Annotated in this window: 45 protein-coding genes, 1 tRNA gene and 1 pseudogene (2 of these 47 running past the window's edge); 21 read left to right on the top strand and 26 right to left on the bottom strand. The window is 60.1% G+C overall.

The window, feature by feature from the left end; genetic code table 11:
- On the top strand, positions 1-448 hold the 3' portion of the coding sequence (locus AC5YUO_RS14700) for a TadG family pilus assembly protein (RefSeq protein ID WP_496153807.1). It extends 1,304 nt beyond the left edge of the window; the window shows 448 of its 1,752 coding nt (coding positions 1,305-1,752); its start codon lies off the left edge, out of view; it ends in the stop codon at positions 446-448.
- Between the two features lie 65 nt (positions 449-513).
- On the opposite strand, the gene AC5YUO_RS14695 is transcribed toward AC5YUO_RS14700, so the two are convergent.
- The 4 genes from AC5YUO_RS14695 to rpiA form a co-directional block, all read right to left on the bottom strand.
- On the bottom strand, positions 514-1,890 hold the full coding sequence (locus AC5YUO_RS14695) for a class II 3-deoxy-7-phosphoheptulonate synthase (protein ID WP_496153806.1): 1,377 nt from the start codon (positions 1,888-1,890) through the stop codon (positions 514-516).
- A 249-nt stretch (positions 1,891-2,139) separates the two neighbouring features.
- On the bottom strand, positions 2,140-3,525 hold the full coding sequence (gene gor / locus AC5YUO_RS14690) for a glutathione-disulfide reductase (protein WP_496153805.1): 1,386 nt from the start codon (positions 3,523-3,525) through the stop codon (positions 2,140-2,142).
- 209 nt (positions 3,526-3,734) lie between these two features.
- Positions 3,735-4,304 carry a DUF2059 domain-containing protein gene (locus tag AC5YUO_RS14685; RefSeq protein ID WP_137003579.1) on the bottom strand — a complete coding sequence of 190 codons (570 nt, stop codon included), beginning with the start codon at positions 4,302-4,304 and terminating at the stop codon, positions 3,735-3,737.
- Between the two features lie 16 nt (positions 4,305-4,320).
- Positions 4,321-5,016, bottom strand: coding sequence for a ribose-5-phosphate isomerase RpiA (gene rpiA / locus AC5YUO_RS14680; RefSeq protein ID WP_400818343.1), 696 nt, complete (start codon positions 5,014-5,016; stop codon positions 4,321-4,323).
- A gap of 190 nt (positions 5,017-5,206) precedes the next feature.
- On the opposite strand from rpiA, the gene AC5YUO_RS14675 reads away from it, so the two are divergent.
- Positions 5,207-5,908 carry an HAD family hydrolase gene (locus AC5YUO_RS14675; RefSeq protein WP_496153804.1) on the top strand — a complete coding sequence of 234 codons (702 nt, stop codon included), beginning with the start codon at positions 5,207-5,209 and terminating at the stop codon, positions 5,906-5,908.
- Positions 5,909-6,219: 311 nt separating this feature from the next.
- Here AC5YUO_RS14675 and AC5YUO_RS14670 read toward each other — a convergent pair whose 3' ends face one another.
- The gene (locus AC5YUO_RS14670) at positions 6,220-8,163 is read right to left on the bottom strand and encodes a L,D-transpeptidase family protein (protein WP_496153803.1); all 1,944 of its coding nucleotides are present in this window, start codon (positions 8,161-8,163) and stop codon (positions 6,220-6,222) included.
- Positions 8,164-8,575: 412 nt separating this feature from the next.
- On the opposite strand from AC5YUO_RS14670, the gene fumC reads away from it, so the two are divergent.
- Both fumC and AC5YUO_RS14660 read left to right on the top strand, forming a co-directional pair.
- Positions 8,576-9,967, top strand: coding sequence for a class II fumarate hydratase (gene fumC / locus AC5YUO_RS14665; RefSeq protein WP_496153802.1), 1,392 nt, complete (start codon positions 8,576-8,578; stop codon positions 9,965-9,967).
- Between the two features lie 206 nt (positions 9,968-10,173).
- Positions 10,174-11,106, top strand: coding sequence for an alpha/beta hydrolase (locus tag AC5YUO_RS14660; RefSeq protein WP_496154874.1), 933 nt, complete (start codon positions 10,174-10,176; stop codon positions 11,104-11,106).
- Positions 11,107-11,323: 217 nt separating this feature from the next.
- Here the strand turns inward: AC5YUO_RS14660 and pyrG are convergent, their stop codons facing one another.
- From pyrG to AC5YUO_RS14640, 4 genes are all read right to left on the bottom strand, one after another.
- The gene (gene pyrG, locus AC5YUO_RS14655) at positions 11,324-12,952 is read right to left on the bottom strand and encodes a CTP synthase (RefSeq protein WP_035223457.1); all 1,629 of its coding nucleotides are present in this window, start codon (positions 12,950-12,952) and stop codon (positions 11,324-11,326) included.
- Positions 12,953-13,111: 159 nt separating this feature from the next.
- Positions 13,112-13,576: a preprotein translocase subunit SecG gene (gene secG / locus AC5YUO_RS14650; protein ID WP_496153801.1), complete on the bottom strand. Its 465-nt coding sequence runs from the start codon at positions 13,574-13,576 to the stop codon at positions 13,112-13,114.
- A 115-nt stretch (positions 13,577-13,691) separates the two neighbouring features.
- Positions 13,692-14,462, bottom strand: coding sequence for a triose-phosphate isomerase (gene tpiA / locus AC5YUO_RS14645; protein ID WP_496153800.1), 771 nt, complete (start codon positions 14,460-14,462; stop codon positions 13,692-13,694).
- 212 nt (positions 14,463-14,674) lie between these two features.
- Positions 14,675-15,556 carry an alpha/beta hydrolase gene (locus tag AC5YUO_RS14640; RefSeq protein ID WP_496153799.1) on the bottom strand — a complete coding sequence of 294 codons (882 nt, stop codon included), beginning with the start codon at positions 15,554-15,556 and terminating at the stop codon, positions 14,675-14,677.
- A gap of 224 nt (positions 15,557-15,780) precedes the next feature.
- Between AC5YUO_RS14640 and parE the strand changes: the two genes are divergently transcribed.
- The 3 genes and pseudogenes from parE to AC5YUO_RS14625 form a co-directional block, all read left to right on the top strand.
- A complete protein-coding gene (parE, locus tag AC5YUO_RS14635; RefSeq protein WP_496153798.1) occupies positions 15,781-17,904 on the top strand; it encodes a DNA topoisomerase IV subunit B in 2,124 nt (707 codons plus the stop codon).
- 351 nt (positions 17,905-18,255) lie between these two features.
- Entirely contained in the window at positions 18,256-20,535 is a 2,280-nt protein-coding gene (locus AC5YUO_RS14630) for a methyl-accepting chemotaxis protein (RefSeq protein WP_496153797.1), read from the top strand.
- A gap of 136 nt (positions 20,536-20,671) precedes the next feature.
- Positions 20,672-20,833 (top strand): annotated as a pseudogene (locus AC5YUO_RS14625) (hypothetical protein); the annotation flags it as partial.
- Positions 20,834-20,919: 86 nt separating this feature from the next.
- Here AC5YUO_RS14625 and AC5YUO_RS14620 read toward each other — a convergent pair.
- Genes AC5YUO_RS14620 through AC5YUO_RS14610 form a run of 3 tightly spaced genes read right to left on the bottom strand, consistent with a single transcriptional unit; the run spans position 20,920 to position 22,239 of the window.
- Positions 20,920-21,528: an ATP-dependent Clp protease proteolytic subunit gene (locus AC5YUO_RS14620; RefSeq protein WP_496153796.1), complete on the bottom strand. Its 609-nt coding sequence runs from the start codon at positions 21,526-21,528 to the stop codon at positions 20,920-20,922.
- A 43-nt stretch (positions 21,529-21,571) separates the two neighbouring features.
- On the bottom strand, positions 21,572-21,928 hold the full coding sequence (locus AC5YUO_RS14615) for an SRPBCC family protein (RefSeq protein ID WP_496153795.1): 357 nt from the start codon (positions 21,926-21,928) through the stop codon (positions 21,572-21,574).
- Positions 21,925-22,239 (bottom strand): ArsR/SmtB family transcription factor, encoded by a 315-nt coding sequence (locus AC5YUO_RS14610; RefSeq protein WP_003524773.1) that lies wholly within the window; start codon positions 22,237-22,239, stop codon positions 21,925-21,927. Before AC5YUO_RS14610 ends, AC5YUO_RS14615 begins: the two co-directional genes overlap by 4 nt.
- A gap of 156 nt (positions 22,240-22,395) precedes the next feature.
- Between AC5YUO_RS14610 and AC5YUO_RS14605 the strand changes: the two genes are divergently transcribed.
- Positions 22,396-23,952 carry a phospholipase D family protein gene (locus tag AC5YUO_RS14605; RefSeq protein WP_496153794.1) on the top strand — a complete coding sequence of 519 codons (1,557 nt, stop codon included), beginning with the start codon at positions 22,396-22,398 and terminating at the stop codon, positions 23,950-23,952.
- A 46-nt stretch (positions 23,953-23,998) separates the two neighbouring features.
- On the opposite strand, the gene AC5YUO_RS14600 is transcribed toward AC5YUO_RS14605, so the two are convergent.
- From AC5YUO_RS14600 to AC5YUO_RS14590, 3 genes are all read right to left on the bottom strand, one after another.
- Positions 23,999-24,832 (bottom strand): response regulator, encoded by an 834-nt coding sequence (locus tag AC5YUO_RS14600; protein ID WP_400817555.1) that lies wholly within the window; start codon positions 24,830-24,832, stop codon positions 23,999-24,001.
- Positions 24,833-24,994: 162 nt separating this feature from the next.
- Positions 24,995-27,508 carry a GcvT family protein gene (locus AC5YUO_RS14595; protein WP_496153793.1) on the bottom strand — a complete coding sequence of 838 codons (2,514 nt, stop codon included), beginning with the start codon at positions 27,506-27,508 and terminating at the stop codon, positions 24,995-24,997.
- Positions 27,509-27,856: 348 nt separating this feature from the next.
- Complete coding sequence (locus tag AC5YUO_RS14590) at positions 27,857-30,493, bottom strand: mechanosensitive ion channel family protein (RefSeq protein ID WP_496153792.1); 2,637 nt, start codon at positions 30,491-30,493, stop codon at positions 27,857-27,859.
- Positions 30,494-30,615: 122 nt separating this feature from the next.
- On the opposite strand from AC5YUO_RS14590, the gene AC5YUO_RS14585 reads away from it, so the two are divergent.
- Both AC5YUO_RS14585 and AC5YUO_RS14580 read left to right on the top strand, forming a co-directional pair.
- Complete coding sequence (locus AC5YUO_RS14585; RefSeq protein ID WP_279655056.1) at positions 30,616-30,870, top strand: GlsB/YeaQ/YmgE family stress response membrane protein; 255 nt, start codon at positions 30,616-30,618, stop codon at positions 30,868-30,870.
- 155 nt (positions 30,871-31,025) lie between these two features.
- A tRNA-Lys gene (locus AC5YUO_RS14580) sits at positions 31,026-31,101 on the top strand.
- A 411-nt stretch (positions 31,102-31,512) separates the two neighbouring features.
- On the opposite strand, the gene AC5YUO_RS14575 is transcribed toward AC5YUO_RS14580, so the two are convergent.
- Positions 31,513-37,125, bottom strand: a complete 5,613-nt coding sequence (locus AC5YUO_RS14575; RefSeq protein WP_496153791.1) for a hypothetical protein — start codon at positions 37,123-37,125, stop codon at positions 31,513-31,515.
- Between the two features lie 516 nt (positions 37,126-37,641).
- Between AC5YUO_RS14575 and AC5YUO_RS14570 the strand changes: the two genes are divergently transcribed.
- The gene (locus tag AC5YUO_RS14570; RefSeq protein ID WP_496153790.1) at positions 37,642-39,357 is read left to right on the top strand and encodes a type I secretion system permease/ATPase; all 1,716 of its coding nucleotides are present in this window, start codon (positions 37,642-37,644) and stop codon (positions 39,355-39,357) included.
- Positions 39,354-40,664, top strand: coding sequence for an HlyD family type I secretion periplasmic adaptor subunit (locus tag AC5YUO_RS14565; protein ID WP_496153789.1), 1,311 nt, complete (start codon positions 39,354-39,356; stop codon positions 40,662-40,664). Before AC5YUO_RS14570 ends, AC5YUO_RS14565 begins: the two co-directional genes overlap by 4 nt.
- A gap of 57 nt (positions 40,665-40,721) precedes the next feature.
- On the opposite strand, the gene tolA is transcribed toward AC5YUO_RS14565, so the two are convergent.
- Positions 40,722-41,159 (bottom strand): cell envelope integrity protein TolA, encoded by a 438-nt coding sequence (tolA, locus tag AC5YUO_RS14560; RefSeq protein ID WP_496153788.1) that lies wholly within the window; start codon positions 41,157-41,159, stop codon positions 40,722-40,724.
- 396 nt (positions 41,160-41,555) lie between these two features.
- Between tolA and AC5YUO_RS14555 the strand changes: the two genes are divergently transcribed.
- The 3 genes from AC5YUO_RS14555 to AC5YUO_RS14545 all read left to right on the top strand — a co-directional run bounded on the left by AC5YUO_RS14555 (position 41,556) and on the right by AC5YUO_RS14545 (position 42,720).
- Positions 41,556-41,807 (top strand): hypothetical protein, encoded by a 252-nt coding sequence (locus AC5YUO_RS14555; protein ID WP_400817639.1) that lies wholly within the window; start codon positions 41,556-41,558, stop codon positions 41,805-41,807.
- A 201-nt stretch (positions 41,808-42,008) separates the two neighbouring features.
- Complete coding sequence (locus tag AC5YUO_RS14550) at positions 42,009-42,239, top strand: hypothetical protein (protein ID WP_400817641.1); 231 nt, start codon at positions 42,009-42,011, stop codon at positions 42,237-42,239.
- A 292-nt stretch (positions 42,240-42,531) separates the two neighbouring features.
- The gene (locus AC5YUO_RS14545; protein WP_496153787.1) at positions 42,532-42,720 is read left to right on the top strand and encodes a hypothetical protein; all 189 of its coding nucleotides are present in this window, start codon (positions 42,532-42,534) and stop codon (positions 42,718-42,720) included.
- Positions 42,721-42,858: 138 nt separating this feature from the next.
- Here AC5YUO_RS14545 and AC5YUO_RS14540 read toward each other — a convergent pair whose 3' ends face one another.
- Complete coding sequence (locus AC5YUO_RS14540) at positions 42,859-43,107, bottom strand: hypothetical protein (RefSeq protein ID WP_400817643.1); 249 nt, start codon at positions 43,105-43,107, stop codon at positions 42,859-42,861.
- A gap of 154 nt (positions 43,108-43,261) precedes the next feature.
- Positions 43,262-43,420, bottom strand: a complete 159-nt coding sequence (locus tag AC5YUO_RS14535) for a hypothetical protein (RefSeq protein ID WP_496153786.1) — start codon at positions 43,418-43,420, stop codon at positions 43,262-43,264.
- 272 nt (positions 43,421-43,692) lie between these two features.
- On the opposite strand from AC5YUO_RS14535, the gene AC5YUO_RS14530 reads away from it, so the two are divergent.
- Positions 43,693-44,127, top strand: coding sequence for a PACE efflux transporter (locus tag AC5YUO_RS14530; protein ID WP_309585752.1), 435 nt, complete (start codon positions 43,693-43,695; stop codon positions 44,125-44,127).
- Between the two features lie 30 nt (positions 44,128-44,157).
- On the opposite strand, the gene AC5YUO_RS14525 is transcribed toward AC5YUO_RS14530, so the two are convergent.
- From AC5YUO_RS14525 to AC5YUO_RS14505, 5 genes are all read right to left on the bottom strand, one after another.
- Positions 44,158-45,126, bottom strand: coding sequence for an alpha/beta hydrolase family protein (locus AC5YUO_RS14525; protein WP_496154873.1), 969 nt, complete (start codon positions 45,124-45,126; stop codon positions 44,158-44,160).
- Positions 45,127-45,232: 106 nt separating this feature from the next.
- Positions 45,233-45,838 (bottom strand): ABC-type transport auxiliary lipoprotein family protein, encoded by a 606-nt coding sequence (locus AC5YUO_RS14520; RefSeq protein ID WP_496153785.1) that lies wholly within the window; start codon positions 45,836-45,838, stop codon positions 45,233-45,235.
- A gap of 15 nt (positions 45,839-45,853) precedes the next feature.
- Complete coding sequence (locus tag AC5YUO_RS14515; RefSeq protein ID WP_400817651.1) at positions 45,854-47,224, bottom strand: MlaD family protein; 1,371 nt, start codon at positions 47,222-47,224, stop codon at positions 45,854-45,856.
- An 8-nt stretch (positions 47,225-47,232) separates the two neighbouring features.
- Positions 47,233-48,072 (bottom strand): ABC transporter ATP-binding protein, encoded by an 840-nt coding sequence (locus tag AC5YUO_RS14510; RefSeq protein WP_496153784.1) that lies wholly within the window; start codon positions 48,070-48,072, stop codon positions 47,233-47,235.
- Between the two features lie 10 nt (positions 48,073-48,082).
- A complete protein-coding gene (locus tag AC5YUO_RS14505; RefSeq protein ID WP_400817654.1) occupies positions 48,083-49,243 on the bottom strand; it encodes an ABC transporter permease in 1,161 nt (386 codons plus the stop codon).
- A gap of 143 nt (positions 49,244-49,386) precedes the next feature.
- On the opposite strand from AC5YUO_RS14505, the gene dgcA reads away from it, so the two are divergent.
- Positions 49,387-50,370 carry an N-acetyl-D-Glu racemase DgcA gene (dgcA, locus tag AC5YUO_RS14500; protein ID WP_496153783.1) on the top strand — a complete coding sequence of 328 codons (984 nt, stop codon included), beginning with the start codon at positions 49,387-49,389 and terminating at the stop codon, positions 50,368-50,370.
- A gap of 255 nt (positions 50,371-50,625) precedes the next feature.
- Here dgcA and AC5YUO_RS14495 read toward each other — a convergent pair whose 3' ends face one another.
- A complete protein-coding gene (locus AC5YUO_RS14495; protein WP_400817658.1) occupies positions 50,626-51,465 on the bottom strand; it encodes a UDP-2,3-diacylglucosamine diphosphatase in 840 nt (279 codons plus the stop codon).
- Positions 51,466-51,692: 227 nt separating this feature from the next.
- Here AC5YUO_RS14495 and AC5YUO_RS14490 point away from each other — a divergent pair, with 227 nt between their 5' ends.
- The 4 genes from AC5YUO_RS14490 (at position 51,693) to AC5YUO_RS14475 (ending at position 57,349) form a co-directional block, all read left to right on the top strand.
- Positions 51,693-54,008 carry an NADP-dependent malic enzyme gene (locus tag AC5YUO_RS14490; RefSeq protein ID WP_496153782.1) on the top strand — a complete coding sequence of 772 codons (2,316 nt, stop codon included), beginning with the start codon at positions 51,693-51,695 and terminating at the stop codon, positions 54,006-54,008.
- 135 nt (positions 54,009-54,143) lie between these two features.
- Positions 54,144-55,256 carry a DUF2865 domain-containing protein gene (locus AC5YUO_RS14485; protein ID WP_496153781.1) on the top strand — a complete coding sequence of 371 codons (1,113 nt, stop codon included), beginning with the start codon at positions 54,144-54,146 and terminating at the stop codon, positions 55,254-55,256.
- 377 nt (positions 55,257-55,633) lie between these two features.
- Positions 55,634-56,293: a hypothetical protein gene (locus AC5YUO_RS14480; protein WP_496153780.1), complete on the top strand. Its 660-nt coding sequence runs from the start codon at positions 55,634-55,636 to the stop codon at positions 56,291-56,293.
- A gap of 102 nt (positions 56,294-56,395) precedes the next feature.
- Positions 56,396-57,349 (top strand): chymotrypsin family serine protease, encoded by a 954-nt coding sequence (locus AC5YUO_RS14475; RefSeq protein WP_496153779.1) that lies wholly within the window; start codon positions 56,396-56,398, stop codon positions 57,347-57,349.
- A gap of 81 nt (positions 57,350-57,430) precedes the next feature.
- On the opposite strand, the gene bluB is transcribed toward AC5YUO_RS14475, so the two are convergent.
- Positions 57,431-57,671 carry the 3' end of a 5,6-dimethylbenzimidazole synthase gene (gene bluB / locus AC5YUO_RS14470; protein ID WP_496153778.1) on the bottom strand. The gene runs 473 nt beyond the window's last position, so 241 of the gene's 714 nt are visible here — the last part of the coding sequence; the start codon falls outside the window, past its right edge; the stop codon is at positions 57,431-57,433.

Genomic DNA, 57,671 nt, shown 5'->3' with positions numbered 1-57,671 from the left:
CGCCCTTGGCAATGTCGATACCACGGCCTTCGCCAATTTCGGCAAGGACCCGCGTGTCACCAAGGCGGCCATCGTGGATTCAGCGCTGCTGGCCATCAATGGCAGCGCCCTCATCAACGCCACCAACATGACGAAGACCAAGCTGACCTTCACCCAGTCGGATATTACACAAGCCAAGATCAAGAGCGTCTCGACCAAGGACACCGTCACCACTCTTGTCAGCTCGCTGCTGAAGAACCTCAATCTGGATATCCGGCTTCTCTTCCTCAACCTCGATCTGGGAGGTCTGGCGGGCATCCAGGCAGCGCTTGCCAACACGCTTGCGGTGGTCACCGCTCCGGTCGATCAGCTGCTCTACAACGTGCTTCTGGTTCTCGGCGTCAAGATCGGCGAAGCCGATGTGCGGGTGACGGATGTTCGCTGCCAGCAGCCAGCACTGGTGCAATAATTTAGCACTGCGCATGAAAAAGCCGCCGGAAGGTCTCCCGGCGGCTTTTTTGTTATTGCGCCAGATCAGGCGTTGGCGATTGCCAGACGCTTCTCATCGCGACCGCTCTTCATGCGCTCGGACAGCAGGAACGCCAGTTCCAGTGCCTGATCGGCGTTGAGGCGCGGATCGCAATGGGTGTGGTAACGGTCCGACAGCGAATCCGCCGTCACGGCGCGGGCGCCACCCGTGCATTCCGTCACGTCCTTGCCGGTCATCTCGATATGGATGCCGCCCGGATGTGTGCCTTCGGCGCGGTGGATCTGGAAGAAGCTTTCGACTTCCGACAGGATGCGCTCGAACGGACGCGTCTTGTAGTGGTTGAGCGTGATCGTGTTGCCATGCATCGGATCGCAGGACCAGACGACCTTGCGGCCTTCCTTCTCGACAGCGCGAATGAGCTTCGGCAGGCTGTCGGCCACCTTGTCATGGCCGAAACGGCAAATCAGCGTCAGGCGGCCGGCCTCGTTTGCCGGGTTCAGCGCATCGATCAGCTCGATCAGATTGTCGGGCGTCAGCGACGGACCGCATTTCAGACCGATCGGGTTCTTGATGCCGCGGAAATATTCCACATGCGCATGGTCGAGCTGACGCGTGCGGTCGCCGATCCAGATCATGTGGCCGGACGTGGCGTACCAGTCGCCGGAAGTGGAATCGACGCGGGTCAGCGCCTCTTCGTAACCGAGCAGCAGCGCCTCATGGCTGGTGAAGAAATCGGTCTCGCGCAGGCTCGGATTGCTGTCCGCGCTGATGCCGATCGCCTTCATGAAGTCCATGGTTTCGGAAATCCGGTCGGCCAGCTTGCGGTAGCGGTCCGCCTGCGGGCTGTCCTTGATGAAACCGAGCATCCACTGATGAACGTTTTCGAGGTTGGCGTAACCACCCATCGCGAAAGCGCGCAACAGGTTCAGCGTTGCGGCCGACTGGCGGTAGGCGTCGAGCTGGCGCTCCGGGCTCGGAATGCGCGAACCTTCGTTGAATTCGATACCGTTGATGATATCACCGCGGTAGGACGGAAGCGACACGCCATCCTGCACTTCCACGTTGGAAGAGCGCGGCTTGGCGAACTGGCCGGCAATACGTCCCACCTTTACGACAGGCAGCTGGGCGCCATAGGTGAGCACGACGGCCATCTGCAGGAAGGCGCGGAAGAAGTCGCGGATATTGTCGGCGCCATGCTCGAGGAAGCTTTCGGCGCAATCGCCACCCTGCAGCAGGAAGGCGTTGCCTTCGGCCACATTGGCGAGCTGTTTTTTCAGGCGGCGGGCCTCACCGGCAAAGACCAGCGGCGGATAGGTCGCAAGCGTGGCTTCCGTCGCCGCAAGGGCGGCCGCGTCAGGATATTCGGGAACCTGCTGGATCGGTTTCTGCCGCCAGCTGCCGGGGGTCCAATTCTGTGCCATGTTCTTACCCTTTTTTCGCCCGCGCGACTGCCGCGCGACCGCCTCGAAAAATTGAGCGGCTTATAGCTCCAAGCATCGGCTTTGCATAGCCGATCCCGGAGCCAACAGGCTCATTCTGCCCGTTTTGAGCGCTCCAGACGCACAAAAGTCAATTCAAACGATTTAACAACCCGCCGCCATCCGAAAAACACCGGCTTCGAGAGGGCGGCGGGCAAATAGGACAGCGATTATATCACGCCTGTATCGGCGTTACACACGCTCGCCATTCACCACACGGTAGCTCGGCGAATACATCGTCACCAGCTCTTCGGCGGCCGTCGGATGAACCGCCATGGTGCGGTCGAAATCATCCTTGGTGCAGCCGGCCTTCAGCGTGATGCCGAGAAGCTGCGCCATCTCGCCTGCCTCGTGGCCGAGAATATGGACGCCGACAACCTTGCGGTCGGCGGCATTGACAATCAGCTTCATGATCGTCTTCTCCTGACGGCCGGACAGCGTTGCCTTCATCGGCCGGAACTGGGCGCGATAGACTTCCAGTTCCGGATATTTCTTGCCGGCTTCCTCTTCCGAAAGACCGACCGTGCCGATTTCCGGCTGCGAAAACACCGCCGTCGCGATCAGCTCGTGATCCGGCTTGGTCGGGTTGTTCCTGTATTCGGTCTCGATGAAGCACATCGCCTCATGGATCGCCACCGGCGTCAGCTGTACCCGGTCGGTGACGTCGCCCAGCGCGAAGATACCAGGCACGTTCGTGCGCGAATAATCATCAACGATGATCGCGCCGCGCGCATCCACCTTCACACCGGCGTTTTCGAGACCGAGACCTTTCGTGTTCGGATCGCGCCCCAGCGCCAGCATCACCGTCTCGACGGCAAGTGTGCCGTGGTTCTTGGTACGGGCCTGCAACGCGCCCTCACCCTTCGTCACTTCTTCGATGACATCGCCGAGCAGGATCTTGATGCCCTTGGCCTCCATCGCCTCGTGCAGGCCCTTGCGCATATCCTGATCGAACCGCGACAGGATTTCCTTGCCGCGATAGATCAGCGTCGTTTCCACGCCGAGCCCATGGAAGATATTGGCGAATTCCACGGCGATGTAACCGCCGCCGGCGATCAGGATCGATTTCGGCAGCTCTTCCAGATTGAAGGCCTCGTTGGACGAGATCGTCAGCTCGTGGCCGGGCAGCGCCCTGTGCTCGTTCGGCGTACCGCCAACGGCAATCACGATACGCTCGGCCGTGAAGGTCTCACCGGTTTTCGTCAGCTTCACGGTATGGGCATCGACCAGTTCCGCCCGGCTGTCGAAAATATCGGCCTTGGCGTTCTCCAGCCCCTTGCGGTAGAGCCCTTCGAGACGGGTGATTTCCTTGTCCTTCGCCGCGATCAGCTTCTTCCAGTCGAAACTGCGTTCACCGACGCTCCAGCCAAACCCTTCCGAATCCTCGAAATGTTCAGGGAATTGCGAGGCATAAACGAACAGCTTCTTCGGCACGCAGCCGCGGATGACGCAGGTGCCGCCATAACGATATTCTTCCGCAATCCCCACGCGCTTGCCGAGCGAGGCCGCCACGCGGCCGCTGCGCACGCCGCCGGAACCGCCACCGATGACGAAAAGATCGTAGTCATAAGCTGTCATAGTCAAAACCCCTGATCAAAACCGCCATTAGGCCTCAAGACGGGCGGCGGTGCATTCACGCCACATATAGGTGCTGCGACGCACAAATGAAAAGCCCGGTCTTTCGGCCGGGCTTTGAATATTTCTGAAGATGGGCTTTTTATGCCAGAGCATCGAATTTTCCGGAAATTGCGTGACACGTTCCGGTCCCCGATGCTCTCCCAGTTCAATCAGGGCTTGGGAGCAGCCGGAGCGCCGCCCGTGGCGTTCTGATCGGCCGGAAGCGGCTTCAGATCGGCGCCAGCAACCTTCTGCAGCTCGGTCATGCTGGAAGCGTTGAGGTCGCGGTTGATGCCGGCGGCCCAGATGTCGGCGGCCTTCATCAGTTCGCGCGTGGCGATCGGGCCGTCCTTCAGGAGCTTCTTGCCGGCTTCGCTGCTGTAGAAGGTGGAAATGGCGTTCAGCTCTTCGACAGTGAAGGCGCGCGCATAGGTGAGTGCTGCCTCGCGCTCCAGATCGGCACGGCGCGGCGCAAGCTCGAGAGCCTTGGCGTCAACGGTCTCGGTGATCGCGTCCTGAACGTTCGGCGAGGCCTGAATGAGTTCGGCCTTCAGACGCTCGGCCAGTCCAGGCAGAATGTCATCGAAACGATCGGTAACGCCAAGAGAGGTGATCGCCTGCCGTGCGGCAGCGATATGCGCTTCGGAAATTTCCTGAGCGCGTGCGGCAGTACCGAACACGATGCCGGAAATGAGGATCGAAGCAGCGGCAGCTTTGCCCAGTCCCGCTAATTTGACCATGAAAATCTCGCTCCTGTTATACTGCCTGCATCACGCGGGCGCCTTCAGGACCCGCGATAATGGCAAGCGATGCCAAATTTATGAAAAGTCCGTGCTCAACGACACCGGGAATCGTGTGCAGATCGCGTGCTAGCGCTTCTGCATCAGGAATACGGCCAAAAGATGCGTCGAGGATCAGGTGTCCGCCATCCGTCATGAAGGCGCCGTCGCCGGAAGAACGCAGCGTCAGCGTGCCGGAAAGCCCGGACCGCGACGCCAGCTTTTCGATGGCGATACGCGTCGCCACCTGGCCGAACGGGTTGATTTCGATGGGAAGCGGAAAAGCGCCCAGCGTCTCCACCACCTTGCTCTGGTCAGCAATCACGATCATGCGGGCGGATGCCGCCGCAACGATCTTTTCGCGCAAAAGCGCGCCACCGCCACCCTTGACGAGACGCAGCCCATGATCGACCTCATCCGCACCGTCAATGGTCAGATCGAGTTCCGGCAATTCATCCAGCGATTTCAGCGGCACGCCAAGCTCGACGCAAAGACGCGCGGTGCGCTCGGATGTCGGCACGCCCTCGACCTTGAGGCCGGCGGCGACCTTTTCGGCCAGAAGCCGGACGAATTCCTCGGCCGTAGAACCCGTGCCGATACCAAGCCGCATCCCATCCTGCACATGGGACAATGCGGCCTCGGCGGCCTTGATCTTCATCTGGCGGGCATCCATGTGCCTGAAACTCCGGTAGCTTTGTCGTCGCCGTGCTGTTTACACGGGTCGAAAGCCAAACGAAAGCCTTTTTCAAGCCAACGAACAGAACGTTGTGACGCGGTTGCAAAGACAGGCCCGTTTGCCTAGGCTTGGCGCGAATGAAAGCACCGATACATCCGTTACACGCATTCCCGAGAGGCCCGTTCCCGTGACATCCCGCCCGCTCTCCCCGCTCGCCATTTTCGATCTCGACGGCACGCTGGTCGATACCGCCGCCGATCTGGTCTCGAGCCTCAATCACACCATTGCCGCAGCCGGTCTTGCGCCCGCCACCTATGACGATCTGACCCACCTCGTCGGCCAGGGTGCACGGGTGATGATCAAGCGGGCCTTCGCGCTGCGCGAGACGGAACTGCCGGAAGCCGAGATCGAGCCGCTTTACGAGCGTTTCATCACCCATTACCGCGCCGAAATGCCCGGCGAAAGCCGCCCCTATCCCGGCATTATCAACACGCTGGATGCGCTTTCCGAAGCCGGCATCACACTTGCCGTCTGCACCAACAAGACCGAAATCCTCGCTCTGCCGCTGCTCGAAAAACTCGGCCTGACCCGATATTTCGCCGCCATTACCTGCGGCGACACTTTCTCCTTCCGCAAGCCGGATGCCCGCCATATTCTCGGCACCATCGAAAAGGCCGGCGGCGACATCAGGCGCTCGATCATGGTCGGCGACAGCATCAACGACATTCTCGCGGCAAGGAACGCGGCCGTCCCGTCGATTGGCGTGACCTTCGGTTATACGGATGTGCCGATGGTGAAACTTGAGCCGGATGTGGTGATCGATGATTTCACTGAGTTGACGCCGGCGCTGTTCGAAGAACTCGTTGCGAAAGGTGCGGCGGCTGCCTGAGAGGCTGGACCAGACAAGTAAAGCGCCAGGGAACGGCGATTCCGACGTCGATGAGAGCTGAACAACCTCTCATCCGTCATGCCGGACTAGATCCGGCATCCAGCCACGGCGCGTCTGCGCCGTGAAAAGAATCTTTTGCGATCAAGGACTTGATCGCGCTGGACCCCGGATCAAGTCCGGGGTGACGGAGTACGGTGTTGCCGTTGACGCCAAATGTAGCAGGCGGACTCCAGCACCAAACAAATTGGCAGGCCTTTCCTTCAAACAAAAAAGCGCCGTCCCCGGCGCTTTTTTTCTTGATGCTATTCTGATCAAATCGACGCGGCCCGCGCCTTCGTCGTCACGGCAAATGCCTTCTGCACATAGCTGTCACGGTCATAGACATCGTCGAAGAACTGCACCTTGCCGTCCTTGTCCGGCCAGGCCGTAAAATAAGCGACATAGACCGGAACCTTCTCCGGCACCTGCACGGCGCGGTTCTTGCCCGAAGCGATCTGCTCGCCCACCTTGTCGACGCTGGTGCCCAGAACGGCAGCCGCCATGCGGCGCGGATCGACGAGGCGGATACAGCCATGGCTCAGCGCCCGCATGTCGCGGTTGAAGAAGCTCTTGGCCGGCGTGTCATGCATGTAGATGGCATGCGCATTGGGGAAGAGGATTTTCAGGTCGCCCAGCGCATTGTCACTGCTCGGCGGCTGGCGCACGGAAACGGCGTTGGTCGAGCCATACCAGTTGACGCTGGTGGAGGAGACCGCACGGCCGCCCACCTGCACTTCGTAACCGAGCCGGTCGAGATAGGACGGATCGCGGCGCAGCTTCGGCAGCATCTCGTTGACGATGATCGACTGCGGCACGCCCCAATAGGGGTTGAACTCGACCGTCTGGATTTCGTCCTGGAAGAAATAGGTCTGGTTGGCCTTCGAGCCGACGACCACCTTCATGCCGAACTGCTCCACGCCGTCATTGTGGTAATAGGCCATGAAAGCCGGCTGGTTGATGAAGACGTAACGCTGGCCGAGATCGGCCGGCAGCCAGCGGATCTGCTCCATGGCCACCTGCACCTTGGCAACCTTCGCATCGTTGCTTTCGCCGACCATGGCGCGGACGGTGGCGCGGCCAATCACGCCATCGGGCTTCAACCCGTTCTCGCTCTGGAAGGCCTTTACGAGATCGACGAGATCGGGCGTATAATCCGGGGTCTGCTGGTAGGCGGAAATGATCGCCGCATGCTCGGCCTTGAAGGCCGGCGAAGCGCGATGTTCGATCGCCTTGACGACATTGGCCATCTCGGCGCTGCTGTTGCCGGGTTTCAGCACCAGATCGGCGGGCACACGGACGGCGTGAACCGCATCACCCTCACCGCGCAGACGGGCAAGTTCCGCCTTCAGCGCAAGATATTCGGCGCTCGATGGTTCGCGGCTGCGCAGATAGGCGGCGACATCGGGGCTCAGGCCCGCAAGCTTCAGAACGGGTGTAAGGTTCACCGTCTTGCGCTTGAAATCGTGATAGCCGGAGAGCCGGTTCGGATCGACACGCCCACGGGCTGTGTCCTGCACATAGGCGAGAACCTTGGCGGAAAGCGCCAGCTCGAACTGCATCTGCGCCCGCTGATAGGCGTCGGACACAGGCGCCGAGGCCGTTTCCACCGGTGTGCCGGTTGCGGCCGTGCTTGACGCATTGCTGATGCTGGCGGTCACATCCTTTGCCGGCGCGGAAATGCTGTAATCGGCCGGATCGAGGCCGCTTTCGCCGACCGTCTCGAAGAAGGCCATGACGGCATTGGCGCGCTCGGTCAGTTCGCCGCCGGAAACCCACAGCGTCTTGCCGCCAGCGCCGTAATAGGCCTCCAGCGTCTTGGCGATTTCGGGTGTGGCGCTGAACTTCAGATTGGCGAGACCTTCGGGGAAATTCGCCGTGTTCACGAGACGGGAGGCATCCGCCTTGTAATCGTAATAACGCGGGCCGGAAACGCGCGGCAGGGGCTCGGGATCGGATGCATCGGCGCTCGGTCCTGAAACCGATGGCGAGGTAACGATGCCGGCCGGCGGCAATTCACCGCGGTCGCGCGCGATCTTGCCGGGACCGCCGCGCAGGAGGTCCATCAGGGTCACCGCGCCGGCGCTGCCGGGAAGAGCGGTGGAAACGGAAAGACCGAGAGCCAGCACCAGCGCTGCCGATGTTTTTCCAGATGTGACTTGCAATTTGATCCTCGTAGCACCCAGCACCGCCAGTGAAAGGGCGGGCATCAGTTTCATGCCTGTCTAGCCGATCGACGGCCCATTGAAAAGAAAACGCGAAAAGGCCCACAACCGTGCCGAAATGAACCTTATGATACAGCCAAAGCCATAAAAACGTAATTTCCAGAATTGGCGAGAATGGTTAAATTTCTATTTATTTCATTCACTTTGCCTTGCTCCACGACACCGTTCGAACACTAGAAAAAACCCGGTTTTCCGGCCATTTCGCGCCGTAGTAAAAATGACACGCCGGCGCCTTTTTCTCCCTGCGCCGTGCCGCGCGGCAAAATCGCTTTTATGCGGCGGGAAATATCTGCCTCTGCCGCATTGCAGCGCTTTCATTGCCGGCGCGATGATTCTATATATCGGCCGCGCAAGGCGGGCGAAGGCGCCGTTTTGGCGGAGGAACACGAGTAAAAAGGCAAGATTGATGACAGCCACACGGACGGAAACCGATACATTTGGACCCATTGAAGTTCAGGCCGATCGCTATTGGGGCGCGCAGGCGCAGCGCTCGCTCGGCAACTTCAAGATCGGCTGGGAAAAGCAGCCCGCCTCTGTCGTTCGTGCGCTGGGCATTGTCAAGCAGGCTGCTGCCCGCGCCAACATGGCGCTGGCCGGTCTCGACCCCAAGGTCGGCGACGCCATCATCGCCGCCGCGCAGGAAGTCATCGACGGCAAGCTGACCGAGCATTTCCCGCTCGTCGTCTGGCAGACCGGCTCCGGCACCCAGTCCAACATGAATGCCAATGAGGTGATTTCCAACCGCGCGATCGAGATGCTCGGCGGCGAAATGGGCACCAAGAAACCGGTTCATCCGAACGACCACGTCAATATGAGCCAGTCCTCGAACGACACCTACCCCACCGCGATGCACATCGCCTGCGTGGAAGAAATCGTTCATCACCTGCTGCCGAGCCTCAAGCACCTGCACAAGGCGCTGGAAGCCAAGGTCAAGCAGTTCGAAAAGATCATCAAGATCGGCCGCACCCACACCCAGGATGCGACGCCGCTGACGCTTGGCCAGGAATTCTCCGGTTACGCCGCGCAGGTCGCCTCCGCCATCGCCAACATCGAAACCACCCTGCCCGCGCTCTCCAAGCTCGCCCAGGGCGGCACGGCGGTCGGCACGGGCCTCAACGCTCCCATCGGTTTCGCCGAAAAGGTCGCCGACGAGATTTCCAAGATCACCGGCCTTTCCTTCGTCACCGCCCCGAACAAGTTCGAAGCGCTCGCCTCGCACGATTCCATGGTCTTCTCCCATGGCGCGATCAATGCGGCGGCTGCGGCACTCTTCAAGATCGCCAATGACATCCGCTTCCTCGGTTCCGGCCCGCGCGCCGGTCTCGGCGAATTGTCGCTGCCGGAAAACGAACCCGGCTCGTCGATCATGCCGGGCAAGGTCAACCCCACCCAGTCGGAAGCGCTGACGCAGGTCTGCGCCCACATCTTCGGCAACAATGCAGCACTTTCCTTCGCCGGTTCGCAGGGCCACTTCGAGCTCAACGTCTATAACCCGATGATGGCCTATAACTTCCTGCAGTCGGTCCAGCTTCTGGGCGATGCGGCCGTCTCCTTCACCGACAATTGCGTCGTCGGCATCGAGGCCCGCGAAGACAATATCAGGAAGGGCGTTGAAAACTCGCTGATGCTGGTGACGGCGCTGAACGGCAAGCTCGGTTACGACATCTGCGCCAAGATCGCCAAGACCGCGCACAAGAACGGCACGACGTTGCGCGAAGAAACCGTTGGTGGCGGATACCTCACCAATGAGGAATTCGACCAGTTTGTACGGCCGGAAAACATGATCGGCCCGAAATAAGCCGGTCACATGCAACGGACATGGAAACGGGCCTTCGGGCCCGTTTTTGTTTGTTCAATTGACACGGCACAGGGCGGCCGTGACATCGCTGGCCCGAACCGGAATATGCGGTTGCCTCCATATTGACCTGTTGGTTTTTTATATCGGCCTCATACACTGCTCTTCCGGGAAAATACCGGATCCAAATGCGCGATGAGGATGACGTCATGATCTGCCGCCGCAGCCTGCTTCTTGCGGGCGCATTCCTCGCAACAGCGATGAAAGTCCCAAATCTGCTTGCTGAGAACAATCGGTCTCGCATTGCCCTTTGGCCCGGCCTGCCTCCCGGTGGCGGTGGCCCGGACGGCCCTGCGGAAATCAGCAAAAAAGGCGCAGTCACCAACATCGCCACACCAAGCCTTGAGATATTTGCCCCAGACAGGCCCAATGGGTCCGCAATGATCATAGCGGGTGGCGGCGGATATAAACGCATCGAGGAAGGCAAGGAATCCTATCCCGCTGCACGCTGGCTCGCGGCAAGAGGCATTTGCGCTTTTGTCCTCAGCTACCGCCTGCCAATTGAAGCATGGGCCGCCGGGCCGCTCGCACCGCTTCAGGATGTGCAGCGCGCATTTCGTCTGGTGCGTGCACGCGCCCCGGAATGGCAGATCGATCCACACAGGATCGGCGCGCTCGGCTTTTCTGCGGGCGGACACCTGATGGGGCTCGCCGCCGCCCGCTCGGCTTTCACATCTTACGAAGGCGTCGATGACATCGACAGGCAATCAGCCCGGCCGGATGTCGCAGCGCTGATCTATCCGGTCATCACGCTTGCAGCTCCCTATGACCGCACATCAACCCGCAGATCGCTTGTCGGCAGGCACCCGGCAGATGAAGCAACGCGGCAATGGTCGGTGGAAAGCCATGTGAGCAAAGACTGCCCTCCGGTCTTCCTAACACAGGCGGATGACGACCGGATTTCCGACCCCGCCAATAGCCGTATCATGCGAGAGGCCTGTGAAAAGGCTGATGTGGATGTCGAGTTTCGTCCGATCGCATCCGGCGGCCACGGCTTTGGCATGGGCAAGGCCGGCACCCCAACGGAAGAATGGCCCAACTGGTACGAGACGTGGTTGCGGAAGCATGATTTTCTGGAGTGAGGCACGCTCGCGAACAATCACACCGTGCATCTTCGGACGAGTTGTACCCTCTCCTCCGTCATCCTCGGGCTTGACCCGAGGATCCATAACCGTCGAACAGTGGATCCTCGGGTCAAGCCCGAGGATGACGGAGAGGGTGTTTTGGTGAAGGGTAACGGGCCTCTCCACCCCAACAAAAAGGGCCGCTGTCGCGGCCCTCTTTATCTCATTCAAACCGTCAAACCAGCCGGCTCTGTTCCACCGCCGCTTCGATGAAGCTTGCAAACAGCGGATGCGGATCGAGCGGACGGCTCTTCAGTTCGGGGTGGTACTGAACGCCGATGAACCACGGATGGTCAGGATATTCCACCGTTTCCGGCAGGACACCGTCCGGAGACATGCCGGAGAAAACCAGACCGCATTCTTCCAGCCGGTCCTTGTAATCCACGTTCACCTCGTAACGGTGGCGGTGGCGCTCGGAAATATCCGTCGTGCCGTAGATATCGGCGATCTTGGTGTCTTTCTTCAGCGCCGCCTTGTAGGCGCCGAGACGCATCGTGCCGCCGAGATCGCCCTTGGAGGAACGCTTCTCCAGCTCGTTGCCCTTGACCCATTCGGTCATCAGGCCGACGACCGGCTCGGATGTCGGACCGAATTCGGTCGAGGATGCATTTTCGATGCCGGCCAGATGACGTGCCGCTTCCACGACCGCCATCTGCATGCCGAAGCAGATGCCGAAATACGGCACATTGCGCTCGCGCGCGAACTGCGCCGCCATGATCTTGCCTTCCGAACCGCGCTCGCCGAAGCCGCCGGGCACCAGAATGCCGTTGACCTTTTCGAGATAGGGCGTTGGATCTTCCTTTTCGAAGACCTCGGACTCGATCCATTCCAGCTTGACCTTGACGCGGTTGGCAAAACCGCCGTGATGCAGCGCCTCGATCAGCGACTTATAGGCATCCTTGAGGCCGGTATATTTGCCGACGATCGCAATCGTGACCTCGCCTTCCGGCGTACGGATACGGTTGCAGACCTCTTCCCACTGTTCCAGGCGCGGCTTCGGCGCCGGCTCGATGCCGAAGGCGGCCAGCACTTCCGAATCGAGGCCTTCCTTGTGGTAGGCAATTGGAACGTCATAGATATTCGCCACATCCAGCGCCTGGATGACGGCGGAAGGACGCACGTTGCAGAACAGCGAAAGCTTGCGGCGTTCGGCTTCCGGGATTTCCCGGTCGGCGCGCACCAGCAGGATGTCGGGGTGGATGCCGAGCGCCTGCAGTTCCTTGACGGAATGCTGGGTCGGCTTGGTCTTCAATTCGCCGGCTGCCGGAATATAGGGCATCAGCGTCAGGTGAAGATAGATCGCCGTGCCGCGCGGCAGGTCGTTGCCGAGCTGACGGATCGCTTCCATGAACGGCATCGCCTCGATGTCACCCACCGTGCCGCCGATCTCGCAGATGACGAAGTCGTAATCGTCATTGCCTTCGATCACGAAATCCTTGATCTCGTTGGTGACATGCGGAATGACCTGAACGGTTGCGCCGAGATAATCGCCGCGCCGTTCCTTGTCGATGATGTTCTTGTAGATGCGACCGGTGGTGATGTTGTCGGTCTTGGTGGCCGAACGCCCGGTAAAGCGTTCATAGTGGCCAAGGTCGAGGTCCGTCTCGGCACCGTCGTCAGTCACGAACACTTCGCCGTGCTGTGTCGGGCTCATGGTGCCGGGATCAACGTTCAGATAGGGGTCGAGTTTACGAAGCCGCACCCGATAACCACGGGATTGCAACAAAGCTCCGAGTGCTGCCGCGGCGATGCCCTTGCCTAGAGAGGAGACCACGCCGCCTGTGATGAATACATATCGCGCCATGGGATTCACCGGATACCTTTTTACCTCTGATTCCGCCAGCCCAAATTTCATGCTGTTGCAAATTCGCTGTTGACGAATTCACAGTTCAACTGGCCGGAATGCGAACAAAAGAAAACCGGCAGGCTTTTGGCCTGCCGGAGCGTTAAATCAAAACCGGGCTTATTGACCGGTCGGAACTGCGTTCGGATCGGCGGGCTGCGCCGGGGCCGGAGCGGCCGTGCCGGAAGCGGCCGGAGCCGGGGTGGTCTGCGCCGGAGCGGCAGCACCATTATTGGTCGGAACGCCATTTTCAGCCGGAGCCGGAGCGGGCGTCGAAGGCGTCGTCGCCGGGCCGAGCGTATCGAGAATGCCGTTACCCTGGCCCTGCGTGGCCGGAATACGGTTCAGAATATCGGTCGGGCGCGATTCGTAACGGGTCAGAAGACCGAGGCCGAGCGACGTCAGGAAGAACAGCGCGGCGAGGATCGCGGTGGTGCGCGTCAGCGCATTGGCCGTTCCGCGCGCGGACATGAAGCCCGAACCGCCGCCGATGCCGAGGCCGCCGCCTTCGGAACGCTGGATCAGGACCACGCCGACAAGCGCCAGCACGATCATGAGGTGAATAACAATCAAAACGGTCTGCATGACAATCCATTCCATGCCCCGCGCGGAGCACCATAAAGAAGGTTTTGCGGCTCTTTACATGAGGCGAAGGCTTATTCCAAGCCCCTTTCCCGCTCCACGCGCAGGAAAGCTCCGATCAAGCCGTCAGTTGCTCGTATGCCGCATAGATGGACAGGAAGTCCGCGGCTTTCAAGCTCGCGCCGCCGATCAGCGCACCGTCGACGTTTTCTACGCCCATCAGTTCCAGCGCATTGGCGGGCTTCACCGAGCCGCCATAAAGGATGCGCATGGTCTTGCCGGCATCGCCGAAACGCTTGACGAGTTCGTCGCGCATGAAGGCATGGGCCTCGCGCACGTCCTGCGTGGTCGGGGTCAGGCCGGTGCCGATCGCCCAGACGGGTTCATAGGCGATGACGGTGTTTTCGGCGGTTGCCTCATCCGGCAGGGAGCCGGCCAACTGGCGCTTGAGAATATCGAGCGTCTGGCCCGCCTTGCGCTCATCCGCCGTTTCGCCGATGCAGACGATGGCGATGAGATCGGCCTGATGGGCGGCGGATGCCTTGGCGCGCACCAGATGATCCGTCTCTGCATGGTCGGTGCGGCGCTCGGAATGGCCGACGATGACATGGGTGCCGAAGCAGTCGGCAATCATTTCGGCGGAAATATCGCCGGTATGTGCGCCGGATGCATTCTGATGGCAATCCTGTCCGCCGATCATCAGCGGGCTGTCGTCGCACAGCGCCGTTGCCACATAAAGCAGCGTCGAGGGTGGGCAGATCAGCGCATCCACCTTCTCGGACAGCGCGCCCTTGACGCCCTCTGCCATGGCCTTGATCTGATCGAGCGAGGCACGCGTGCCGTTCATCTTCCAGTTTCCGGCAACAAGCGGTCGAACATTCGGCGTCATGCGTATCCCATTCCCTTTGTCTCGTGTCCGCCTCTGGCGGCACCCCTTCCCTCAGCCGTGTGACGGCCCATAATCGCGACAGAAACACTGCCGGAAATCCCGGGTTATTCCTTTAACCTCAGCTGGCAAGAAATGGTACAAAAAAGCGGCCCAAAGGTTCAAAACGATGGGCATTTTCCAAAAAATTGCCGTTACTGACCCACATGACGACCTCAGCGGCTCAAAATCCAGTTCAGAACCGCCCGCCAGTCGGTCATGCGCACCGGTGTGCCGTGGCTGCCGGTCTCATACCGCGTGAACCGCGCCGGCTCGCCGGCCTTCAGCAAGGAGCGGAAGATCGTTGCCTGCTGATCCGCCGAATAGACCTTGTCGGCGCTGCCATGGGTGAACCAGATGGGCTTCTTCGCCTTGGCAAAGACGCTTTTCGGAAAATCGGGATCGACGGCACCGCCGAGGATCGCCATACCCTTCAGATTGGCGACAGCAGCCTTGTCGCGGCTGATGCCATAGCAGATGAAACTGCCCATCGAGGCGCAGGTCAAAATGACAGGCCTGCCACCCGATTTTTTGGCCGCATCGGCAATCAGCGCCGCGATATCGGCAACGCCGTTTTCATCGAAGGAGCGCACGCTCGGCGCATAATAGGTTCCGCCATTGGCCACAGCGAGGTTTTTCAGCCGGTTGAAATTGCCGCCGAACGTATAGTCGTTCATGCCAAGCCGCCGGTCGCCGCCACGTCCGTGGATGAAGATGACCGTCAAGGCCTGCCCGCTCGCCGGCCCGACGCGGCCGACATCAAGCGCCCTGCCCTCAACGGACACGGTTTCCAGCGCCTGCGCCTTCTTCGGCGCCATATCCACATATTGCCGTTTCACCCGCCGCTCCGGCACCTCGTCGCGGCCGTTGATGTCCCGCATCTCCTGATAGTCGATGACCTCGGAAGCGCCGCCATCGCCGGTGGAAAGCACCGTCTGGGCGGAAAACAGCTCATCCTTGAAGGGCCTCAGCGGTCCTTCTGCGGCCATCGCCGCAACCGGCATCACCGCAACAGTCAGGCTGAAAAGAGTACAAAACGTGAAATGAGCTGTGGACATGCCTTGGCTAACCGTTCATTCGTGGCTGCGAGACTTGCCATCGCAAGGCCGGCAGCGCAATCCTCCTGTTGCGAAACCCTGACACAATCGTGGCATAGGATGCGCCGCGTTTGCCAGATGCGCCGCTTCAAATCGGACGGGAACCGCGTTTGGCGTTATGATTGACGCTGATGGCATAATGATTCGCATGGCGAAATTCTGACACACGCTTTTGAACTTTGGACATGATGGACGACAGCAACGATCTCTTCTCCGGTCTTCCGGCGGCACGAAACAGCGAAACGGAAACGGACGGGGATGCCGCCAAGACACCGGCGACCGCGGCCGCCACCGTGCCCGCAAACCTGAATGTGCAGCCGAAACCCGCAGCTGTTGCGGCCGTCACGCCGCCTGCCCCTCCGGCCCCGGTGTCTCCGTCCGGTGATGACTACGGCGCCTCGTCGATCCGCGTGCTCGAAGGGCTGGAGCCGGTGCGCATGCGCCCCGGCATGTATATTGGCGGCACCGATGAGAAGGCGCTGCACCATCTCTTCGCCGAAGTCATCGACAACTCCATGGACGAGGCCGTCGCCGGCCACGCCAATTTCATCGAGGTCCATCTCGATACCGAAGGTTTCCTGACGGTCACCGATAACGGCCGCGGCATCCCGGTGGAAAACCACCCGCAGGTGCCCGGCAAGTCGACGCTCGAAGTCATCATGACCAAGCTGCATGCCGGCGGCAAGTTCGACGGCAAGGCCTATGAGACGTCGGGCGGCCTGCATGGCGTCGGTGTTTCCGTGGTCAATGCGCTGTCCGATCTTCTCGAAGTGGAAGTGGCGCGGAACCGCAAGCTTTACCGCCAGCGCTTTTCGCGCGGCCTGCCGATCGGTCCGCTGGAAGAGCTGGGTGACGTGCACAATCGCCGCGGCACCCGCGTGCGTTTCCATCCCGATCCGCAGATCTTCGGCGACCACGCCAAGTTCGAACCGGCCCGCATCTTCCGCATGGCCCGCTCCAAGGCCTATCTCTTCGGCGGCGTCGAAATCCGCTGGAGCTGCGATCCCGGCATGGTGCCGGCCGATGGTGAAATCCCCGAAAAGGCGGTCTTCCATTTCCCCGGCGGCCTGAAGGATTATCTCGCCGCCACGCTCGGCAAGGAATTCACCGTCACCCGCGAGATTTTCTCAGGGCGAACCGAAAAGACCGGCGGCCACGGCGCGCTGGAATGGGCCGTCACCTGGTATGGCGGCGATACGCAGATCCATTCCTATTGCAACACCATTCCGACCCCTGAAGGCGGCACGCATGAGGCGGGCCTGCGCATCGCGCTCACCAAGGGCCTGAAGAACTATGCGGATCTGACGCAGAACAAGCGCGCCAAGGATATCACCACCGATGACGTGATGATTTCGGCCGCCGGCATGCTCTCGGTCTTCATCCGCGAGCCGGAATTCGTTGGCCAGACCAAGGACAAGCTCGCCACCGTCGAGGCCCAGCGCATCGTCGAAAACGCGCTGCGCGATCCCTTCGACCATTATCTCGCCGGCAATCCGGGCGAAGCGGCGAAGCTCCTCGACTGGGTGATCGAGCGCGCCGAAGAGCGCCTGCGCCGCCGCAAGGAAAAGGAAGTCAACCGCAAGACGGCGGTGCGCAAGCTGCGCCTGCCCGGCAAGCTGGCGGATTGCGCCCAGAACACCGCCGAGGGTGCCGAGCTTTTCATCGTCGAGGGTGACTCGGCTGGCGGCTCGGCCAAGCAGGCGCGCAACCGCGCCAATCAGGCCATCCTGCCGCTGCGCGGCAAGATCCTCAACGTCGGCAGCGCCAGCCGCGAAAAACTCTCCGCCAACCAGCAGATCGCCGATCTCATCCAGGCGCTCGGCTGCGGCACGCGGACAAAGTACCGCGAAGAGGATTTGCGGTATGAGCGCATCATCATCATGACCGATGCCGATGTCGACGGCGCCCATATCGCCTCGCTGCTCATCACCTTCTTTTACCAGGAAATGCCGGAACTCATTCGCGGCAATCATCTCTATCTGGCCGTACCGCCGCTCTATGTCATCCGTCAGGGTGCCAAGAGCGCCTATGCCCGCGACGACGCCCACCGCGCCGAGCTGATGGAAACCGTCTTCAAGGGCAAGAAGGTCGAAATCGGCCGCTTCAAAGGCCTTGGCGAGATGATGGCGCAGCAGCTGAAGGAAACCACCATGGATCCCGAAAAGCGCACCCTGCTGCGCGTCGAGATCGACGATGTGGATTTCGAAGGCACCCGCGAGGCCGTCGATAATCTGATGGGTACCAAGGCCGATGCTCGCTTCCGTTTCATTCAGGAACGGGCGGCCTTTGCGGATAATCTGGATATTTAACAAGACTTACGCACGGTCTCCTCAAAAACTGAAGTCCATCCCCGCAGGGGTGGATTTCCGGCAGGAGGCGCTTGCGGTCGCGAGCCGAAACCGCCTTCTTGCCGGCGTGGGCATCCTGCAAGCGCAGCAATTGTCGAAAATGCAATAATACTAATAGAAACAATTATTTAGCCGAGCAAATATAGCGGCCGAATATCCCTTTCGCCTTATCGATTCTTAAACCTTCGGCGGTTAACTCCTTCAACTGCGCGAAATGTTTTCGCGGTCTCACGCCGGTCGGCCCGGCATGTCCTTTTCCAACCGTGAAGCAATCGCTCGCGTCCGCTTTATGCCGGCGAATGGAGAATGAGGATGTTTTTGAAAACCGCTACCGCCCGCAACATGTTCGCCATCGTTTTTGCCGGAGTTTTGACGACTGTGGCGACTGCCGGGGTGCTGTTATGGCTCTCCTATCGCGCGGTGGAAGAACGCTCGATCTCGGAGATGCGCAACGCCGCCAAGACCAGCGCCGCGAATGTCGAGACTTTTTTTGCCAATGCGACGACGCTCGGCAGAAATATGCGGACAGCGCTGCACACCGAAAAGGCGACGGGTAATCCGAGCCGTGAGGCGATAGATCGCCTGTTCAAGCGGTTTCTCGAAGACAGCCCCTTCGCCGTCGGCATCAGCACCGGCTGGGAACCAAACGCCTTCGACGGCAAGGACAACGAGTTCGTCAATGCGCCAGGCCATGACGCGACCGGCCGTTTCGTCCCCTATTTTTCGCGCAAGGATGGAAAAGCGTTCGAGGAACCGCTCGCCGACTATGAAACCCCCGGCCTGGGCGACTATTACATCATTCCGCGCAGGACCGGTAAGGACCTGATGACCGAGCCATACATCTATCCCGTCAATGGCAAGGACGTGTTCATGACCTCGTTCATGGCGCCGCTGCTTTTCAACGGCAAGTTCGGCGGTGTGATCGGCGTGGATATCGCGCTCGATTCCCTGTCCGCCGACCTTGCGAAGCTCAAACCGCTTGGAGAGGGATATATCGCGCTTCTGAGCAAGGATGGCCATATCGTCAGCCATCCCGACGCCAAAACGCATGGCAAAGCCTTGAAGGAGTCTGGTCTGGACGCCGCCGCATGGCAGAGCCTGATCGACAATCCGGGCGTCGCCCGCGAATTGATAGATGCCGCCGGCACCCGCCACATCATGCTGGCCGTTCCCGCCCATGTTCTGACGGATACGACCTGGTTCACCATCGTCTCAGTGCCGAAATCGGTGCTGTTCGCCCATCTTTCGGTACTGGCGATCACCTCCATCGCCGTGATAGCGCTCGCCGCCGGACTTATGGTCGCCATTGGCTGGCTGCTTGCGGCACGCTTCGGCAGACGCCTCAACCGCGTCATTTCCGCCACCAGTGAGATCGCTGAGGGTCGTACGGATGTGGATTTATCCGAATCCCGCCACTCTGACGAAATCGGTGAAATGGCCCGGTCGCTCGGCGTGCTGCGCGATGCGACGATCGCAAAGATGCGCCTCGAGAACGAAGCCGAACGCAACCGCGCCCTTTCCGACGAAGAGCGCGCAATACACGCCGCGGAGGCCGTCGAGCGTGAAAACGAGACCCGCGCCGCCGTCGAGGCGCTGGCCGAGGGGCTGCAGAAGCTCGCCGACGGCGACATGACCCATCGCATCGAAAAAACCTTCGCCGGATCGCTCGACCAGCTTCGCCACGACTTCAACGCCTCGCTGGAAAAGCTGCAATCGACGCTTTCCGCCGTCAACAGCAACGCCGAGGCGATCCGATCCGGCTCCGAGGAAATCCGCACCGCATCCGATGATCTCGCAAGGCGTACCGAGCAGCAGGCTGCCTCCGTGGAGGAAACGGCGGCCGCGCTGGAGGAAATCACCACCTCGCTCAAGGATGCGACGCGGCGGGCCGACGAGGCGGGCCAGCTCATCGTGCGCACCCGCGCCGGTGCGGCAAAATCCGGCGAGGTCGTGCGCCGCGCGGTCGAAGCCATGGGCGGGATAGAGAATTCATCGCGCGAAATATCCAGCATCATCAGCGTTATCGATGAAATCGCCTTCCAGACCAACCTGCTCGCGCTGAATGCGGGCGTCGAGGCGGCCCGTGCGGGGTCCGCCGGCAAGGGCTTCGCCGTCGTCGCCCAGGAGGTGCGCGAACTGGCGCAGCGCTCCGCAAGCGCCGCCAAGGAGATCAAGACGCTCATCACCAAATCCGGCGAGCAGGTCCATATGGGCGTCGCACTTGTCGGAGAGACCGGGGTGGCGTTGACGGAGATTCTCGACCAGGTTCAGGAGATTGACCGCAACGTCACGGCAATCGTCCGCTCGTCGCATGAACAGACGCAGGGTCTTGGCGAAATCAATTCGGCGCTGAACGCCATCGATCAGGGCACCCAGCAAAATGCGGCCATGGTCGAGCAACAGACGGCGGCGAGCCACGCTCTTGCAAACGAGGTCGCCGCGCTGAACCGGCTGATCGCGCAATTCCGGCTGGGCCGGCTCGACGCAACCGCCTTGCGGACCGTCAATGCCGATGAGCGGGACCTTCGCCCGGTTCTTTCCGGCGCACGCGCGCTCGGCAACAGGCTGGGCAAGGCTTTCGGCATGAAATAACAGCGACTCGCCGCCTCCGGCCGTGAACGCTTTATCCGCTCGCGCGTTTTCATCCCGCCTGATACTCTTCGGGCCGGGAGCGATCAAAACAAGTGACTGCATTTACGGTCTTCATCGTCATTCTTCTTCTGGTCACACCATGGATCCCGAAAAGCGCACCCTGCTGCGCGTCGAGATCGACGATGTGGATTTCGAAGGCACCCGCGAGGCCGTCGATAATCTCATGGGCACCAAGGCCGATGCCCGCTTCCGTTTCATTCAGGAACGGGCGGCCTTTGCGGATAATCTGGATATCTGATCATCCGGATGAACCCTTGAAACGCAGCGCATGGCGCTGCCTTTTGTGTTGATGTGGAGACGATATCCTGCGGTTAGTGCCCGGCCCTAAGCCGCCGCATCCTCGCGCACTTCCAGAATGCGGTCGATCAGGCCCCATTCCAGAGCCTCCTGCACCGTCATGAACCGGTCACGATCCATCGCCGTTTCGAACTCTTCGTAGCTGCGCCGGCAATGTTCGGCATAAAGCCGCGTCATGCGGTGTTTTGTCTGGCGGATTTCTTCGGCATGGATGAGCATATCCGATGCCTGCCCCTGGAAGCCGCCGGAAGGCTGGTGAATTAGGATGCTGGCATTGGGCAATGCCGCCCGTTCTCCCGGCGCGCCCGCCATCAGCAGGAACGATCCCATCGAGCGGGCCGTGCCCATGCAGAGCGTGTGAACCGGCGCACGAATGTAGCGCATCGTGTCGTACATCGCCAAACCGCTGGTAACCACACCGCCCGGCGAATTGATATAGAGATGGATCGGCTTCTTCGGGTTTTCCGCCTCGAGAAACAGCAACTGCGCGCAGACCAGCGCGGAAACCGTATCGTTCACCTCGCCGTTGAGGAAGATGATCCTCTCCCGCAACAGGCGGGAATAGATATCGAAAGACCTTTCCCCCCTGGAGGATTGTTCGACTACCATAGGGACGAGTTGCATCGCTTCGCGCATCGGCGAACTCCTGTCGTTAAGAAATGTCGGGGAACGGCTGGGATCAGGCGGCGAGCTTGATCGGCGAACCGTTGTGGTTTGCGGCGGCCTTCGTCATCCGGCCGGTATTTACGGGCAAATCATGAATGATGCGCAGGCTGGTACCGCCTTGGGTATTCGCCGCGATCCTGAAGGTGACGGTGCTTTCCAGAAATGGCGGCGTGTCCTCCCGCAACCTGTAGCGGACTTCTTCGCCGGGCTTGATATCGATTGCTTCCGGTTCCGCCAGCGCCTCCGCCGGCAACCATATGGCGCGAAACGCCGGAATGCTGATCGCCCGCCACACCTTCTGCGGCGGCTCATCCAGATCATATTCAAGCTCGATGCCGTTTTTCGGCGCTTCCGGTATCTGCCTGTTCATTGGTCCATATCCTTCAACAGGAGTTTGAGAGCCTCGATGCGCTGCGGCCAGTAAGCGCGATATTTGCCGAGCCAGGCCGCAATGCGCGTCAGCCCGTCCGGATCCACCTCGTAATTGACGAAACGGCCCTGCCGCTTCTCGACCACCAGCCCTGCCCCGCGCAGCACCGAAAGATGCTGCGACATGGCCGGTTGGCTGATCTCGATCCCCTCACGCAAGGCGGAAGCGTTCATGGCGCCATCCGCCAGCTTTTCGAAAATGGCACGGCGCGTCGGATCGGCCAGCGCCCGGAAAATATCGTTCTCTGTCATGACAACACATAAGCACACACTTATGTGATTCACAAGCCCCGGCGGAGACCGGAACTCCCTTTTTCGCTCCCGCGGCATCCACCGCGGTGAACGCTTTATCCGCTCGCGCGTTTTCATCCCGCCTGATACTCTTCGGGCCGGGAGCGATCAAAACAAGTGACTGCATTTACGGTCTTCATCGTCATTCTTCTTCTGGTTATGGGGCCGAGCCTGTTCGTCGTCATCGGCAAGCAGCGCGAAAAGGCCATTCCCAAGCGCCCGTCCACCGCCCTGCCCGTTGCCGAAGGCAAAACGGCGCTGGACCGGCACTGGCAATCGATCAGGAACGGCTGGAACGAGAAGAATGCGCTCTGCCTCTTACATTCCAACCTCGATGCCTTTGCGGTGCGCGTGGCGGCGGCGCGTGCCGCCGGGCGCAGCCTCGATCTGATGTATTACATGTGGAATGCCGACCTGACCGGACGGCTGATGATGCGCGAAGTCATCGCCGCCGCCGATCGCGGCGTGCGCGTGCGGTTGCTGCTCGACGATCTCGGCGTCTCCATGTCGGACCGCATCTTCCACGCCATCGACAGCCATCCCAATATCGAACTCCGGCTGTTCAACCCCACCCGGGCGCGGGAAAACATCCTGCATCGCAGCATCGAACTGGTGCTGCGCTTCCGAAGCGTCAACCGGCGCATGCACAACAAGGCATGGATTGCCGACGGGCGGGCCGTGATCGTAGGCGGGCGCAACATTGGCGACGCCTATTTCGATGCCGCCGAGCGGGCGAATTTCCACGATTTCGATATTCTCGGCTTCGGCAGGATCGTCGCCGACGCCACCGAAATCTTCGACGATTACTGGAACAGCGCCGTTTCCGTTCCCGTGCGCTCGCTGCTGGCACGCCGGCCAAACAAACTCGCCAGATTGCGGCGCGAGCTGGACGCGCTGCCAAAGAGTGAAGCCGCCAAACCCTATCTGGAGCGCGTCGAAAGCCAGTATGGCCGCGACCATTTCCTGATGTCGGACCGTCTGCACTGGGTCGAGGCGGCGGATATTCTCGCCGACCCGCCGGAAAAGGCGGCGGGCAAACGCCGCAAGGGTCACAACTTCCTGATGGAAAGCCTGCTGCCGCTGATGCAGGCGGCGAGCGACAGCCTGCACATCACCTCCCCCTATTTCATTCCCGGCAAACAGGGTGTGGGGATATTTCTACAGCTCGCCGAGAACGGCGTGTCGGTCGCCATCCTCACCAATTCGCTGGCCGCGACCGATGTGGCCGCCGTGCACGCCGGTTATGCCCGCTATCGCAAGCCGCTTCTCTCCGGCGGGGTACACCTGCACGAACTGCGCGCGCAGGCAGATCAGTCGAACTTCACCCTGCGCGGCTCGGGACAGGCGAGCCTGCACACCAAGGCCTTCACCCGCGATGGCAAGACCGGCTATATCGGCTCACTCAATTTCGATCCGCGTTCCGCCTCGCTCAACACGGAAATGGGCGTCGTGTTCAACTCGGCGCCGCTGGTTGCCCGCATGGACGAAATATTCGCCGATGAAATCCGCCGCACCATGAGCTTCGAGCTGGACATCGACAAAGGCAGGCACATTGTCTGGATGACGGAAGAACAGGGGCGAACGCAGACCTATCGGCGCGAACCAGACGCCGCCATCAGCCGCCGCATCGTCGCCGGCATCATGCGCTTCCTGCCACTGGAATCGCAGCTTTGACCGACCGTCCGCCGCTTCGCCCCGCAGTTCCGCCACGCAGTTCCGCTCAGGCCGCCGGCCTGACCCCCGCTTTGGCCAGCTGTATCTGCACCAGCGTATCGAGGTTCTGATTGACGCGGCAATAAAACTCCTCGTCGATGAAGGGGCGCAGCATGAAATCATTGCCGCCCGCCTTCAGGAACCGTGCGGAAAGCAGCCGGTTGGTGGAGGAAGACACGCCGATGATGCGCAGCTCATGCGACCCGCGCACGGTGCGGATGCGCCGCGTCAGTTCGAAACCGTCAATATCGGGCATGTTATAGTCGGTCACCACGAGGCCGATATCGGGATTGGCCTTCAGGATTTCCAGCGCCTTCGCCCCGTTGTCAGCCAGGCTGACGCGGAAATTATAGCGCTTGAGGCGGCTCGAAAGCAGCGCCCGCGCCGTCGGGCTGTCATCGACGATCAGCACGTGATGGCGATGATTGGTGAGAAAGCGGCAGACGGATTCCGTCAGCATGTCCACCGCGAAAATATTGTCCTTCAGAATATAATCCACCACATCCTTGGCGATCAGCGTTTCGCGCGTCGCCTCGTGAAATGTGCTGGTAAAAACGATGGTCGGGATCGAAAGATCGATCAGATATTCCAGCGCCTCGCCCTTTTCCGCCCCCGGCAGGTTGATGTTGGAAATGGCGAGCGTCACCGGCTCGGGCGAATGTTCGTAACAGGCCTGCAACTCTTCGAAAGAGCGGCATACCTCCACGGAAACGCCAAGCATTTCCTTGAGCCGCAGGCTCACCATCTGGGTGAACACGTTGCTGTCTTCCGCCAGTAAAATGCGGTTGTTGGTAAAAGGCACGCCAGAATATTGCATGCCCGTAATGCCCAGGAAATTCATTCTGCCCCGATCCCCCATCGTATGTCAGGGAAAGATAGCAGGCTCATTTTTCAGAATGATTAATAACACTTTTGCTGGAAAACCAGTTGAGCACATGCTTACCTAAACGGAAATACGGCCCACAAGGGGCCGTATTCCGACTGCGGGAGGGGATATTCCGTCTCAGGCGCGCAGAAGCGCATTGTCCGTATCGAACGGGCTTTCTTCCACCACTTCGGCATCGTAGGAGGTGCCGAGAATGCGGATCTTGAGCCTGGTGCCCACTGCCGCATATTCCGGCTTGAGCATGGCGAGCGCGACGGATTTGCCGAGACGCCAGCCGAAACCGCCGCTCGTCGCGCGACCGGCAAGCGCGCCGCTTTCGTCGAAGATCGCTTCCGAACCGCGCGCATCGACATCCGTATTGCCGGACACGGTCAGCGTCGAGAACACCCACTTCACCCCGGCCTCCTTATAGGCCACCAGCGCATCGCGGCCGATGAAGGATTTTTCCGGGCGCAGGAAGCGGTCGAGGCCGGATTCATAGGCGTTATATTCGACGGAAAGCTCGCGGCCCATGTTGCGGTAGGATTTCTCGAGCGACATCGACACCATGGCGCGGATGCCGAAAGGCTTGATACCGAATTCGGCGCCCGCCTCCAGCAGCCGGTCGAAGATGTAGTTCTGCATCTCGATCGGATGGTGCAGTTCCCAGCCAAGCTCGCCCACGAAGTTGACGCGCAGCGCATGCGCCGTCGCCACGCCGACGGAAATCTGCTTGCCGGTGAGCCAGGGGAAATCCTTGTTCTCAAGGCTGGTACGGGTCAGCTTCTTCAGGAGATCGCGCGACTTCGGACCGGCGAGCACCAGCACGCCGTATTTCTGGGTGATCGGCTGCAGAACGACGGAGCCGTCGGTTGGGGCAAGGCGGCGCAGCACGTCGTGGTCATGCGCTTCGAGACCACCGGCGGACACCATGTAGAAGCGGCCCGGAGCCCATTCATAGACCGTGAATTCCGCCTTCACGCCGCCATTTGGCGTCAGCAGATGGGTGAGCGCAATGCGGCCACGCTTCTTCGGCACCGCATTGGCGAGAATGCTGTCCAGCCATGCCCGCGCACCGGGGCCGGAAACCTCCATCTTGGCGAATGCCGACATGTCGAGCACGCCGACATTCTGGTGGACATTCTTCACCTCGTTGCCGACATGCTCAAAGTAGTTCGAACGGCGGAACGACCATTTCTCGACGATACGGCCGTCATCCAGCGGCGGCGCATGGTTGTGGCTGGTGATGACATCGGCGCCGACGCCCAGGTCTTCCTCACGCAGCGCATAACCTTCCGGCGCATACCAGTTGGCGCGCTCCCAGCCATAGACAGAGCCGAACACGCCGCCGAGCTTCTTCAGGCGGTCATAAACCGGCGTCGTCTTCAGCGGACGGGCGGCGGAGCGCTCCTCATCCGGATAATGCATGGTGAAGACGTTGGCATAGGCCTCCTCGTTCTTGGCGATGAGGTAACCTTCCGTTGCGTAAGGGCCGAAGCGGCGCGGATCGACGCCCATCAGGTCGAGCGTCGGCTCGCCATCGACGATCCATTCGGCCAGCTGCCAGCCGGCGCCGCCGGCGGCAGTGATGCCGAAGGAATGGCCTTCGTTCAGCCAGAAGTTCTTCAGGCCCGGTGCGGGCCCGACAATCGGGTTACCGTCAGGCGTATAGGCGATCGCGCCGTTATAGACCTTCTTGATGCCCACTTCGCCGAAGGCCGGAACGCGCACCATGGCGGTTTCGATATGCGGCATCAGGCGGTCGAGCTCCTCCTGGAACAGCTCATATTCACTGTCGTCCGAGGGACCGTCGACATAACAGACCGGCGCGCCGACCTCGTAAGGACCGAGGATCAGGCCGCCCGCTTCCTCGCGCATATACCAGGCCGAGTCGGATTCGCGCAGGACGCCCATTTCCGGCAGGCCCTGGCGGCGGCGCTCCTGAATGGCCGGGTGCGGCTCGGTGACGATATACTGATGCTCGACCGGAATGACCGGAATGTTGATGCCGACCATCTCGCCGGTCTTGCGGGCAAAGGAGCCCGTGCAGGAGATGATATGTTCGGCGATGATCTCGCCCTTGTCCGTCGTCACCTTCCAGTGACCGTCTTCCAGCTGCTCGATGGCGGTGACTGTCGTGTTGCGATATATGGTCGCGCCGCGGTCGCGCGCGCCCTTGGCCAGCGCCTGCGTCAGGTCGGCGGGCTGGATATAACCGTCATCCGGATGCTGGATGGCGCCGAGCAGACCGTCCGTTTCACACAGCGGCCAGATTTCCTTCACCTCATCCGGCGTCAGCATGTTGACGCGCACGCCGATGGTCTCGGCAATGCCGGCATAATACATATATTCGTCCCAGCGATCCTTGGTGCGGGCGAGACGAATGTTGGACACCTTGGAAAAGCCGACATTCATGCCGGTCTCTTCCTGCAGCTCCTCATAGAACTTCACGGAATATTTGTGGATCTGGCCGACCGAGTAGCTCATGTTGAACAGCGGCAGAAGGCCGGCCGCATGCCAGGTGGAGCCCGACGTCAGCTCCTTGCGCTCGATCAGCACGCTGTCGCTCCAGCCCTTCTTGGCAAGATGATATAGCGTCGAAACGCCGACGACGCCGCCACCGATCACCACCGCCCGTGCATGTGTCTTCATTTACAGAACCCCTGAAAAGCGCCGGCCTCGTTTTATTCCGCCAGCATTGGATGGGAGGAATATGAAGCGCTCGGCTGCCGTTCAGCCGCCTGATTGCGACATGGCCAAGGGGTGCTGCGACAGGGAAGAAATTGCGGAGCGCGCAGGAGGAACGTCGAACAGCTTTGCCGCTCTTTTCTTCTCCCCGCCGGGGAGAAGGTGGCCCGAAGGGTCGGATGAGGGGGTAACGTTGCCGGATTTCGGAGAGCTCGCCCCCTCAACCCGCTGCCGCGACCTTCTCCCCGGCGGGGAGAAGGCGACAAGCGGCGAGCCCCTGGCCGGAACTCAATGTCCACAAGCAACAGCGATCTACGCTTTCGCGCCGGGTTTCTCCCTCGGCTCTGTCGCCTTGTCGCTCTTCGGCGCCTTTTTCTCTGGCGATGCAGCCCCCGTATGAGCCACCACCGCCTTGTCGCCCTCTTCCGAAAGCAGCGCCGCCAGCATCTGCGGATTGGCGTCGCCTTCCACATGGATGTTGAGGTTGCGTTGCGGGAACGGGATGGCGATGCCCTCTTCGCGGAAGCGCTGGAGGATGGCGATACGGAGAGCGTTTTTCACGCCAAGCCCGTTCGAAAGATCGGCAAGGTGGAAACGCAGTTCGAAATCCAGCGAAAAATCGCCGAAGCGGAGGAATTCCACATGCGGCTCGGGATTGCGCAGCACCGGCGGCTGGGCGCGCACCAGTTCCAGCAGAATATCCATGACCTGCTGCGGATCGGAATCGTAGGAGACGGAAACCGGAATTTCCGCGCGCATGATGCGGTTGCGGTGCGTCCAGTTGCCAACGGAGGAATTGATGAACTCCGAATTGGGCACGATGATCGATTGGCCACGGAAGGTTTCGATCTCGGTGGCGCGCACGGAAAGCCGTTTCACGGTGCCTTCCGTCGTGCCGGTCACCACCCAGTCGCCCACCTTGAAGGGGCGCTCGACCAGCAGGATGAGGCCGGAGACGAAGTTGGAGACGATGTTCTGCAGACCAAAACCGATACCGACCGAAAGGGCCGAAGCCACCAGCGCCAGGCTGGAGAGGTTGAGACCGGCCGAAGACACGCCGAAGATGGCGGCCACCGCGATGCCGAGATAACCGATGCCGGTCTTGACCGAGTTGCGCACCCCGGCATCCACCTGGCCGCGTGCCATGACGTTATTGTCCAGCCACTTCTGGAACCAGCGGGTGATGATGTAACCGATGGCGAAGACGAGAACGCCGCCGAACAGCCCGATCAGCGATATCGAGGCATTGCCGACGGTGATGCCGGTCAACAGGCGATAGGCCCAGCTTTCAATATCGCCCGGCTGGAAACCCCAGGAAAACAGGATGAGCGGCACGCCGAAGGCAAGTGCCACGGCATAGATGCCGAGCCCCGCGGCAAGGCCGGCCTGATCGAGCGCGACCACGCCGAGACCGAAACGCCGCGCGAGATAACGGCCGGCAAGCGATTCCGCAAAGGCGCCCTGTCGCGAAATCGCCTTGCCGGAGAGAATGCCGATATACATCGTCGCCAGCACCGCGCCGGTGGCGACGATCTGCGTGGCAAGGAAGCGCGCAAGACCGACATAACCCGTCAGGCAGGCGCCGATGAGAACGAGGCCGCCCACCCGCAGCAGGATGACGAGCCAGCGCGGCAGGCGCTGGTTGCCGGTCTCGTAATCCTGCCCCTCGCCGATCACCGGCCGCAGGAAGGATACGGTCAGCAGAATAAGGCCGATGATGATCGAGGCGACGAAACTCTTGGCAACCGTGACGATCAGCGGCGAATAAAGCGTCTCGCTGATCGTGCCGAACAGGTAGTCGAGCCCGTTGACGAGCGCCATCAGCAGCACCGCCGAGGACAGCGTGTGCGCGCCCTTGTTGGACACCTTCAGAAGACGCCATTCCGGCTGCGTCGGCGCAAAGATCGCATAGCTCAGCCGCGAGACGAAATAAACGAAACCGGTGATTGCCATTGCCCCGAACAGGATCGGCGCGATGTCTGACCGCAGCACGTTGAAATTATCCAGGAAGAAGGCGGAGGTGACGAGAAACAGGAACAGCGACAGCGACTGCACCATGGTCGACCAGAAGGCCACCGAAAGCCTTCTGAGATAGGAAGGCTCGCCCGTAAACGCCCGCCGGTCCATGCGGCTGCCGAAAAAGCGGTAACCGCCCACGAGAAACAGCAGGGCGGCCATGATCGACAGCGTCACCGCCCCGAACATCGGCAGGCGCTTGTAATTCCAGACGAAACCCGCCCAGCTGCTGAAGGCGTTGTTGAGGTTGGTCAACTCCGTCAGAAAGGCGGAGGAAGCATCGCCCAGCGTCTGCGCGGAAACCTCGGTGCGCTTGAACAGCGTGGCGGCAAAAAGCGCCCGGCGAACGGCGGTGATGTTGTTGGAGATCTGCGCGGCATTGGTGGCCGTGCTCTCCACCTCGCCGGCAATCGCATTCACCTCGGCCCGTTCCGCCGTCAGCCGGTTTCGCTCCTCCGTCACCATGCTGGCCTCCGGCGGCTGGTCGTCCGCAGGCGCTGCACCCAGCGCATCCAGCCGGGTCTTGATCTGGTCGAGACGGGTGCGCAGCTTGGTATTGGCAGCGGCGGCATCGGCGGCGATGGTGTCGGCGCGGCCCTTCAGGTCCACAAGCTGCACATCGTCGCTGCCGCCCGCTTCCACCTGCTTGGCGATCGCAGCGACATCGGCCTTCCATTTCTCCAGCTCCGCCCTCGCCTGTTCGACGGTCGAAGCCTGGATCACCACAGGCGCAGGCGATGTTGTTTCCCCTTGCGCCTCGGCCGGCAGTGCCGACAAAAGACCGCCGGCCAGACAAAGCACCACGGCCACTACCGCCGCCATGGCGCTCTTTTGCCGCCGATCCGGCGCCAAGCCGCCGAACACCCGTCTGCCGTCCATCAATCCGCCGAACATCAACCGCACATCCATGCCTTTCGTCTCTTTGCGCCGCATTTGGCTATTTAGCGCCTGCCGCGCGGAAAACCACCCGCATAAAGCGAGGTTTTCAGGAGTTTGCCTTGCTTTTCACCACGAGAATCATCACCTTTGATGATGCAGCAACATGGGAGGAAATCATGGAATCTGCTGGCATTGGCTGGATCGCAGCCATCATCATCGGTGGTGTCGCCGGGTGGCTCGCCGAACAATTCATGAAAAGCAATATGGGTGTTTTCATGAACATCCTACTTGGAATCGTCGGCGCGATCGTCGCCAACGCCATCCTTTCGGTATTTGGAATCGTTTTGACGGGTTGGCTCGGATATCTCATCGCCGGCTTCATCGGCGCCTGTATCCTCATCCTTGTCGGCCGGGCTTTCAGGCGCGGATGAATAAAAGAAAAAATCCGTAAACCCCCGGATTTACAGCCTTTTCCAGCGCGGCTGAAATTTTTTCGTCACAAAAATCGAAGAAATTTCATTTCCGCGCTGGACAAGCCCAAACTTCCCCTTTATACGCCCCCTCACACCGCCACACGGTGCCGGTCGGGTGATTAGCTCAGTTGGTAGAGCAGCTGACTCTTAATCAGCGGGTCGTAGGTTCGAGCCCTACATCACCCACCAATCTTTCCAAGCACTTAGCATGGATTTCATCTGCTGGGCGGCTGGAATAATTCTCACAGATTTATCATATATTCTGAGAAGATAAAATCACCTCTCATGCAGTTCTTGGTGACAAGGTTCGCGTCTACCGCCGCGCCAACAGTTCGCTGTGGCAATGCTCCACCTATCTCGATGGCAAGGAGTGGCGCGTCAGCACCAAAACCGACAGTCTGGCTCTAGTCAAAGAATTCGCTGACGACTGGTATTCTGGACTGCTCTGTTCCCCAAAAACGGTCCAGTTTTTGGGGAACAGAGCAAAAGCATGAAGACCCATAGTTCAGACACCCCAAGAAAACGCAACTGTAATGTTAGGGCGGCGCATATTCGCGATAACGGCCGGGCGGAAACCGCCCGGCCTGTTTTTCAATTGTGTCAGGCGAAGATGAAATTTTCAGTGGTGAGCTGCCACTTACTCATTCCGTCGAGCGATACTCGATTGTTGTCGCCGAAGTCGATCGTGGTCTGGCCGTCGGCCTCGGAAATATTGGCCATGATCTGCTCGAATGACGTCGCCAGCGGTATACCATGGATCTCGATGATATCCTCGGCGGCATTGAAATCGTAGATGACGTCATTTCCCTCATTCGCGCTGAACACGAAAGTGTCCCTGCCCTCAAGGCCGGAGAGCGTATCGTCCCCTTGCTCACCGATAACGCGATCATCGGCGCAATTTCCGGAGATCACGTCATCGCCGGTGCCGCCCCAAAGGGTAGAACCATTGACCCCTGCGGTGAGGATATCGTTGCCGGCATGGCCGTAGATAAAGGCGTCCACGGCTTTGCCATGGATGATGTCTTTTTTGGCGGAACCTTCACGGACACCTTCATTCAATACGTCGCTCACCATGATGGTGATCTCCTTGGTAAAGGTCGCACCAGCTGTATCCGTGACAGTGATGCCGAGTTCGTGTGCGCTTTGCGTCTCGAAATCCAGCACCGCACCTGTTTTCACCCGGATCGCATTGCCGGCCAGTTCGAACCGGTCGGTCGCTCCGGCGACGAGCGAAAAACTCATCGTATCATCCGCGTCGGGATCGATGCCCGCGAGCGTTGCGACGATCGTGCCGGCTCGGCTATTCTCGGCAATGGTCCCGCCCTTCACCAGGATATCGGTCGGTGTATTATTCGGCGGGCTCAGCAATGCGTCGACGCCAAGGGTCCGGTCGGCGAACTGGAACAATTCGACGCCAGTGATCTTGTCGTCACCATCCGGAGCCCCCGACCGCCGATCGCTCAGCATATAAGTCTGCGTGATGCCATCGTAAGTAATGGTATAATCGCTCCGCTTGCCACGGAACACCACCGTGTCGGCGCCTGCGCCCCCATTGAAGACATTCGCCTCCGCATCGCCGATGAAGAAATCATTGGCGTTCGATCCCAGGATGACCTCGACGCTTCTGAACACGTCGCCTTCCGCGCCTCCGCCATGCACGCCCGTCGTCAGATTGACCGTAATACCAATATTACTCTCGGCGTAGCTGACGGTATCAACGCCGCAGCCGCCGATGAAGACATTGGCCCCGGCATTGCCGATGAAGGTGTCATCATGATCCGATCCGATGATCACCTCGATGCTCTCGAAACTATCGCCTGTCGCATCGCCCGCATGAGCGCCCGTCGCCAGGTTGATGCTCACGGCGGCAGAAGCGCTGGCATAGCTGACAATGTCGATGCCGTCGCCACCGATCAGACGGTCCGCGCCGCCGCCGCCGATCAGCAGATCATTACCGATGCCGCCGATCAGGACGTTGTCGAGATCGTTGCCTGTGCCGATGAAGGCGCCCCTGCCCGTATAGGTCAGGTTCTCCACACCGGAGGACAGCGTATAGGCTTCGAGAGTGGTCTCCACCCTGTCGATCCCCGCGCCGCCGACCTCGACGACCAGCACCCTTGAACGCTCGACCACGTAGATGTCGTCGCCAAAGCCGCCTTCGAGGATATGCCCCTCGGTCGCCGAGGACAGCCTGTCGCCGAAACTTGAGCCGACAATATGCTCGAACGAGACCAGACTGTCGCCAGCCGCTTCGCCGCCGAGATTGACATTGGTGGTCAGGTTGACGTTCACCGCAGCAGACGACGAGACGTAGCTGATGATGTCGACACCGTCTCCGCCGATGAAGGCATTCGCCCCGGCATTACCGACAAAGGTGTCGTCATGCTTCGAACCAAGCACAACCTCAATCTCCTCGAAGGTGTCGCCTTCGGCATCGCCCGTATGAACGCCCGTCGCCAAATTGATGTTCACGGCCACGGAGGCGCCCGCATAGCTGACGATGTCGAAGCCGTCGCCGCCGATGAAACGATCCGCCCCAGCACCGCCAATAAAATAGTCCGCCCCGCCAAGGCCGATCAGCGTATCGTTACCGATGCCGCCGATCAGAACGTTGCTGAGATCATTGCCAGTGCCGATGAAGGCGCTGCTGCCGGTATAGGTCAGGCGCTCGAGATGCGCTCCGAGCGTCACGCTGGAGAGCGTCGTCTCCACCGCATCGATGCCTTCGTCCCCGTTCTCGATGATCTGAATATTCGCATCACCCAGAACATAGACGTCGTTTCCGAGCCCGCCGGTCAGGACATGACCAGCCGTCGCCGACGACAGCCTGTCGCCAAAGCTTGAGCCAATCGCCCACTCGAACGAGACCAGACTGTCGCCATCCGCGTCACCGCCAAGATTGACGTTGGTGGTCAGGTTGACGTTCACCGCAGCCGAGGACGAGACATAGCTGATTGTATCGACGCCGTCGCCGCCATCGAAACGATTGGCGCCGCCATTGCCGATGAAGGTGTCGCCAAAGCGGGTACCCTCGATCACCTCGATGCTCTCAAAAATATCGCCCGTCGCGTCGCCCGTGTGAACGCCCGTCGCCAGGTTGACGCTCACGGCTGCAGAGGCGCTGGCATAGCTGGCGATGTCGATACCGTCGCCGCCGACCAGACGATCCGCCCCGCCGCCGCCGATCAGAATGTCATTACCGATGCCGCCGATAATGGTGTTGTCGAGATCATTGCCGGCGCCGATGAAGGCGCCGCTGCCGGTATAGGTTAGGTTTTCCAGATGCGCTCCGAGCGTCACGCCGGAGAGCGCCGTCTCCACCACATCGATACCTTCGCCTACGCTCTCGATGATCTGAATATCCACATCGCCCAGAAAATAGACGTCGGCGCCGAGCCCGCCCGCCAACACATGTCCAGCCGTCGCCGACGACAGCCTGTCACCGAAGTTCGAGCCGATCACATACTCGATTGCGATCAACCGGTCATTCTCAGCGTCACCGCCATTAACGCCCGCCGTCAGGTCGATGCTTACGGCTGCGGAAGCACCCGCATAGCTGACGCTATCGATGCCGTCGCCGCCGTGAAAGATGTTCGCATCGGCATTACCGATAAAGCTGTCGTCATGAACCGAACCAACAATTACCTCGATGTCCTCGAAAGTATCGCCCGCCGCATCGCCCCTGTGAACGCCGGTCGCCAGATTAATACTCACGGCAGCAGAGGCGGTGGCGTAGCTGACGATGTCAAAGCCGTCGCCGCCGACAAAGCGATCCGCCCCACCACCTCCGACGAAATAGTCCGCTCCGCCCAGGCCGATCAACGTATCATTGCCGATGCCGCCGATCAGGACGTTGTCGAGATCGTTGCCGACGCCGATGAAGGCGCCGCTGCCCGTATAGGTCAGGCGTTCCAGATGTGCGCCCAGCGTTACGCTGGAAAGCGCCGTCTCAACCGCATCGATCCCTTCATCCCCGGCCTCGATGATCTGAACATTCGCATCACCCAGAACATAAATGTCGTTACCGTTCCCGCCGGCCATTACATGTCCGGCCATTGATGAAGACAGTCTGTCGCCAAAGCCTGAGCCGATGACATGCTCTATTGAGATCAGACGGTCGTTCTCCGCGTAACCACCATTGGCGCCCGACGTCAGGTCGATGCTGACGGCTGCGGAAGCACCCGCATAGCTAACGCTATCTATGCCATCGCCGCCAATGAAAGCGTTCGCCCCGGCATGGTCGATGAAGGTGTCGCCAAAGCGTGTCCCCTCGATCACCTCGATGCTCTCGAAAGTATCGCCCGCCGCATCGCCCGCATGAACGCCCGTCGCGAGGTTGATGAGCACGGCTGCTGAGGCGCTGGCGTAGCTGACAATGTCGATACCCTCGCCGCCGACGAAGGTATTCGCACCGGTATTGGCGATGAAGGTGTCGCCAAAGCGCGTGCCCTCGAATACCTCAATGCTTTTGAAGATGTCGCCTGCCGCATCGCCGGTGTGGATATTGGTGATCAGGTTGATTGTGATCGCACTGTCGCTGTCTATATAGCTGACGATATCGATACCATCGCCACCATAGAAGGTGTTCGCCTCCGCCCTGCCGATGAATCTGTCGTTCCCGGCTGTGCCGGCAACACCACCATCAGCCGCATTGCGTACCATGATGGTGATTGTCTTTTTCATGGTCGCGCCAGCGGTATCAATGACCGCCACAACGAGTTCGTGCGAACGCGTAACCTCGTAGTCGATATCCGCACCCGCCTTTACCCGGATCTCCCGACCGACCAGTTCGAAACTGTCGGTCGCCCCGGAGACAAGAGCAAAGGTCGCCGTGTCGCCCGCATCCGGGTCTACGCCCGCAAGCGTCGCCACGACAGTGCCGGCGGGACTGTTCTCGGTAATGACGCCGCCCGTCACCACGATATCCGTTGGCGCCCGGTTCTCCATCTTCGGGTTCAGGGCCTCGCGAAGAACCACGTCGCCCGCGAATTGAAACCGCTCGACCCCCGTAACCTGATCGCGACCATCGGATTCGGAGCGCAGATCACTTACCGTATAGGTCTGCGTTTCGGTATTATAGCTAATGTCGTAGCTGACGCGCCTGCTGGTAAACACCGCAGTATCAATGCCGTCACCTCCGATCAGGCGGTCGTCCCCGGCTCTGCCATGAAGCGTGTCATCACCAGAGCCGCCCTCAAGGACGTCATCTCCGACCTCGCCGTAAAGGATGTCGTTGCCGGCTCCGCCACGAAGCGTATCGTCGCCGCCCTTGCCATACAGCTTGTCATCACCTGGCCCACCCGTTATGAAGTTGGCCATATCGTTGCCGGCGCCGGTGAACGCGCCGGTACCTGTATAGGTCAGCCGCTCCACGTTCTCCCACAGCCCCCCCAAGGTGTTACCCCCGATTCGCACCTCGTCATCACCGCCATTGGCCGCTTCAACCACCACCGGGCTCCCGCTGCCAACGACATAGACATCGTCGCCGTCGCCGCCTTGAAGAAAATGATATTGCCCCCTCGTGGACGACAGCGTATCGGAAAAGCCCGAACCTATCACCCGCTCGAAGCCGATCAACCTGTCGCCCTCCGCGTCGCCCCCAGAACCAGTCCCCTGCATGAGGTCGACGTTGACTGCCGAAGACGACGTCGAATAGTCGATCGTGTCTATATATTCCGCCGAAAAATCTTTGCCCGTACCTGCGTCGAACATATCGGCCCCAGCCGTCCCCACGAAGGTGTCCGCCTTCGAAGAACCCTGGATCACCTCGATGCTTTCGAAGGTGTCGCCCGCCGCTTCGCCCGTATGGACCCCAGTCTTCAGGTTGATCGTCACCGGATTCGGATAGGTCGCCGTGTCCACGCCGTCTCCGCCAATCAGACGGTCGGCCCCGGCACCACCGTTCAAGGTGTCATTGCCGTCGCCGCCCCGCAGGGCATCATCGCCGGCATCGCCGTTAAGCATGTCGTTGCCGGCTCTCCCGTCCAGATCATCGTTGCCATCACCGCCGAAAAGCCGGTCATTACCCTCGCCGCCGTCAAGAACATCGTCGCCGGGCCCTCCATGCAGCGTGTCGTCGCCGGCTGCGCCATCAAGCGTGTCATTACCCTCGCCTCCGACCAAAAGATCGTTACCGCCGAGTCCATAAATTTCATCATTGGCAGCCGTGCCGGCTATAGTATCTGACGTTGACTTTCCTATAATTATTGCCATTTTAATTTATCCTAGTTGATTTTATCGTAATATTTTCACTAAATTAAATAAAGAATTTCCATATTTTAATATATTATCGAGATTTTTATAATAAATATGGGTTGATTTCATTTTTTTATTTCTATCTATTATTTATGTAAAAGATTATACATCCACAAAAATGCAAAATAAAAATTATTAATATTGTGCTATCTTGTTCACACAATATGTTAATTGTCTCCGACGCAGCTCGAGGGACTGGACTTTTCGCCGATAATCTCGGTGGCGCAGCGGCGAGACGGCAGCGCGCAGTGGGAGAGAAAATGACTTTCCGATCCGCCGTCTTATTGGTGTCAGCATGTTCAGAACAACGTCGGGGCGTATTAACTCCTCAGGAACTGCCCCACGTAATCCCAGAGAGAACTGTGGTTTTTAAAAACGGTAATTAATCAAGGCGTTTGGGATGACTTCATATCCACTAGTATGCCCACGATCTTCTATCGAACACGCTACGCCCTCTCGTCCAGGATCTGCGCCGTGCCCAGACATTTGAACCATGAAGGGCGGCGACCTTTGGTTGCCGCTGCTTTGGGCGCAACCCGAGGTGCTTTTCTCTCGGTCGCTTTGCTCAGCGCTTTCACCAATATCCTGATGCTGACCGGTCCGCTGTATATGATGCAGATCTACGACCGGGTTCTCGCCAGCCGCAGCGTGCCGACGCTCGTTGCCCTGTCGGTACTTGCCGTCGTTCTTTATGTATTCCTCGGCATTCTCGAATTGATCCGGGCGAGGATCCTCTCCCGCATCGGCGAGCGGATCGAGGAACAGCTTGGCGGGCCGACTTTCGATGCGGTGCTGCTGCTGCCGCTCAAAATGTCGAAAAAGGAAGTGGCCGCACAGCCGGTGCGGGATCTCGAGCAGATGCGGCAATTTATGAGCGGTCCGGGCCCGGTTGCCATTTGCGACATGCCCTGGCTGCCGCTTTATATCGGCATCCTGTTTCTGTTCCACGCCTATCTGGGCTGGCTGGCGATCGCCGGGGCTGCCGTTCTGATCGTCATGACGCTCTGCAGCGAAGCGGTGCTGCGTGACCCGGCCCGAAGAGTCTCGATGTTGTCGTCGGCACGCGCCGAATTCGTCGAGGCCGGACGGCGCAATGCGGAGGCATTGCACGCCATGGGCATGAAGAGCGCCTATGCGCAAAAATGGTCGCAAACCAATGCCGCCTATATTCACGAGCAGCGGCGCGCGAGCGATGCCACCGGCAGCTTCTCGAGCTTTTCGAAGATCTTCCGGCTGGCGCTGCAATCCGCGGTACTGGCGTTGGGCGCATGGCTTGCCATCCAGCAGCTGGCATCCCCCGGTGCGATGATCGCCGCCTCCATTCTCACCTCGCGGGCGCTTGCACCCATCGAGCAGGCGATAGGCCAATGGCGCGGCTTTGTTAATTTCCGGCAGGCCAAAGATCGTGTCAGCCAGCTTCTGGACAAGATCGGCGCGGACAGGGAGAAAATGCCGCTGCCCACGCCTTCGAAGTCAATTGCCGTCTTGGGTGTGTCGATTGCCGCTCCGGGTTCTCAATTGCCGTCCGTTCGCGACGTGAACTTTTCGCTCGTGGCCGGACAGGGTCTTGGCATCATCGGGCCAAGTGGTTCCGGCAAATCAACACTTGTGCGCGCGCTTGTCGGCATCTGGCCGGCGGCAAGGGGAACGATTAGGCTGGATGGGGCGGAACTCGACCAATGGCATCCTGAAGCGCTTGGCCCGTCGATCGGTTATCTGCCACAGGGCGTCGAGCTGTTCGACGGCACGATTGCGGAAAACATCAGCCGTTTTTCCAGCTCAGTTGAACCGTCGGACATTATCGAAGCGGCAAAACTGGCGGATGTGCATGACCTCATCCTATCGATGCCCGAAGGATATGATACGAGGATCGGCACGAGTGGCGCGATACTTTCCGCAGGTCAGCGGCAACGGATCGGGCTCGCGCGGGCGCTGTTCGGGAAACCTTTCCTGATCGTTCTGGATGAGCCGAATGCCAGCCTCGACGCGGAAGGCGAACTGGCGCTGACGAATGCGATCACCATCGCGCGGCGGGGCGGTGCCATCGTGGTGATTGTCGCGCATCGCCCCAATGCGCTCTCGGCTGTCGACAATGTTCTCGTCCTTGCCCAAGGCACGATGGTGGCCTTCGGGCCACGCGACGAGGTGCTTCGCAAGACGACAATGCGTGCAGTATCGGAAAAAGCATGAAATCGACGAAAGAAACTGCGGCAGGCCGTTCAATTCGGCACTATACAATGACGGGGCTATTCACCCTCGCTCTCATGGTTTTTGGCGTCGGCGGCTGGGCCGCCACGGCCAATCTGTCCGGTGCGGTGATCGGTACTGGCACTGTTGTCGTTGATGGAAACGTCAAACGTATCCAGCACCGGGAAGGCGGCATCGTCGGCGAGATCGGCGTGCGCAACGGCGCGATCGTCAAGTCGGGCGATCTGCTCATCCGGCTCGACGATACGGTGACACGAGCCAGTCTTTCCATCGTCGCGAAACAAATGGGGCAATTGAACGCCAGAAGAATGCGGCTCGTGGCGGAACGCGACAATGCCGCAGCATTGGCGGTGCAGGTCGGTTTGCCCGGCGATCCCGATCAAAAAGATATGGCGGAATATATCGATGCGGAAACGGCGCTTTTTACCGCCCGGAGACGCACGATAGACGGCCAGAAGGCCCAGCTCGGACAGCGGATCGACCAGATACGGCAGGAAAACGAGGGACTTGTCGTCCGCAAGAATGCCAAAGCGGAGGAGCTGTCGTGGATCGGACAGGAGCTTATTCGTGTCAGAAGCCTCAACGAGCAGCAACTGATCCAGTTCAACCGTCTGGCGGAGCTGGAGCGGCTACGGGCGCAGCTCGATGGCGAGCGCGGACAGCTGATCGCCGAGATTGCCAGGGCGGCCACCCGTATCACCGAAACCGAACTGCAGATCCTTCAGCTCGATCAGGACCGGCTGGCGGAGGTTCTGACGGAACTTCGCGATGTCGACAACAAGCTCGCCGAGCTTTCGGAACAGAAGATCACCGCCGAAGATCAGTTGAAGCGGATCGATATCCGCTCTCCGCAGGACGGCATCGTACATGAACTCGCCGTCCACACCATTGGCGGCGTGATTACCGCCGGCGAAACCGTGATGCAGATTGTGCCGGTCAATGACCAGCTGGTCGTCGAGACACAAATCCAGCCGGCCGATATCGACCAGATACACGTCGGCCAGCAGGCGACCCTGCGTTTTTCCGCTTTCAACCAGCGCACGACGCCGGAAATCATGGGCCACGTAAAAACGGTCGCGGCCGATCTCGTGAGCAATCCGCAGACGGGCGAAAGCTGGTATACAGCGCGCATCGGGATCGAGCCGGATGAACTGGCGAAACTCGGCAATCTGAGCTTGTTGGCGGGTATGCCGGTGGAGGCCTACATCAAGACCGGCGAAAGAACCGCGCTGTCCTACCTCGTTAAGCCGCTCACGGATCAGATCAGCAAGGCGATGCGGGAGGAGTAAGCTGTCAGTGGCAAAAGTGACCGCGCCGCCGCGGTTGACGGATGCATTTCGAAATACCTACAATTTTATTTCCGGCACGCTTGCCTTTGCGCCCACAAAACGCAGTGCCAACGGTCGTCCGGCGATGCGGCTGCCGAATTCCTCGGTAAACGGAACGGGCGACGCCCGCTTTACGGCGTCGATGGCCGAATCGATGAAGGCCTTGCGTCGCGGGCTGTCCTCCTGCGGGCGTGCGGCCGTCACCACCACCTTTCCCCTTATCTGCCCATCCTTGTGCAGAATGAACTGTAGCGTCACCACCAGCCCCGCGGTATCGTCAGGCGGCACCCAGCAGGCAAAGATGGCATCGACCATTTCGTTGAGATTGGCGGCCGGCGTGGGATCCTTACACACACGCGACTGGCCTGACGCCTGCGTGAAAAAGCCTGCCGTCAGGATGGCAAGCGCCAGGAGAGCCGGCAGCCCGAAATGGCGGGAAAATGAATGACCGCACAAATTCAATATCCTTCATCGCGGGATAATCCGCCTGCTCGGACTACGACCCAGCTTTTCCAATTGAAAACTTCAGAAAACCCCCTGAAATCATATGATTTAAAAGTAATTATTTGCAATAATAAAGCTAAAATGAGACAAAGATAAATAAAATATCCAAAAATAAGCGTGAATATCTAAACATTAAAAAAATAAATCTCAAGAAATGCAAAGTTGCTATTGAAATTTATAATTTAATAACTCAATTACTTTCTCACGGCACGGGCGAATACACGCTTTGGCGAGCCGTTAAAAGCGGTCGTCGCTTCCCCGATGACGCAGCCATGAGAACCGCCGCACCGGTGATGATTTGCTTCAACCCGTTGCGCACCTTTCCCCAAAGCTGTCTCAATCGTCCTTATGATCGGCCGCATGAGATTGCTCACCAACATATTGCTTTTCATCCTCGGCGCGGTCGGGAGCGGGATATGTGCGTTTTTATTATCGGCAGCACTTGCCGATTCCGGGTTTCTCGGCTCCTGTTTTGAGGGAAATTGCGCTTATGCAGCGCTTTTCATGGTGTTGCCCGTTACATGGTTCGTGCTTTTTGCGCTTTATGTGATGGCTCTGCTGATCTGGCGTCGAAAGCCTTTCCGGAATGGAAGGCTCTGAAAACGAACAAGGTGACATCATCGCCGCCGCGCGCTCGTTGACAGCGATCAAGACTTGCCGTTAACGTCCGCCTGCTGGGGGATTCGCTGCCAGTGATATGCGGGCCTCATGAGCATACCCGATATCACCGGCCTCTGAATGTGCATGTTCGATTTGCGTCTCGCGTATGATGGGCATGACGGAAAACAGGGAGACCAAAGGATGCGGGCCTCAATCAATTCCCCGTCGCTTTCGATAGACACCATGGATTATCAGGCCGAGTGCCAGTTCGCGCTGGAGCCTTCCATTCACGGGCTGATCGAAAAAGCGGAACATGCCGGCTGGAACCGCCAGCAGGCCGCCCTTGCCATCGTAGCGCTCGCCAGCGAGCATCTCACCGATCTATTGTCCGCCGGCGGCCTTTCCGCGCCGGATCAACGTCCCCTCTCCTGATCCTTCCCGAAGCCGGGCGGATCAGCGCCTGCGCGCGTAAAACATCATCGTGAAAATCGACGCAGCAGACCCGGAGTGTCCCTGTCGACACTGCCGGAACGGCTCGTGCCGTGAGGTCTCGCCGTGTGGCGCGAAGCCGATCTCGTGCGTCAGCGATCCCCCGGCGCAGCCCGTCGCGCCCGGGCCTGCTCATCCGCGCCAAGCCCCCTGATCGCGTGCCAGCGACCCTGCCATAGTCTTGACACAAGCGACCAATAATGAGAACATAAAGTGAACATTATGGAGCTCAGCGATGAACCCAGCAGACGCAGCCATAGAAAATGCACTCTCGGTCGTTGCCCGCTCGCGCGACATGCGCGAACGCGCGCTCGAACGGCGCCGCGAACTGCAACGGCGAACGGAAGTCATCATCACCCGACCGCTTTACGTGCTCAAAAAGAACGAAGGGCCGAAACAGCTGTCGCTGAAACTCGACAGCTAGTCGCCGATGCAAACCTATGCGAAACCGGCAAGGGCAGCCGTGAAAGCAGGGGCACCGTCTTTGCCCCCTCACGGCAAAATCCCGTGCGGATCACCTCACGCACGGGATTTTCAGAATGAAGAGGTTGTTGTTCTTGGTCTATTGCATGCGTTGCATTGCGGCTTCCGGTTCACCCGTCGTCGCAACCGCTGCCGGAAGGCGGTCGGTTTTTTTCAGGATGACGACCGGCTTTTCCACCGGCTCTGTCGGCGGAACGATGCTTGCGGTTTTGAATTCACGGTCTACGGCAGGAACGGAAGCGTTGATCTGTTGATGACCTGCGCATTCTGCAAGCGCTGCACTGGCGGAAAAACCAAAGACAGCGGCGATAATGAGAACTGATTTCATGTCATTCTCCCTTCGCTCTTGTGGCAATCTCCAGTCTAGGTGGAGACGGGCCGGATTGAAAATCACACTTTAGAGACATCTAAAGCTCATCATCATTTCGGCAGTCGTCGTCATTGGTGTGCGGGGGGCAGGCAACAGGCAAATGCCGTCGCCCTTATTTCTTGCGCACATCCAGCGGATTTCGGCAAAGCGGTCTGCGAAATATCATCGCCACGTAACTTCCCTTAAGAGAAATGAGGCTTGGCGTGTAAGTCGAAACCTTTGCCGAATTGGCGGCCTTTATCGTTCTCCCCTCAGAGGATTTCTGCTGCATGGCACGCCTCCTTCCATAAGCCATAACGAAAATGCGGCCGGTCTTGTTCCGAATCGCGCCTCTCTTCCCCCGGAAATGCCCGAGGCGCTGCCGTGTATTCTTCTTCCCGCCGGGGAGAAGAAACAAGTGGTGCCCTCCCCGTGACATCGGCTGCCCTTAACGCTCGCGCTTGAAAATTCCGCCCAAAACCTCTATATGACCCAGCGCGAGGACGACCTCGGCCATATCGGCGACAGCATGCGGGACGGCCCGGTCACATACCGGAGAATGAAATGCGCTCCCTGCAAGATCGTATTCGCCACGCGCTCAGCTTCGAAATCATCGGCCTTCTGCTCGTCGTGCCGCTCGGTGCGCTGGTCTTCGGCATGCCGTTGGAAGATATCGGCATTGTCGGTCTGGTCAGCGCCACCCTCGCCACCATCTGGAACTACGTCTATAATCTCGGCTTCGACCATGCGATGCAGCGCCTGAAGGGTACGACGCTGAAGACGCCCGCCATCCGCGTCGCACACGCCCTGCTGTTCGAACTTGGCCTGCTGATCGTGCTGATGCCCTTCATCGCCTGGTATCTCGGCATCAGCCTTGCCCATGCGCTGGTGATGGATGTTTCGTTTGCGCTGTTTTACGTGGTCTATGCTTTCGTCTTCAACTGGAGCTACGACCGGATTTTCCCGCTGCCGGAATGGCAATCGCAGGATGCCGTCTGATCGACGGCCACCGCTAGAGACAGCAAAACTTCAGCGTAGCGATTCCTTGAAAAAGCTCACGACATCGGCGTTGAAACCACGATGAAACTCTGCCCGGTCAAAACCGGGCGCATCGCTGCAAACCTGCGGCAAAGCTTTTGCCATTTCTGCCGGGCAAGGCGCGATGAACGAAAAATGCCCTGCCCCCTTCACCATCCGGTAGTCCGGCTTTCCCGGCAGTTCATCGCGCAATCTCGCAACATCCTCCGGCACAATGCCATCACCGCCCTGTTCCGAACTCCACAGCTGGACAGGAATACCGATATCTTTCAGATTTTCAGCACCGGGAAAGGCATTGAGCGGGTCTGCAACAACCGCAGCCCTTACCCGCTTATCGTGAGCCCGGTCTTTCGCAACAGCGCTTTTGTCCCGCATCTGCGCGCATATCGGCGCCTGCTCGTCCGGGCATGGCAATCTGCTGTTTAAAAAATCCGGTACGCCGCCGGCAAGCACCAGCGCCGTATAACCGCCGCGCGAAAATCCGAAGACACCGATCCGCCCGGCATCGATGACGCCGGCCTCTTTCCAGCCCGCCAGCATATGATCAAGCAGGCGCATAATATCCGCCGGCCGGTCGGTCAGCGCGGAAAGCTCGCCTGCCCGCTTCATATCAATCGCATTATCGCCGGGATGATTAAGCGCCGCGACGATGAAACCGGCATCCGCCAGCGCCGCCGCCGTATCGCGGTGGCTGAAATATGTGCCGGCGAAACCATGGGAAATGACGATAAGCGGATATTGTCCGTCAATGATCGGGCAATCGCGCACCACAGGCAATACGAAGGGACCGAAGCGGGTTTCCACCGGCTCTGCCGCACAGGGCGACCAGACCGCCGCTCTGATGGGAGCTTTGCCATCGGTGGATGGAACCTCGATCAACCGCAGGCCGGCGGCCGTGGCAGCGCCCGTCCCGGAAAGAACGGTAATCAGAAGAAGGCAACACACCACCAGGAATCGCATCAGAAACTCTCGCGGATCGGAAACATTGAGCGCAAGGCCGGTCATCAACCAGCCCTGCACGAAACATAAGGCAATTTCTTATAGCGCTGATGACCGCCGCAAAGACTTAAAGCGATTTCAGCGTCCAGGCCACGATCTCGCGCGTGGCGGCGGCGAAGGCCTGATCCAGCGCCTTCACGAAATTGGCGTTGCCGGAACCGCTGACGCGGGCGCTGGCTCGGAACACCTCCTGCGCCTTCACCGTGCCGTTGCGGTCGTTCAGCAGCTTCACCGATATCTCGATATTGGCGATATTCTTCGCCGTATCGATCTCGAAGGCGCGAATATCGGTCACGACCTGATAATCGATCGCCAGCCCCTGCCCCGGCCGGCCGACGCCGCCGAGCTTGCCGGTATCCTCGAAGGCTTCCACGAGCTTGGATTGCACCATGCGCGGCAGGCGGTCGCTCCATTGCGAATTGCCGAGATATTGCACTTCCGAGCCGGAAAGGCGCACCACGATGTTTTCGCTGTCCAGCGCCTTTAACGCGGTCGGATCGGCGATCAGCAATTGCCGGCTTTTCAGCGAAGGGCCCTGCGCCACGGCTGCCGAAGAGACGGAGAGATCGAAGGTGTCGTTCTTCGGCGCCCCCGCACAGCCTGCCATCAAGGCGGCAAACAGCGGAGCCAGAAGGAGGGCGCGGCGCCTTTGGCCGTTCATCGATAGTCTCATTGGCCCATACCCCTCTTAGCGCCTTGTTCTGCCATCATATTGTTTCACGGTTTCGCCGCCGAAAATCAACCGCTGCGGATCCCGGTCGATATTGGTGATGGCATTGTTGAGATTGTCGACAGTCACCCGCGTGCTGCCGATCAGCGCCTGGAAATCTTTCAGGCCCGAGCTGGAGAAACGGGTCAGATTGTCGGCGATCGGGCCGATCCGGGCATTGAGATTGTCCGCGACGGCCTTGAACGAGGTCAGTGTTTCACGCGCCTTGGCAAACAGCGAATTCGCGTCATCGGTGCCGAGCATGCCGTCCACCTTGGCGAGAATGCCGTCGACGCGGCTGGAGGCGAGGTTCAGCTTGCGGCCCATTTCGGTAAAGTCGGAAACCGCCTGGTCGATATCGGCGCGCCGCGCGCCGACGTCATCGGCGATCCGTTTGAAGTTCGCCACCGCATCGCGCGCATCGGCGGTCGCAGAGGAAACGTCATCAACCACGGTGCCCACCTTGGCGGGATCGACGGAGGCGAGAAGATCATCCGCACGCTTTACGACCGTCTGCACCTCGGTGCTCGCCGCCTCGAAATTGCGCGCCGTGCTCTGCACCGTTTCCATGATGCCCTGAATATCGCTCGAAGCCGACGCGACATCCTTCGTCACCTTGTCGACATTCGACAGGATGGAATCGATCTTGCCGGCATCCACGGCCTTCACCAGATCCTCGATGGCGGTCAGCGTGCCGTCGAGACGCACCGAGACCGATTGCACCGTGGTGGAAAGCGAGCTGAGGCTGGCAATGAAATTCTTGATGCCGTCGGAATTGGCCGCCAGCGCATCGGAGAATTTTTCGGCATTGCGCACCGTCTGCGTCAGCGGGCCACGCGCATCCTGCACGAAACCCTGCAATTCACCGATCGCGCCATCGGCGCGCTTCAGGATCTTGTCGGCAGTCGCAAGCAGGTTGGTGACGCTGGAAAGATCGGCCGTCAGCTCGGCGGGAACGCCGCTTTCGACGGCTTTCTGCAGAATGCGCTCGCCATCCTTGTTGCCGCCGGAAAGCTCGATATAGGCAGCGCCCGTCAGGCCCTGAATTTCAAGTACGGCGCGCGTGGACGGAAAAACCGGGGCATCGGCCTGCACTTCGGTAAAGGCGATGGAATAGGCCGGATCATCGCGGTCGATGGCAAGGCCGCGCACCGTGCCAACGGGAATACCGTTGAAGCGCACCGGAGAACCGACGGAAAGACCGTTGGCGGAGCCTGGAATACGCACGACAAGCTGCGCCGTCGGGCCGCCACGGCCGAATTCCGCCATCCAGTAAACGAAGCCGAATGCGGCGGCGATCACGATCAGCGTGAAAATTCCGACTATGGTGTAGTTCGCCTTGGTTTCCATGCTTCTTGTTACTCCACCGGATTTTCATGTTTGCCGTCCGGAAGAACGACAGAGCGCGCCCGTTTGCCGCGGAAATAGGACTGCACCCACGGATCGTCACAGGCGAACATGTCCTGCAATGTCCCTTCCACCAGCACCTTCTTCTGGCCGAGCACCGCAATGCGGTCACAGACGGAGAACAGGCTGTCGAGGTCGTGCGTCACCATATAGACGGTCAGGCCGAGCGAATCACGCAAGCGTGCGATGAGCATATCAAATTCCGCCGCCCCGATGGGATCGAGGCCGGAAGTCGGCTCATCGAGGAAAACGAGGTCGGGATCGAGCGACAGCGCCCGGGCGAGCGCGGCACGCTTGATCATGCCGCCGGAAAGCTCGGAAGGATATTTGTCGCCCGCATCCGGCTTCAGGCCCACCATCTCGATCTTGAGATAAGCGAGCTCGTCCATCAGCTTCTTCGGCAGATCAAGATATTCGCGCATCGGCAGCTGGATGTTTTCCTTCACCGTCAGGCCGGAAAACAGCGCGCCCTGCTGGAACAGCACGCCAAGCCGCTGGTCGAGCATCATGCGGTCGTCTTCGCTCGCGTTGTCGTAATCGGTGCCGAGAATGCGGATCGCGCCCGCCTGCCGCGGCAGAAGCCGCAAGATCGCCCGCATCAACACGGATTTGCCAGCACCGGAGGGGCCGATAAAGCCCAGAATTTCACCGCGATAGACATCGAGGTCGAGATTTTCGAGCACGTTCCGGCCGTTGAAACCGACGGTCACGCCCTCGACGGAAAGCACCACCTCTTTGCCGTCTTTTCCGGTTCTGGTCTGCTGCTGCGGTGTCTGATCCTGTTTCTCCAACGCGGCCCCCTTAAAAATCGATGGCTGCGTAGAAGATGGCGAAAAGGCCATCCACCAGAATGACGACGAAGATCGACTTCACCACCGAGGAGGTGACATGCTGGCCAAGCGATTCCGCCGAACCGCCCACCTTCATGCCCTCAACCGCCGCGACGATGCCGATGATGAGCGCCATGAACGGTGCCTTGATCATGCCGGCGGCAATGGTCGATTCCTCCACCGCGCCGTGCAGGCGCGACAGGAACACCTCAAACGTGATGCCGGAATAAAGCAGCGCCACGATGGCCGCGCCGAACAGTGCTGCGAAATTGGCGAGAATGGTCAAAAGCGGCAGCGCGATGGTGAGCGCCACCAGCCGCGGAAACACCAGCACGCCCACCGGGTTGAGGCCGATGACCTTCAGCGCGTCGATTTCCTCGCGCATCTTCATCGAGCCGATTTCCGCCGTGATCGCACTGCCGGAACGGCCGGCGATCATGATCGCGGTCAGAAGCACGCCGATTTCGCGCAATTGCAGAATGCCGACCAGATCGACAACGAAGACTTCCGCACCGAAATATCTGAGCTGGAACGCGCCCTGCTGGGCGATGATCGCACCGATCAGGAACGACATCAGCATGATGATCGGCACGGCGCGCACGCCCATATGGTCGATCTGGTTGACGATCGCCGCCGGCGAGACGCCGCGCCCGCGCCCAAGCTTCATCTGCGCGCCGCGCACGGCGGAGCCGAGAATATACATGCCCGCCAGAAAATCCGCGCCGTTCTGGATGACGGCCTGACCGATCGGCGCGAAAATACGCTCCACCAGTCCCGGCCTGGCGACGGGTTCGGCCTCCATCTCCGCCTTGTCAGGCAATTGGCCGATGACGTCTTCGATCCGGTCGTTGCCGGTCAGCGTAACGGTTGCGCCATTCGCCTCGAGGTCCCTGCGCAGGCGCTGGATGATCCACGCGCCCGTCGTGTCGATCGCCTCCACCGAGGAAAGATCGATGTCCACGGGACCTGTGGGTTTGCTTTTTTCAATCCTGTCGAGGCTCTCGAAAATGCCGGAGAGATTGCTATTGCGCCAGGAGCCGCTCATGACATAACGCGAGCCGCCGCCGGAGACGGAACCGTCTTCGGTGATTGCGGCCGGGTTCGCCTGTTGCCGTGTGTCCTGTTCTTGCATAATGCTCCGAGCGAGTGCAGCCGTCACGAGATTCTTAAAGGTTTCATAACGTTTTGGCCTTCGGCAGGCCACAGTGACGGCTGACAATTCGTGATAAATTTGGCGTCATGTGTGTTTTGCCGCCCAATCGGAAGTGAAAAAACATGCCCCGTTACCTGCAAGCCACAACAGAACGTTTCCCCGTTGCCGGCAGCTTCACCATTTCACGCGGCACCCGCACGCATGCGGATGTCGTAACGTGCACCATCCGCGATGGTTCCTTCGCCGGCCGAGGTGAATGTGTGCCCTATCCACGTTATGGCGAAAGCATCGAAGGCGTCATCGCCGACATCGAAGCGATGGCCGAGCGGATCGCCGCCGGCCTGACACGGCAGGAATTGCAGCAGGCGATGAAACCGGGCGCCGCCCGAAATGCGGTGGATTGCGCGCTCTGGGACCTCGAGGCGAAGATCAGCGGCAGGAGCGTCGCAGAACAGGTTCTCGGACAGGCGGCAAAGCCGCTCGTCACCGCCTATACGATCTCGCTTGCCGACCCCGACACCATGGCCGCAAAGACTGCGGAAAATGCCGGCCGTCCGCTTCTGAAAATCAAGACCGGCACCACTGACGACGAAGCGCGCCTGCGGGCCGTGCGCGCCGCAGCGCCCGAGGCGCGCATCATCATCGACGCCAATGAGGGCTGGAATGATGATAATATCGAATATTATCTGCGGCTTGCGGCGGAATTGAAGATATCGCTGATCGAGCAGCCGCTTCCCGCCGGCAAGGATGCCATCCTTTCCCGCATCGACCATCCGGTGCTGATCTGCGCCGATGAAAGCGTGCATTCGACAAAGGACCTCGCCGGCCTTCGCGATCGTTACGATGCGATCAACATCAAGCTCGACAAGACCGGCGGTCTGACCGAGGCGCTCATCATGAAGGCGGAAGCGGAGCGGCTCGGCTTCACCATCATGGTCGGCTGCATGCTCGGCACCTCGCTCGGCATGGCGCCCGCCGTGCTGGCGGCGCAGGGAACCGCCTTCGCCGATCTCGACGGGCCGCTGCTGTTGGCGCAGGATCGTGCGCTGGGGCTGGTTTATGAGGGTTCGTTGGTTTATCCGGCGCGGCCGGAATTGTGGGGGTAAGCCCCGGAAATTAAAACCAGATGAGGCGCAACGCCGCCACTGGTTTCTTCTCCCCGCCGGGGAGAAGGTGGCCCGAAGGGTCGGATGAGGGGGCACCGTTGCCGGATTTCGGAGAGCTTGCCCCCTCATCCCGCTGCCGCGACCTTCTCCCCGGCGGGGAGAAGAAACAAGCGGCATCCACTCGTCCCACACGAGCGCGCATTGATCGCAAGGAAACACCGAAGGCCAGTTATCCCTTTAGCCCGCAGGCCCCAATCAGGCCGCGTGCTTGCCAATCAACCCCGGAATATCCACTGGCTCCATCCCGTCCGATGCCTGCTCGGCGGTGACGTCGCTGGTCTGCATCCAGGTGATCAACTCGAAGCTGCCATCGGCATTTTCGGCGATCGCCGTGCAGCTTTCCACCCAGTCGCCGGTGTTGATGTAGCGAATGCCGTCCATGTCTTCCATGACAGCATGGTGAATGTGACCACAGATCACGCCATCGACATTGTTGCGGCGCGCCTCTTCGGCGACCACGCGCTGGAATTCGCCGATGAAATTGACGGCGTGTTTGACCTGCAGCTTGGCCCAGGCCGAAAACGACCAGTAAGGCAGGCCGATGCGGCGGCGCACGGCGGCGATGGCGATGTTGATGGCTATCGCCGCATCATAGGCCCAGTCGCCGAGATAAGCGAGCAGGCGGGCGTTGCGCACCACCACGTCGAACTCGTCGCCATGGATGATGAGGTATTTCTTGCCGTCGGCCGCCTCGTGGATCATGCGTTCGGCCACTTCGATGCCGCCGAAATGCATGCCGGGGAACTCCCGCAGGAATTCATCGTGATTGCCGGGAATATAGACGATGCGCGTGCCCTTGCGGGCCTTGCGCAAGAGCTTCTGCACCACGTCGTTGCAGCCCTGCGGCCAGTACCAGCTGCGGCGCAGGCGCCAGCCGTCGACGATGTCGCCGACGAGAATGATCGTCTCGGCCTCGTGATATTTCAGGAAGTCGAGCAGATAGTCCGTCTTGGCCGCCTTGGAGCCGAGATGAACATCCGAAATGAAAAGCGTTCTGAACTGTCTGGTTTCGATTTGACCGGCCACGGATTTCATCCCCCTGTTCGGTTGCGTCCCTGCGGCTTTCTTACCTCTCAGAACCAGACTCGTGTTTCAGCAACATGACAGACGCCGGTTTTTATAGGGAATATGACGAAAGCCTTCACGAAAACGCGAATAAGCCGTGGCCGCATTTGCATAAGGTGCGGTCAAATAACGGCTGTACCACGGGAAAGTTTGTTGTATTCAGGGGGCCGGAATTGAACCAGACATGACGGTGGAAAATGACCTCTCACGATAAGAACAACACGCCCGCCAACACGGCAAAGGCCGACATCGAGGAACAGGCGCTCTTTTTCCACCGCTATCCGCGCCCCGGCAAGCTGGAAATCCAGGCCACCAAGCCGCTTGGCAACCAGCGCGATCTGGCGCTCGCCTATTCGCCGGGTGTCGCCGCCCCCTGTCTCGCCATTCATGAAAATCCGGAAATGGCAGCGGATTATACAGCGCGCGCCAATCTCGTCGCTGTCATCTCCAACGGCACCGCCGTGCTCGGCCTCGGCAATATCGGCCCGCTCGCGTCCAAACCGGTCATGGAAGGCAAGGCCGTCCTCTTCAAGAAATTCGCCGGTATCGACGTTTTCGACATCGAAATCGATGCGCCGGGCATCAACGACATGGTGTCGACCATCGCGGCGCTGGAGCCCACCTTCGGCGGCATCAACCTTGAGGACATCAAGGCGCCGGAATGTTTCGAGGTGGAACGCCAGCTGCGCGAAAAGATGAATATCCCCGTCTTCCACGATGACCAGCACGGCACCGCGATCATCGTCGCCGCCGCCGTCACCAACGCGCTGGAACTGGCCGGCAAGTCGCTCGCGAGCGTCAAGATCGTCGCCTCGGGTGCGGGTGCGGCAGCACTTGCCTGCCTCAACCTGCTTGTCGCCATGGGCGCGAAGAAAGAAAACATCTGGGTCCACGACATCGAAGGCCTCGTTTATGACGGCCGCAACACGCTGATGGACGAGTGGAAGGAAGTCTACGCCCAGAAGACCGACAAGCGCGTGCTGGCGGACTCGATCGACGGCGCCGATGTCTTCCTCGGCCTTTCGGCCGCCGGCGTGCTGAAGCCGGAACTTCTGGAGCGCATGGCGGAAAATCCGCTGATCCTCGCGCTCGCCAACCCCAATCCGGAAATCATGCCGGAAGCTGCCCGTGCCGCCCGCCCGGATGCGATGATCTGCACCGGCCGTTCGGATTTCCCGAACCAGGTCAACAACGTACTCTGCTTCCCCTACATCTTCCGCGGCGCGCTGGATTGCGGCGCAACCACGATCAACGAGGAAATGAAGATGGCCGCCGTGCAGGCCATCGCCGAGCTTGCGCGTGAGGAAGTCTCCGAAGTGGCCGCGAGAGCCTATAGCGGCGAAACGCCGATCTTCGGCCCGAACTACCTCATTCCCTCGCCGTTCGATCCGCGCCTCATCCTGCGCATTGCGCCAGCCGTTGCCCGCGCTGCGGCGGCAAGCGGCGTCGCCACCCGCCCGATCACCGATTTCGAGGCCTATCTCGACCAGCTGAACCGTTTCGTCTGGCGCTCCGGCTTCATCATGAAGCCTGTCTTCAACGCCGCCAAGGCCGCCGAAAAGAAGCGCATCATCTTTGCCGAAGGCGAAGACGAACGCGTGCTGCGCGCTGCCCAGGTGCTGCTGGAAGAAGGCACCGGCATCCCGATCCTGATCGGCCGCCCGCAGATCATCGAAACGCGCCTGAAGCGCTTCGGCCTGCGCATCCGTCCGAATACCGATTTCGCCGTGGTCAATCCGGAAGACGATCCGCGCTACCGCGATTATGTCGATGATTATTTCGCCCTTGTCGGCCGCGCCGGCATCAACCCGGAGGCGGCGCGTACCATCGTGCGCACCAACACGACCGTCATCGGTGCGCTGTCGGTGAAGCGTGGCGAAGCGGATGCGCTGATCTGCGGCCTCGAAGGCCGTTATGACCGCCACCTGCGCGACGTGAACCAGATCATCGGCAAGCAGGAAGGCGTGCGTTCCTTTGCCGGCCTCAGCCTGCTCATCACCCAGCAGGGCGCGCTGTTCCTCACCGATACTTTCGTCAATTACGACCCGACCTCCGAAGAAGTGGCGGAAATGGCCATTCTCGCGGCCAAGGAAATCCGCCGCTTCGGCATCACGCCGAAGGTGGCGCTCGCCAGCCACTCCAATTTCGGCTCGCGCGATTCCGAAAGCGCCCGCAAGATGCGCCGCGCGCTGAAAATCGTGCAGGAAGCCGCACCGGAACTGGAAGTGGACGGCGAAATGCAGGGCGGCTCGGCGCTTTCGGAAGCGCTGCGCAAGCGCGCCATGCCGAACAGCGTGCTGACCGGCGAAGCGAACCTTCTGGTTTTCCCGAACCTCGATGCCGCCAACATCACGCTCGGTGTCACCCGCACGCTGACGGAGGGCCTGCATGTCGGCCCGATCCTGCTCGGCACGGCCCTGCCCGCCCACATCCTGTCGCCCAGCGTCACCTCGCGCGGCGTCGTCAACATGGCGGCCTTCGCCGTCGTTCAGGCTTCGCATCCTTCGATGTGATGAAGGCCTATTAACGCAATTTTGAACATGCTGTTGCCGCATTGCGGCAACAGCTTATGTTATCTTCCTGAAACACGGATTTCGTGAAGTATAACGCCCCTGCCACTGGCCGGGGACATCGAACGGATCGAACAATTGACCCGCCGCAGCCGCATCATCGGCCTCCTGCTTCCCCTTGTTTTCCTCGCCCCGGCCGCCGCTTTCGCGGATCAGGTCTGCGATACGCTTTATGCGCAGTTGCGCGCGCCGCCCCGCGTCATCGGCAATACGGCCGAGGTGCGGCGTTATGCCAATGCGCTCGCCCGCCAGAACATCGTCATCCGCAAGATCCGGAACGACCTGCGCGGTTATGGCTGCTCCTCCGGCAGCGTCATCGTTTATGGCAATCCCAATGCCGGCCTCTGCGCCGAGATCGGCGATGCGCTGGCGGATGCCGAAGCCGAACGCGGCGCGATCATCCGCGACCGGGACGATGCCATGGCGGCGGCGCGCAGTGATGACGGCGACATCAGGCGCCAGCGCATTCTCGCCGCACTCGACGCCAATGGCTGCAGCCCCGCAGAGGACATGAACCCCCAAGCGTCGCCGGCGCCCGATGTCACGCGTTATCCCGATGCCTTCCGGCAGGGTGGCGGTGAGCCGGGACAGGCGGGCCTGTCGCCCTACCCAAACGCCGCCGAAGGCGGACTTCGCACACTCTGCGTGCGCACCTGCGACGGCTCGTTTTTCCCGATTGCCTCCAACGCTTCGCCGCTCGATTTCCGCGCCCAGGCGGAGCAATGCCAGAAAATGTGTCCGGGGACAGAGACGGAGCTTTATTTCCACTCCATGGCGGATCAGGAAACCGCCGACATGGTGTCTGCGCAAACCGGCAAACCCTACAAGGACCTGCCGACCGCCTTCGCTTATCGTAATTCGTCTGCCAAAGCGCCCGGCTGCGCCTGCAACATGGCCGCCTATCACCAGGATATGCAGAAGCAGGAAGAGGCGGCCCGGCCGGAATCCGAAAAACCCTATTCCGGCATCACCACCATTCCATCACCCCAAGGTGACAGGAGTGGTGACAAGGCTGAGAAGCCCGCCGAACAGCAACAGGCCGCAAAACCGCCGGAACAGCCCGTGCCCGAACGCGACTATGATCCGAACGACAGCCGCGTCCGCGTCATCGGCCCGAAATTCCTGCCGGACCAGACGGGCCGGATCGACCTGAAGAACCCGGCATTGAAGGGCATACAGCCGCAGCAATAAAGACGGCGCTGCCAGCCCTCGCATGTTCCACGACGCCAGACGCCATGCGTCAGTTCCGTACAGGCCGCGCCCGTCCCGCGGCCTGCTTTGATCCATCCTTCGGCCATGGATAAACACATTCTTCACCCCATTTCCCGGCAAATATTCATATAGAAGTTGCATTCACGAACGCGATTGACTTCGCTGTAAGAGTGCATATTATAAAAATATCCACTTTAAGTGGATCAGCGCAACATGCAAAATATATATATGCCGTGCGGCTTTAGCCGCTCGCGCCTTTCATGCATCTCCAGACGACCATGTCGCCCACCTCGACCCCGAGTGGACGGTCAGAGTTTCATTGACCTATGAAGCCCACAACCATCAGGAGTATAGCCATGACATCCATTCAGATCACCGCAACCGGCGTCAAACTGCTCGATCCTTTTGTCCCGGTCATCGCAACTTTGCCGACAGGCGAAGCGAAGGAATCTTATTCCATCTCGGTCTCCGGCATGGGACAGCTGACCGGCATTTCCTATACCGTGCCGGCGCATACCACGGGAAAAATCAAGGCCCAGCTGCAAATCTCGGCGCTTTCCAGCCAGGATGTGAGGGACCTCAACACGCTTGCGCTCGGAATGCTGGATGCTTCCTACCGCGAGGAGATCAACGAATACGAAAAGACCACGGCCAGCGCCAATCTCTCGGTCTGGACCTGGTTCTTCGGCGGCGGCGGCGCTTCCGCCTCTTATGAAAAGACCAAACAGGAAATGCGCTCCAAGGGCCTGACGGATCAGCAGATCACCATGCTGATGGACGCCTTCCTGGAACGCGCGACCAATATGTCGACTGTCGAGATCGAGTTCTATGTGAACAATCAGAGCAACGACTACGCCGTCTCCGGCGACGTCTATCTCTACACGGTTTCCGGCACCATCAGCACTGAAAAAGGCACCTCCCAATACCGCATGCTCGCCGATCAGGCGGCGGCTGGCGGTCCTCCGCCGGCCGGCGGCGGCGCTCCGTCCAGCGGCAAGATCATTCCCTTGAACTGACGGCTCTCAGGCACGGGCGGCGCAGCCCTTCACCCCACCGGGCGCGCCGCCCCTGTAAAGCCGGACATCCATCCTTCACCCCTTTTTCCATGAGGCAAGCGAATGACTTTCGAGGAACTCACCGCGCTCAAGGAGCGGCATTACCATCAGCTGACAGGCATACCCGGCGTCACGGCGATCGGCGTCGGGTTGCTTGAGGACGCCGCCGGCGAACTGACACAGGAGCTTGGCCTGATCCTTTACCACCGCGCGCCGGAGCCATCGCTGAAGGCGGGTCTGATGACGACGCTGGGCGGCGCGCCGCTGCAGGTACGGGAAGGATCCTTCGACCGCCCGAGCGAGGCGGTGCTGACACCGCCCGCGCCCGGCACGGAATGGAAGGATCACCCCAGACGCCTTTCCGACAACCCGCGCGAAAAAGTCGTGGAGCCGATGGTCGGCGGCATCAGCGGCAGCCCGGATTACTGGTCCTGGACGGATACCGTCGGCACCATCGGGCTAGTCGTCCGGGCCGCCAACGGCGCACCGCTGATCATGAGCAATGCCCATGTCATCTGCCGGGACAATGCCCAGATCGGCGATGACGTGTCGCAACCGGCGCGCACCTGGTTTGGCGATCTTGCCGCCAATATCGTCGCTTTCCAGAGGGGCAACATCGTCTATCAGGGAACGCCCTATGGCGTCGATGCGGCTGTCGCCAGCCCGGCGAATGGCCGGCTCGCCACCATCGGCGCAATCTACAACCTCCCTTCGCCGGTGGGGGCGGCCGTTGCGGCGCTCAACATGAATGTCACGAAATCGGGCGTGACGACCAATATCACCAATGGCGTCGTTTCCGGCTTTTACGACGTACAGCAGCCGAATATGCGCAACCAGATCGGCATATCGCCGCGCCGCGCCGGCGAAGTCTTCAGTCAGCCGGGCGATAGCGGCAGCGCCGTCATCGACACCGCCGGCAATAATGTCGTCGGATTGTTCTGGGGTGCAAGCGGCGCGATCAGCCTCGCCAGCCCCATTCACCCCATCCTCAATCTTTTTAACTGCACTGTCGTTTGAAGAGACGATGGCCACCTTTCCCGGCCCACCTTTCCCGGCCCACCCCTCCCGGTTTCGTCCGGGAGGGGTGGAGCCGCCCGGTCAACCGCCCCAGCGATTGCGGAACACCAGTTCCTCCAGCGGCACGCGCTGCCGCCAGCCTTTCACCGCCAGTTCCGGTTCAGTGTAAAGTTCGTTGACCCGGCCAAGGCACAGCCAGGCGACGATTTCAATATGGTCGGGGATACCAAGAATAATACGAATGTCGCTGTCGTGGAAAATGCTGACCCAGCCGACGCCGACGCCTTCGGCGCGGGCCGCGAGCCAGAGGTTCTGGATGGCG

The organism is Agrobacterium sp. LEGMi-208b, from assembly GCF_059511785.1.
This window is presented reverse-complemented; position numbering and strand designations above follow the sequence as displayed.

What these genes read in the sequence shown, in the direction of transcription:
- AC5YUO_RS14695 (WP_496153806.1), bottom strand. Translation starts at nt 1,890, where the DNA reads ATGGCACAGAATTGGACCCCCGGCAGCTGGCGGCAGAAACCGATCCAG.
- gor (WP_496153805.1), bottom strand. Translation starts at nt 3,525, where the DNA reads ATGACAGCTTATGACTACGATCTTTTCGTCATCGGTGGCGGTTCCGGC.
- AC5YUO_RS14685 (WP_137003579.1), bottom strand. Translation starts at nt 4,304, where the DNA reads ATGGTCAAATTAGCGGGACTGGGCAAAGCTGCCGCTGCTTCGATCCTC.
- rpiA (WP_400818343.1), bottom strand. Translation starts at nt 5,016, where the DNA reads ATGGATGCCCGCCAGATGAAGATCAAGGCCGCCGAGGCCGCATTGTCC.
- AC5YUO_RS14670 (WP_496153803.1), bottom strand. Translation starts at nt 8,163, where the DNA reads ATGAAACTGATGCCCGCCCTTTCACTGGCGGTGCTGGGTGCTACGAGG.
- fumC (WP_496153802.1), top strand. Translation starts at nt 8,576, where the DNA reads ATGACAGCCACACGGACGGAAACCGATACATTTGGACCCATTGAAGTT.
- AC5YUO_RS14660 (WP_496154874.1), top strand. Translation starts at nt 10,174, where the DNA reads ATGATCTGCCGCCGCAGCCTGCTTCTTGCGGGCGCATTCCTCGCAACA.
- pyrG (WP_035223457.1), bottom strand. Translation starts at nt 12,952, where the DNA reads ATGGCGCGATATGTATTCATCACAGGCGGCGTGGTCTCCTCTCTAGGC.
- secG (WP_496153801.1), bottom strand. Translation starts at nt 13,576, where the DNA reads ATGCAGACCGTTTTGATTGTTATTCACCTCATGATCGTGCTGGCGCTT.
- tpiA (WP_496153800.1), bottom strand. Translation starts at nt 14,462, where the DNA reads ATGACGCCGAATGTTCGACCGCTTGTTGCCGGAAACTGGAAGATGAAC.
- AC5YUO_RS14640 (WP_496153799.1), bottom strand. Translation starts at nt 15,556, where the DNA reads ATGTCCACAGCTCATTTCACGTTTTGTACTCTTTTCAGCCTGACTGTT.
- parE (WP_496153798.1), top strand. Translation starts at nt 15,781, where the DNA reads ATGATGGACGACAGCAACGATCTCTTCTCCGGTCTTCCGGCGGCACGA.
- AC5YUO_RS14630 (WP_496153797.1), top strand. Translation starts at nt 18,256, where the DNA reads ATGTTTTTGAAAACCGCTACCGCCCGCAACATGTTCGCCATCGTTTTT.
- AC5YUO_RS14620 (WP_496153796.1), bottom strand. Translation starts at nt 21,528, where the DNA reads ATGCGCGAAGCGATGCAACTCGTCCCTATGGTAGTCGAACAATCCTCC.
- AC5YUO_RS14615 (WP_496153795.1), bottom strand. Translation starts at nt 21,928, where the DNA reads ATGAACAGGCAGATACCGGAAGCGCCGAAAAACGGCATCGAGCTTGAA.
- AC5YUO_RS14610 (WP_003524773.1), bottom strand. Translation starts at nt 22,239, where the DNA reads ATGACAGAGAACGATATTTTCCGGGCGCTGGCCGATCCGACGCGCCGT.
- AC5YUO_RS14600 (WP_400817555.1), bottom strand. Translation starts at nt 24,832, where the DNA reads ATGAATTTCCTGGGCATTACGGGCATGCAATATTCTGGCGTGCCTTTT.
- AC5YUO_RS14595 (WP_496153793.1), bottom strand. Translation starts at nt 27,508, where the DNA reads ATGAAGACACATGCACGGGCGGTGGTGATCGGTGGCGGCGTCGTCGGC.
- AC5YUO_RS14590 (WP_496153792.1), bottom strand. Translation starts at nt 30,493, where the DNA reads ATGCGGCGCAAAGAGACGAAAGGCATGGATGTGCGGTTGATGTTCGGC.
- AC5YUO_RS14585 (WP_279655056.1), top strand. Translation starts at nt 30,616, where the DNA reads ATGGAATCTGCTGGCATTGGCTGGATCGCAGCCATCATCATCGGTGGT.
- AC5YUO_RS14575 (WP_496153791.1), bottom strand. Translation starts at nt 37,125, where the DNA reads ATGGCAATAATTATAGGAAAGTCAACGTCAGATACTATAGCCGGCACG.
- AC5YUO_RS14565 (WP_496153789.1), top strand. Translation starts at nt 39,354, where the DNA reads ATGAAATCGACGAAAGAAACTGCGGCAGGCCGTTCAATTCGGCACTAT.
- AC5YUO_RS14555 (WP_400817639.1), top strand. Translation starts at nt 41,556, where the DNA reads ATGATCGGCCGCATGAGATTGCTCACCAACATATTGCTTTTCATCCTC.
- AC5YUO_RS14550 (WP_400817641.1), top strand. Translation starts at nt 42,009, where the DNA reads ATGCGGGCCTCAATCAATTCCCCGTCGCTTTCGATAGACACCATGGAT.
- AC5YUO_RS14545 (WP_496153787.1), top strand. Translation starts at nt 42,532, where the DNA reads ATGAACCCAGCAGACGCAGCCATAGAAAATGCACTCTCGGTCGTTGCC.
- AC5YUO_RS14540 (WP_400817643.1), bottom strand. Translation starts at nt 43,107, where the DNA reads ATGAAATCAGTTCTCATTATCGCCGCTGTCTTTGGTTTTTCCGCCAGT.
- AC5YUO_RS14535 (WP_496153786.1), bottom strand. Translation starts at nt 43,420, where the DNA reads ATGCAGCAGAAATCCTCTGAGGGGAGAACGATAAAGGCCGCCAATTCG.
- AC5YUO_RS14530 (WP_309585752.1), top strand. Translation starts at nt 43,693, where the DNA reads ATGCGCTCCCTGCAAGATCGTATTCGCCACGCGCTCAGCTTCGAAATC.
- AC5YUO_RS14525 (WP_496154873.1), bottom strand. Translation starts at nt 45,126, where the DNA reads ATGCGATTCCTGGTGGTGTGTTGCCTTCTTCTGATTACCGTTCTTTCC.
- AC5YUO_RS14520 (WP_496153785.1), bottom strand. Translation starts at nt 45,838, where the DNA reads ATGAGACTATCGATGAACGGCCAAAGGCGCCGCGCCCTCCTTCTGGCT.
- AC5YUO_RS14515 (WP_400817651.1), bottom strand. Translation starts at nt 47,224, where the DNA reads ATGGAAACCAAGGCGAACTACACCATAGTCGGAATTTTCACGCTGATC.
- AC5YUO_RS14505 (WP_400817654.1), bottom strand. Translation starts at nt 49,243, where the DNA reads ATGCAAGAACAGGACACACGGCAACAGGCGAACCCGGCCGCAATCACC.
- dgcA (WP_496153783.1), top strand. Translation starts at nt 49,387, where the DNA reads ATGCCCCGTTACCTGCAAGCCACAACAGAACGTTTCCCCGTTGCCGGC.
- AC5YUO_RS14495 (WP_400817658.1), bottom strand. Translation starts at nt 51,465, where the DNA reads ATGAAATCCGTGGCCGGTCAAATCGAAACCAGACAGTTCAGAACGCTT.
- AC5YUO_RS14490 (WP_496153782.1), top strand. Translation starts at nt 51,693, where the DNA reads ATGACCTCTCACGATAAGAACAACACGCCCGCCAACACGGCAAAGGCC.
- AC5YUO_RS14480 (WP_496153780.1), top strand. Translation starts at nt 55,634, where the DNA reads ATGACATCCATTCAGATCACCGCAACCGGCGTCAAACTGCTCGATCCT.
- AC5YUO_RS14475 (WP_496153779.1), top strand. Translation starts at nt 56,396, where the DNA reads ATGACTTTCGAGGAACTCACCGCGCTCAAGGAGCGGCATTACCATCAG.